Annotated in this window: 53 protein-coding genes (1 of these 53 only partly in view); 22 read left to right on the top strand and 31 right to left on the bottom strand. The window is 68.0% G+C overall.

Going from position 1 to position 57,021, the window contains the following annotated elements; genetic code table 11:
* The first annotated feature begins 27 nt into the window (after positions 1–27).
* Together B4L26_RS15845 and B4L26_RS15840 are read left to right on the top strand one after the other, a co-directional pair.
* Entirely contained in the window at positions 28–510 is a 483-nt protein-coding gene (locus B4L26_RS15845; RefSeq protein ID WP_290720282.1) for a DUF1942 domain-containing protein, read from the top strand.
* Between the two features lie 138 nt (positions 511–648).
* Entirely contained in the window at positions 649–1,512 is an 864-nt protein-coding gene (locus B4L26_RS15840; protein ID WP_290720280.1) for a MarR family winged helix-turn-helix transcriptional regulator, read from the top strand.
* Positions 1,513–1,555: 43 nt separating this feature from the next.
* Here B4L26_RS15840 and rsgA read toward each other — a convergent pair whose 3' ends face one another.
* The 5 genes from rsgA to B4L26_RS15815 all read right to left on the bottom strand — a co-directional run bounded on the left by rsgA (position 1,556) and on the right by B4L26_RS15815 (position 8,030).
* Positions 1,556–2,632, bottom strand: a complete 1,077-nt coding sequence (gene rsgA, locus B4L26_RS15835; protein ID WP_290720278.1) for a ribosome small subunit-dependent GTPase A — start codon at positions 2,630–2,632, stop codon at positions 1,556–1,558.
* A 237-nt stretch (positions 2,633–2,869) separates the two neighbouring features.
* Positions 2,870–4,396: a long-chain-fatty-acid--CoA ligase gene (locus tag B4L26_RS15830; RefSeq protein WP_290720276.1), complete on the bottom strand. Its 1,527-nt coding sequence runs from the start codon at positions 4,394–4,396 to the stop codon at positions 2,870–2,872.
* 10 nt (positions 4,397–4,406) lie between these two features.
* Entirely contained in the window at positions 4,407–6,080 is a 1,674-nt protein-coding gene (locus B4L26_RS15825) for a flavin-containing monooxygenase (protein WP_290720274.1), read from the bottom strand.
* A gap of 55 nt (positions 6,081–6,135) precedes the next feature.
* A complete protein-coding gene (locus B4L26_RS15820) occupies positions 6,136–7,062 on the bottom strand; it encodes an MBL fold metallo-hydrolase (protein WP_290720272.1) in 927 nt (308 codons plus the stop codon).
* Positions 7,059–8,030 (bottom strand): fumarylacetoacetate hydrolase family protein, encoded by a 972-nt coding sequence (locus tag B4L26_RS15815; protein ID WP_290720270.1) that lies wholly within the window; start codon positions 8,028–8,030, stop codon positions 7,059–7,061. Before B4L26_RS15815 ends, B4L26_RS15820 begins: the two co-directional genes overlap by 4 nt.
* A 150-nt stretch (positions 8,031–8,180) precedes the next feature.
* Here B4L26_RS15815 and B4L26_RS15810 point away from each other — a divergent pair, with 150 nt between their 5' ends.
* Entirely contained in the window at positions 8,181–9,116 is a 936-nt protein-coding gene (locus tag B4L26_RS15810) for a LysR substrate-binding domain-containing protein (protein WP_290720268.1), read from the top strand.
* A 73-nt stretch (positions 9,117–9,189) separates the two neighbouring features.
* Here B4L26_RS15810 and B4L26_RS15805 read toward each other — a convergent pair whose 3' ends face one another.
* Positions 9,190–9,768, bottom strand: a complete 579-nt coding sequence (locus B4L26_RS15805; RefSeq protein ID WP_290720267.1) for a beta-class carbonic anhydrase — start codon at positions 9,766–9,768, stop codon at positions 9,190–9,192.
* A 107-nt stretch (positions 9,769–9,875) separates the two neighbouring features.
* On the opposite strand from B4L26_RS15805, the gene B4L26_RS15800 reads away from it, so the two are divergent.
* The 4 genes from B4L26_RS15800 (at position 9,876) to B4L26_RS15785 (ending at position 13,441) form a co-directional block, all read left to right on the top strand.
* Positions 9,876–10,733, top strand: a complete 858-nt coding sequence (locus B4L26_RS15800) for a TIGR03619 family F420-dependent LLM class oxidoreductase (protein ID WP_290720265.1) — start codon at positions 9,876–9,878, stop codon at positions 10,731–10,733.
* 71 nt (positions 10,734–10,804) lie between these two features.
* Positions 10,805–11,668, top strand: a complete 864-nt coding sequence (locus B4L26_RS15795) for an SDR family NAD(P)-dependent oxidoreductase (RefSeq protein ID WP_290720263.1) — start codon at positions 10,805–10,807, stop codon at positions 11,666–11,668.
* A gap of 43 nt (positions 11,669–11,711) precedes the next feature.
* Positions 11,712–12,785 (top strand): dihydrodipicolinate reductase, encoded by a 1,074-nt coding sequence (locus tag B4L26_RS15790; RefSeq protein WP_290720262.1) that lies wholly within the window; start codon positions 11,712–11,714, stop codon positions 12,783–12,785.
* The gene (locus tag B4L26_RS15785) at positions 12,782–13,441 is read left to right on the top strand and encodes a TetR/AcrR family transcriptional regulator (RefSeq protein ID WP_290720260.1); all 660 of its coding nucleotides are present in this window, start codon (positions 12,782–12,784) and stop codon (positions 13,439–13,441) included. Before B4L26_RS15790 ends, B4L26_RS15785 begins: the two co-directional genes overlap by 4 nt.
* Position 13,442: 1 nt before the next feature.
* On the opposite strand, the gene B4L26_RS15780 is transcribed toward B4L26_RS15785, so the two are convergent.
* The 4 genes from B4L26_RS15780 to B4L26_RS15765 form a co-directional block, all read right to left on the bottom strand.
* A complete protein-coding gene (locus tag B4L26_RS15780) occupies positions 13,443–13,889 on the bottom strand; it encodes a nuclear transport factor 2 family protein (protein ID WP_290720258.1) in 447 nt (148 codons plus the stop codon).
* 7 nt (positions 13,890–13,896) lie between these two features.
* The gene (locus tag B4L26_RS15775; protein ID WP_290720256.1) at positions 13,897–14,457 is read right to left on the bottom strand and encodes a Uma2 family endonuclease; all 561 of its coding nucleotides are present in this window, start codon (positions 14,455–14,457) and stop codon (positions 13,897–13,899) included.
* A 128-nt stretch (positions 14,458–14,585) separates the two neighbouring features.
* Complete coding sequence (locus B4L26_RS15770; protein WP_290720254.1) at positions 14,586–15,242, bottom strand: hypothetical protein; 657 nt, start codon at positions 15,240–15,242, stop codon at positions 14,586–14,588.
* A gap of 95 nt (positions 15,243–15,337) precedes the next feature.
* Complete coding sequence (locus tag B4L26_RS15765) at positions 15,338–15,943, bottom strand: winged helix-turn-helix transcriptional regulator (RefSeq protein ID WP_290720253.1); 606 nt, start codon at positions 15,941–15,943, stop codon at positions 15,338–15,340.
* Positions 15,944–16,012: 69 nt separating this feature from the next.
* Between B4L26_RS15765 and B4L26_RS15760 the strand changes: the two genes are divergently transcribed.
* Positions 16,013–16,885, top strand: coding sequence for an alpha/beta fold hydrolase (locus B4L26_RS15760; RefSeq protein ID WP_290720252.1), 873 nt, complete (start codon positions 16,013–16,015; stop codon positions 16,883–16,885).
* Here the strand turns inward: B4L26_RS15760 and B4L26_RS15755 are convergent, their stop codons facing one another.
* The gene (locus tag B4L26_RS15755) at positions 16,886–20,266 is read right to left on the bottom strand and encodes a DEAD/DEAH box helicase (RefSeq protein WP_290720250.1); all 3,381 of its coding nucleotides are present in this window, start codon (positions 20,264–20,266) and stop codon (positions 16,886–16,888) included.
* A gap of 182 nt (positions 20,267–20,448) precedes the next feature.
* Between B4L26_RS15755 and B4L26_RS15750 the strand changes: the two genes are divergently transcribed.
* Positions 20,449–21,012: a DUF664 domain-containing protein gene (locus B4L26_RS15750; RefSeq protein ID WP_290720248.1), complete on the top strand. Its 564-nt coding sequence runs from the start codon at positions 20,449–20,451 to the stop codon at positions 21,010–21,012.
* A 78-nt stretch (positions 21,013–21,090) separates the two neighbouring features.
* Here B4L26_RS15750 and B4L26_RS15745 read toward each other — a convergent pair whose 3' ends face one another.
* The 3 genes from B4L26_RS15745 to B4L26_RS15735 form a co-directional block, all read right to left on the bottom strand.
* Complete coding sequence (locus B4L26_RS15745; protein ID WP_290720247.1) at positions 21,091–22,722, bottom strand: acyl-CoA synthetase; 1,632 nt, start codon at positions 22,720–22,722, stop codon at positions 21,091–21,093.
* A 68-nt stretch (positions 22,723–22,790) separates the two neighbouring features.
* A complete protein-coding gene (locus tag B4L26_RS15740; protein ID WP_290720324.1) occupies positions 22,791–23,546 on the bottom strand; it encodes a class I SAM-dependent methyltransferase in 756 nt (251 codons plus the stop codon).
* Positions 23,547–23,550: 4 nt separating this feature from the next.
* Positions 23,551–24,303: a TetR/AcrR family transcriptional regulator gene (locus B4L26_RS15735; protein WP_290720246.1), complete on the bottom strand. Its 753-nt coding sequence runs from the start codon at positions 24,301–24,303 to the stop codon at positions 23,551–23,553.
* Positions 24,304–24,349: 46 nt separating this feature from the next.
* On the opposite strand from B4L26_RS15735, the gene B4L26_RS15730 reads away from it, so the two are divergent.
* Positions 24,350–25,543: a glycosyltransferase family 4 protein gene (locus tag B4L26_RS15730; RefSeq protein ID WP_290720245.1), complete on the top strand. Its 1,194-nt coding sequence runs from the start codon at positions 24,350–24,352 to the stop codon at positions 25,541–25,543.
* On the opposite strand, the gene B4L26_RS15725 is transcribed toward B4L26_RS15730, so the two are convergent.
* Positions 25,521–27,254, bottom strand: coding sequence for a hypothetical protein (locus B4L26_RS15725; RefSeq protein ID WP_290720243.1), 1,734 nt, complete (start codon positions 27,252–27,254; stop codon positions 25,521–25,523). The two genes, B4L26_RS15730 and B4L26_RS15725, sit on opposite strands and share 23 nt — an antisense overlap.
* Before the next feature lie 9 nt (positions 27,255–27,263).
* Entirely contained in the window at positions 27,264–28,184 is a 921-nt protein-coding gene (locus tag B4L26_RS15720) for an HpcH/HpaI aldolase/citrate lyase family protein (RefSeq protein ID WP_290720241.1), read from the bottom strand.
* A 69-nt stretch (positions 28,185–28,253) separates the two neighbouring features.
* Between B4L26_RS15720 and B4L26_RS15715 the strand changes: the two genes are divergently transcribed.
* Positions 28,254–29,453, top strand: coding sequence for a polysaccharide biosynthesis protein (locus B4L26_RS15715; protein WP_290720239.1), 1,200 nt, complete (start codon positions 28,254–28,256; stop codon positions 29,451–29,453).
* A gap of 71 nt (positions 29,454–29,524) precedes the next feature.
* Here the strand turns inward: B4L26_RS15715 and B4L26_RS15710 are convergent, their stop codons facing one another.
* The 3 genes from B4L26_RS15710 to B4L26_RS15700 all read right to left on the bottom strand — a co-directional run bounded on the left by B4L26_RS15710 (position 29,525) and on the right by B4L26_RS15700 (position 33,948).
* The gene (locus tag B4L26_RS15710; RefSeq protein ID WP_290720237.1) at positions 29,525–30,319 is read right to left on the bottom strand and encodes a polysaccharide deacetylase family protein; all 795 of its coding nucleotides are present in this window, start codon (positions 30,317–30,319) and stop codon (positions 29,525–29,527) included.
* 177 nt (positions 30,320–30,496) lie between these two features.
* On the bottom strand, positions 30,497–32,701 hold the full coding sequence (locus B4L26_RS15705; RefSeq protein ID WP_290720235.1) for a 3-hydroxyacyl-CoA dehydrogenase NAD-binding domain-containing protein: 2,205 nt from the start codon (positions 32,699–32,701) through the stop codon (positions 30,497–30,499).
* Positions 32,702–32,736: 35 nt separating this feature from the next.
* Entirely contained in the window at positions 32,737–33,948 is a 1,212-nt protein-coding gene (locus tag B4L26_RS15700; RefSeq protein ID WP_290720233.1) for an acetyl-CoA C-acetyltransferase, read from the bottom strand.
* Between the two features lie 127 nt (positions 33,949–34,075).
* Here B4L26_RS15700 and B4L26_RS15695 point away from each other — a divergent pair, with 127 nt between their 5' ends.
* The 4 genes from B4L26_RS15695 (at position 34,076) to B4L26_RS15680 (ending at position 38,218) form a co-directional block, all read left to right on the top strand.
* Positions 34,076–35,347, top strand: a complete 1,272-nt coding sequence (locus B4L26_RS15695) for a TetR/AcrR family transcriptional regulator (RefSeq protein WP_290720231.1) — start codon at positions 34,076–34,078, stop codon at positions 35,345–35,347.
* Positions 35,344–36,294 (top strand): adenylate/guanylate cyclase domain-containing protein, encoded by a 951-nt coding sequence (locus B4L26_RS15690; protein ID WP_290720230.1) that lies wholly within the window; start codon positions 35,344–35,346, stop codon positions 36,292–36,294. The genes B4L26_RS15695 and B4L26_RS15690 overlap by 4 nt, the downstream gene beginning before the upstream one ends.
* A 104-nt stretch (positions 36,295–36,398) precedes the next feature.
* Positions 36,399–37,373, top strand: a complete 975-nt coding sequence (locus B4L26_RS15685; protein WP_290720229.1) for an ATP-binding cassette domain-containing protein — start codon at positions 36,399–36,401, stop codon at positions 37,371–37,373.
* On the top strand, positions 37,370–38,218 hold the full coding sequence (locus B4L26_RS15680) for an ABC transporter permease (protein WP_290720228.1): 849 nt from the start codon (positions 37,370–37,372) through the stop codon (positions 38,216–38,218). Before B4L26_RS15685 ends, B4L26_RS15680 begins: the two co-directional genes overlap by 4 nt.
* Here the strand turns inward: B4L26_RS15680 and B4L26_RS15675 are convergent.
* Positions 38,187–38,891, bottom strand: coding sequence for a phosphotransferase (locus B4L26_RS15675; protein ID WP_290720227.1), 705 nt, complete (start codon positions 38,889–38,891; stop codon positions 38,187–38,189). The two genes, B4L26_RS15680 and B4L26_RS15675, sit on opposite strands and share 32 nt — an antisense overlap.
* Before the next feature lie 109 nt (positions 38,892–39,000).
* On the bottom strand, positions 39,001–40,287 hold the full coding sequence (locus tag B4L26_RS15670) for an ROK family protein (RefSeq protein WP_290720225.1): 1,287 nt from the start codon (positions 40,285–40,287) through the stop codon (positions 39,001–39,003).
* A 293-nt stretch (positions 40,288–40,580) separates the two neighbouring features.
* Here B4L26_RS15670 and B4L26_RS15665 point away from each other — a divergent pair, with 293 nt between their 5' ends.
* Positions 40,581–41,270: a histidine phosphatase family protein gene (locus B4L26_RS15665; RefSeq protein ID WP_290720224.1), complete on the top strand. Its 690-nt coding sequence runs from the start codon at positions 40,581–40,583 to the stop codon at positions 41,268–41,270.
* An 83-nt stretch (positions 41,271–41,353) separates the two neighbouring features.
* Here B4L26_RS15665 and B4L26_RS15660 read toward each other — a convergent pair whose 3' ends face one another.
* The 4 genes from B4L26_RS15660 to B4L26_RS15645 form a co-directional block, all read right to left on the bottom strand.
* Positions 41,354–42,370, bottom strand: a complete 1,017-nt coding sequence (locus tag B4L26_RS15660; protein WP_290720223.1) for a phosphotransferase family protein — start codon at positions 42,368–42,370, stop codon at positions 41,354–41,356.
* Positions 42,363–43,583: an acyl-CoA dehydrogenase family protein gene (locus tag B4L26_RS15655; RefSeq protein WP_290720221.1), complete on the bottom strand. Its 1,221-nt coding sequence runs from the start codon at positions 43,581–43,583 to the stop codon at positions 42,363–42,365. The genes B4L26_RS15660 and B4L26_RS15655 overlap by 8 nt, the downstream gene beginning before the upstream one ends.
* 141 nt (positions 43,584–43,724) lie before the next feature.
* Positions 43,725–44,093, bottom strand: a complete 369-nt coding sequence (locus tag B4L26_RS15650; protein ID WP_290720220.1) for a hypothetical protein — start codon at positions 44,091–44,093, stop codon at positions 43,725–43,727.
* Positions 44,094–44,229: 136 nt separating this feature from the next.
* Positions 44,230–45,492: a CoA transferase gene (locus tag B4L26_RS15645; protein ID WP_290720219.1), complete on the bottom strand. Its 1,263-nt coding sequence runs from the start codon at positions 45,490–45,492 to the stop codon at positions 44,230–44,232.
* Positions 45,493–45,562: 70 nt separating this feature from the next.
* On the opposite strand from B4L26_RS15645, the gene B4L26_RS15640 reads away from it, so the two are divergent.
* From B4L26_RS15640 to B4L26_RS15620, 5 genes are read left to right on the top strand one after another with little or no spacing between them, the layout of a single operon-like run.
* The gene (locus B4L26_RS15640; protein WP_290720218.1) at positions 45,563–46,753 is read left to right on the top strand and encodes an acyl-CoA dehydrogenase family protein; all 1,191 of its coding nucleotides are present in this window, start codon (positions 45,563–45,565) and stop codon (positions 46,751–46,753) included.
* 42 nt (positions 46,754–46,795) lie between these two features.
* Positions 46,796–48,013, top strand: coding sequence for an acyl-CoA dehydrogenase family protein (locus B4L26_RS15635; protein WP_290720217.1), 1,218 nt, complete (start codon positions 46,796–46,798; stop codon positions 48,011–48,013).
* Complete coding sequence (gene fabG / locus B4L26_RS15630) at positions 48,010–48,750, top strand: 3-oxoacyl-ACP reductase FabG (RefSeq protein ID WP_290720216.1); 741 nt, start codon at positions 48,010–48,012, stop codon at positions 48,748–48,750. The genes B4L26_RS15635 and fabG overlap by 4 nt, the downstream gene beginning before the upstream one ends.
* Positions 48,750–49,619, top strand: a complete 870-nt coding sequence (locus B4L26_RS15625; protein ID WP_290720215.1) for an FAS1-like dehydratase domain-containing protein — start codon at positions 48,750–48,752, stop codon at positions 49,617–49,619. The genes fabG and B4L26_RS15625 overlap by 1 nt, the downstream gene beginning before the upstream one ends.
* A 12-nt stretch (positions 49,620–49,631) precedes the next feature.
* On the top strand, positions 49,632–50,087 hold the full coding sequence (locus B4L26_RS15620) for a MaoC family dehydratase (RefSeq protein WP_290720214.1): 456 nt from the start codon (positions 49,632–49,634) through the stop codon (positions 50,085–50,087).
* Between the two features lie 70 nt (positions 50,088–50,157).
* On the opposite strand, the gene B4L26_RS15615 is transcribed toward B4L26_RS15620, so the two are convergent.
* From B4L26_RS15615 to B4L26_RS15600, 4 genes are all read right to left on the bottom strand, one after another.
* Entirely contained in the window at positions 50,158–51,453 is a 1,296-nt protein-coding gene (locus tag B4L26_RS15615; RefSeq protein ID WP_290720213.1) for a TrpB-like pyridoxal phosphate-dependent enzyme, read from the bottom strand.
* A 55-nt stretch (positions 51,454–51,508) separates the two neighbouring features.
* Complete coding sequence (gene dinB / locus B4L26_RS15610) at positions 51,509–52,753, bottom strand: DNA polymerase IV (protein WP_290720211.1); 1,245 nt, start codon at positions 52,751–52,753, stop codon at positions 51,509–51,511.
* A gap of 99 nt (positions 52,754–52,852) precedes the next feature.
* Positions 52,853–53,458, bottom strand: coding sequence for a TetR/AcrR family transcriptional regulator (locus B4L26_RS15605; protein WP_290720209.1), 606 nt, complete (start codon positions 53,456–53,458; stop codon positions 52,853–52,855).
* A complete protein-coding gene (locus B4L26_RS15600) occupies positions 53,451–54,059 on the bottom strand; it encodes a TetR/AcrR family transcriptional regulator (protein ID WP_290720208.1) in 609 nt (202 codons plus the stop codon). The genes B4L26_RS15605 and B4L26_RS15600 overlap by 8 nt, the downstream gene beginning before the upstream one ends.
* Before the next feature lie 140 nt (positions 54,060–54,199).
* Here B4L26_RS15600 and B4L26_RS15595 point away from each other — a divergent pair, with 140 nt between their 5' ends.
* Positions 54,200–55,069 (top strand): oxygenase MpaB family protein, encoded by an 870-nt coding sequence (locus B4L26_RS15595; protein WP_290720206.1) that lies wholly within the window; start codon positions 54,200–54,202, stop codon positions 55,067–55,069.
* A 15-nt stretch (positions 55,070–55,084) separates the two neighbouring features.
* Here the strand turns inward: B4L26_RS15595 and B4L26_RS15590 are convergent, their stop codons facing one another.
* Both B4L26_RS15590 and B4L26_RS15585 read right to left on the bottom strand, forming a co-directional pair.
* Positions 55,085–56,374: an alpha-hydroxy-acid oxidizing protein gene (locus tag B4L26_RS15590; RefSeq protein WP_290720204.1), complete on the bottom strand. Its 1,290-nt coding sequence runs from the start codon at positions 56,372–56,374 to the stop codon at positions 55,085–55,087.
* 35 nt (positions 56,375–56,409) lie between these two features.
* Positions 56,410–57,021, bottom strand: partial view of an HAD family hydrolase gene (locus B4L26_RS15585; RefSeq protein ID WP_290720203.1) — the 3' portion only. 291 nt of this gene lie beyond the right edge of the window; only the last 612 of its 903 coding nucleotides appear in the window; its start codon lies off the right edge, out of view — the gene reads right to left on this strand; the stop codon is at positions 56,410–56,412.

Genomic DNA, 57,021 nt, shown 5'->3' with positions numbered 1-57,021 from the left:
GTCCGTAATCATTACTTGGAGGAAACCATGAACGCTTTCGTTCGCTTTGCCAGTCTGCTCACCGCGCTGGGCCTGGCAGTCATTGCCTTTCTGGCGCCAGCGGCTCCGGCGCACGCGATTCAGGGGAGGTACTTCACGCAGGAATACAACGGCTCCGGCTATGTCGACATCGACGACATCAACATGAGCAACGGCGTGCTCAGCTTCACCGTCATCATCGAGGCGACGCGCGGCGAAGTGGCAGTCAACCCCCTCTACTGGTCGGCCAAGGCCGATGACGGGACGAAGTACGACTGGCCCGACTATTCGGTGACCACACTGGGCTCGGGTGATCTTCCGGCCGGCGAGCGAGCACGCGGGACCGTCGGCTTCGAGATCGACGGACCGCGCCCGACAAGGATCGTCTTCGAAGACGTCCTCGGCGATCGGTTGGCCAGTTGGACGATCCGCTGGCACAAGACCAAGCAGACCCCGACCCCCGCGTCGCCCTTCGGCTCTTTCGGCTCGTAGGACGGCAAGGCACGGCGCCGAAAGCTTCCCGCCCCTCCGTCTCGATCCCGCCGCCCCGATCGAGGCCGCGGGATCGAGGCGAGAGCGCGGGAACGCACCGTACGGTGGACCTAAGACGCAACATCGAGGAGGCGACCGGTGAGCAGCACAGCCCGCAAGGCGTACGAGACCCTGGAACCGTTCCACATCCTGGCCTATTTCAATCCCGGCTTGGGTGCGATGCAGACCGATACCGGACTCGATCCGTACGCCGTCTACGTCGGCGGCCGCGGTGCGCCGCTGGGCCCGTGCGACAGTTCCGTCGTCACCGCGACGTTCTACAACTTCGCACCCCAGCTCATCGACAACGCGTGGACCAACGCGTGTGCGGCCGGGCTCGACGTCGTCAACGCCCGACGCAACCAGATGCTCAGCGAGCAGTTCGGCGCGATCCTCGGCGAGGATGCGACCGGGCCGCAGATCGCCGACCTCGCCGCGCGCTACGGCGAGCTCGCGGCGTCGCTCCCGCTCAGCGGGCGCGCGTTGGCCGCCGCATGGGCCGCCGCCGATGTGCCCGACGAGCCGATCCTGGCGCTGTGGCAGCACATCACCGTCCTACGAGAGTGGCGCGGCGACAACCACATTGCGGCCCTGGTGGTCCACGGCATCGACGGGCTCGACGCCTGCGTCTTCCACGAGGCCGATCTACTGGACCCGACCATCCGCCGACGTGCGATGGGCAAGACGATGACGATGCTCACGCGCGGGTGGTCCGAGGACGACTGGAATGCATCGGTCGAACGCCTCGTCGAGCGCGGCCTCATCGAGCGCACCGACAGCCCCGTCGGACACCGCCTGACGCCCGATGGCGCCGAGCTCTACGACGACATGGAGGCCATGACCGACGCGGTGAGCGAGTCCGCATGGACGGGTCCGGGCGCCGATGAGCTCCTCGACGCAATGCGTCCACTGGCCAAGAAGGTCCTGGATGCCGGCGTACTTCCGGGCACCAAGAAGAAGTGATCTCGATACACCGGCTCGCCCATGGGGGCTCGCCGGCACTCGATCACCGTTTCCTGTTGCGCTCGCGGAGTTGATACTTCGCCCGCTGCTGGCGGGTGACCGTCTTCCACTGCTCCTGGCGCTCGCGTTCGGCACGCGCATTTCCGCGACTGGCTGCCCATTGACTCTCGCGCAGCATCCGCTCGTAGCGGTCTAGACGATCGGCATCCAGCTCGTCGTCGTCAATCGCCGCTCGTACCACGCAGCCCGGCTCCGACCGGTGCTGACAATCCGCGAAACGACACTGCGCGGCCAGCGCCTCGATGTCGGCGTACACGCGCTCGATGCCTTCGTCGGCGTCCTGCAACCCGATCCCCCGCAGCCCGGGGGTGTCGATGAGGACACCACCGGGAAAGGGGATGAGTTCGCGGGTGACCGTCGTGTGACGGCCTTTGTCATCGGCGGAGCGCACGGCACCGGTGTCCATGCGGTCGGCCCCGACGATCGCGTTGACCAGCGTCGACTTCCCGACGCCGGACGCGCCGAGTACCACCGTGGTGCCGCGCAGTTGCTCGCGCAGAGCGTCGAGGCCGTCACCGGTGATCGAGCTGACCTGCAGCACTTCGACGCCGGGGACCTGTGCTGCGAAGTCGGCCGCGGCGACGGCGGGATCACCGTCGAAAAGGTCGGCCTTGGTGAGCAGCACGACAGGCGTCGCACCCTCATCCCAGGCCAGCGCCATGAGGCGCTCGACCTTCGACGGGCGCAGCTTGGCGGTCAACGCGGTCGCGACGACCACGGTGTCGACGTTGGCGACCAGCGCCTGCCGACGCGAAGTGCGGTCCGAGGAGGCACGGTAGATGGCACCGCGCCGAGGGAGCACGGCCACCAGTTGCGGGGTGCCGTCGAGGCGCAGCGCCGCCCAGTCGCCGGTGACGACGCCGCCCTCTTCGGATACGACCGCCGGGGTAGCGGCACGAAACAGACCGAGCGAGGTGTGGACGTCACAACGCCCTCGGTCGACGCGCGAAACCCGAGCGGGGATCAGCCCGGCGGCAGCGTAGTCGGCGAACCCGGCGTCGCGAAAGGCGTCCCAGCCGAGTGTGGAGAGATCGAAAGATTCAGAGGTTGGAGAGGACATGTGAATTCCTAGGGGTGGGATGAGTCGGAGTACTGCGGACAGCACGAACTGCGACGGTCATCGACCCACCTCCCTAGTCATTCACTCGAAGTCCTGACGACCCCACGCTAGCCACGCCCGGATCGGCGTCGCAATCGATTTATCAATACACCGACTGAAAAAACTCCCGTGGTGCACCACCGAGGGAACATTGCCCTCGATAACCCACCACGGGAGAAATCTCAGCAGGTACGCCTACTACGGCCGGAGCTCCCGACGCAGGATCTTGCCGGTCGGGCCTTTCGGCAGACTCTCGCGGATCCACACGACCCGCGGGTACTTGTAGCCGGCAATCTGTTCGCGCACGTACTCCCGGATGTCATCGGCGCTGGCCACCGCCCCCGGACGCAAAGCCACAGCCGCGGCGACTTCCTGCCCCAGGTGCTCATCGGGCACGCCGACGACGGCGGCCTCGACGACGTCGGGGTGCTCGTAGAGGACCTCCTCCACTTCACGCGGATAGACGTTGTATCCGCCGCGGATGATCATGTCCTTCTTGCGGTCGACGATTGCGAAGTAGCCGTCGCCGTCGCGCGTACCCAGGTCGCCGGAGCGGAACCAGCCGTCGGGAATCGCCTCGGCGGTGGCATCGGGCCGGCCCCAATACCCGCGCATCAGGTTCTCGCCCCGGATGACGATCTCGCCGACCTCCCCGTCGGGAACGTCGACACCCTTCGCGTCGACGACCCTCATCTCGACGCCCGGAAGCGCACGGCCCACCGAGCCGACTTTGCGCGGGGACTCGGGCACGTTGAACGATGCCGCCGGCGACGTTTCCGAGAGTCCGTAGCCCTCGAGGATGATGCAGTCGAATTCGGCCTCGAACGCGCGCAGCACCTCACCCGGCAGCGATGCACCGCCGGAGATGCACGAGCGCAACGACGGCACGGCCTTGTCGCCCGCCGCGTTGAGCAGCGCCGAATACATCGTCGGCACTCCGGCGAAGACCGTCACCGCGTCGCGCTTCATAACCGCCAGCGCACGGTCTGGGTCGAAGCGCGGGATCAGCGTGAGGCGGGCTCCCACGCTGAACGCCGCGTTCATCGCGCACGTCAGCCCGAAGCAGTGGAACAGCGGCAGACAGCCCATGATCACGTCGATCTCGTCGATCTGCGTGATGTGCGCGGCGGTGGTGCGGGCGTTGCTCACCAGGTTGCGGTGGGTCAGCTCCGCGCCCTTGGAGACTCCCGTCGTGCCCGAGGTGTACAGGATCACCGCGGTGTCCTGCGCCGACCGCGTCGGTTGCGGCGAAGCATCGGCACCTATCAGCCCCAACGGACCCCGCTCATCACATCGCCAGACGGCGACCCCGGAATCAACAGCGCCAGCATCCTCGGCACCCGCGTCGCCATCTCGATCAGCTGCCCTGCCGACTCCGGCCTCCACGGTGTCGGCGACCTCCCCGTCGTAGGCAAAGACCACGCGCGCCCCCGAGTCCTCGAGGAAGTACGCGATCTCGCGCTCCTTGCACATTGGGTTGATCGGCACGACGACGAGATCGGCCAGCTGCGCTCCGTAGAACGCGACCGCGAAGGCGGGGACGTTCGGCAGCACGAGTGCCACCCGGTCCCCGGCCCGCAATCCTCGTCGACGAAGATCTGCCGCCACGGCGACCGCTGCCTCGCGCAGCTGCGCGAACGTCAGCTCGACGTCGTCGAGGCTCAGGGCGACCCGCTCCCCGTGACGCCCAGCGGCGTCGACGAGGAGCTGCGACAGGTGCTCCACCGCTGCCCGCCTACGAGGTCGCGCCGGCGGGGACTGCACCGTCGCTGACGACGTAGTCCTGCAGGCCTTCGGCCAGCTCCTGCTCGCACAGGTCGCGGTACATCGCGAATCCGCCGAGGAAGTACAGGAACTGCTTGGGCTTGCCGGGGATGTTCTCGCCGCTCCACCAACTGCTGGCCTTGGGCGCCAGGGTCATGTTGTAGATCGCGTCGACCTGGGCCATCCAACCGTCGATCGATTCACCCTTCGGCTCGATAGACCGCGCGCCCTGCTCACCGACCATGTCCATGATCCGGCCGGCAACCTGCACCTGGTAATCGGACTGCAGCGGCGGGGAGAAGAAGCCGCCCGGGCTCAGCGGACCGGAGAGGAAGAACATGTTGGGGAACGCGTCGGACATGAGGCCCAGGTGCGTGCGGGCACCGGCGGCCCAGTGTTCAGCAAGCGTCCGCCCACCCGTGCCGGTGATGTTCAGCCGGGTCAGTGAGCCGGTGGCGGCGTCGAAGCCGGTGGCGAGCACGAGCACATCGGCGTCGACGGTCACCCCGCTTGCCAGGCGCACCCCGGTGGGCGTCACGGTGGCGATCGGGTCGGCCTTGGTGTTGACGAGGTGCACGTTGTCGCGGTTGAAGGCGTCGTAGTAGCCGGTCTCGCAGCACAGCCGCTTGGTCAGCGGCGGGTGGTCCTTGGGGATCAACTGGTCGGCGGTCGCCGGATCCTTGATCATGCCGCGGACCTTGCGCTCCAGGAAGTCGCGCAACGTGTCGTTGGCCTCTTGGTTGAAGATCAAGTCGGCGAAGCTGGTGTACAGCGAGAGCCCGCCGGCCTCCCACCGGAACTCGTACTCGGCCTCGCGCTCCTCCGGGGTGACCTCGAGCGCCGACCGCGTCTCCGAAGGACGCATCTCCCAGTCGACGAGGAAGTTGCCGGCGAACGACTCGTCGAGCTCGCGGCGGCGCAACTCCGGGTACACCGACTTGATCCGCGTCTGGTACTCCAGCGGCATCGGCGTGTTCTGCAGCGGCACCACCCACATCGGGCTGCGCTGCAGCACCGTCAACGACTCGGCCTGCTCGGCGATTTTCGGGATCAGCTGCACGCCGCTGGACCCGGTGCCGATGATCGCGACGCGCTTGCCCGTCAGGTCGATGCCCTCGCGCGGCCACTGCGCGGAGTGGATCACCGGGCCGTCGAAGTCGGCGAGTCCCTCGATCTCCGGGATGTAGGGCGTCGAGAGGAACCCGACGGCGGGGATGAAGAAGCGCGAGCGCCACTGCGCACCGGTGTCGGTGGTGATCAGCCAGGTGCCGTCACCTTCGTCGAAGACGCAGGAGGTGACCCGCTCGCCGAAGGTGATGTCGCGGCGCAGATCGAAGCGGTCGGCGACGTGGCGCAGGTAGCGCAGCACGTCGGACTGCGCGGCGTACCGCTCGGGCCACACCCATTCCTGCTGCAGGTCGTCGTCGAAGGCGTAGGAGTATTCGAGGCTCTCGATGTCGACGCGCGCCCCCGGGTAGGTGTTCCAGTACCACGTACCGCCGACGTCGTCGCCGGCCTCGATGACGTGGACCGTGTAGCCCTTCTCCCTCAGGTGCTGCAGGGCGCGCAGGCCGGAAAACCCGGCGCCGACGACGAGGACGTCGACCTCGGTCGGTGTGGAATCGGTGGTGGTGTGCTGGTTCATGGGACTCTCCGTCGTGAGTTGATGATGGTTGATCGGCGGGTGGTTGGGAAGGCGACTACGCGAGGCAGTGCAGGGGCTTGCCGTCGTTGAAGGCGACCATGTCGGCGACGATGGGGGCGAGGTCGAGGACCCGGCCCGGTTCCTCACCGCGCAGCTCGGAATAGGCGCGGTGCAGGTTGGCGGGCAGCCGCTCGGCGTCGAGCCACGACGCGTAGGCACCCAGGTCGGTGCGCCGCGCTGTTTCCAGGGGCGTCAGACCGTCGGCCATGCCCTCGCGCGCGGCCTCCCAGACGAGTTCGAGGTAGTCGATCTGCGGCTGGATCAGGCTGGCATCGCCGATGGCGCCGTGCCCGGGGACGAGCGTTTCGACGTCTAGTTCGGCCAATTCGCGCAGCGTGGTGATCAGCCCGGTCACCGAGCCCATCAGGACGAACGGCGTGCCGCGGTTGAAGACGAGGTCACCGGTGTAGAGCAATCGGCGCTCGGGGATCCACACGTAGGCGTCCTCGTTCGTGTGCGCGGCGCGGCCGGGGTGGCGGACCGTCGCGGCACTGTCGTCGAGGTGCAGGGTGATCTCGTCGGTGAAGGTGACCGTCGGTTCGGAGATCTCCAGGTCGCCCCAGTCGACGCCTTCGAACAGGTGGCAGGTGTCCAGTCCGGTGGCGAGCATGCGGTCGCGGCAGGCGTGCTGCGCGATGATCGTCGCCTCGGGGAACAGGTAGTTGCCGTAGGTGTGGTCGCCGTGGTGGTGGGTGTTCACGATGACCCCGACCGGCTGGTTGGCGACCGCCGCCACCGCGTCGCGCAGCCGCTTGCCGCGGCTCTCGGTGAAGCAGGTGTCGATGAGCACGGTGCTGCGCTCGCCGGCGAACAGGCCCGCGTTGTTGAGGCCCCACCCACCGTCGGGCTGGATGAAGGCGTGGAAGCCCCCGCCCAGCGGCTGCAGCGTGCCGACGGTGGCCGCCCGCTCGATGGTCGTCATGGTGTCTCCGTCCGGGTTGGTTGGGTGCTTACTGTTGCGTGAGGTTTGGCGGTGAGGTCGAGACCGCCCTCGGGTCGTGGACGCTTCGCACCGACGACGTTGCGCAGGACGCCGATCCCGTCGACGTCGAGTTCGACGACGTCGCCGGGCTGGATCCAGCGCTTCAATTCGAAACCGCATCCGCGCCCGACAGTGCCGCCGCCGAACACGTCGCCGGGTTGCAGGGGCTGCTCGGCGGACAGCGCGGAGATCGCCTCGGCGAAGCTGAAGCGCATCTCGCCGAGTGAACCCGACGACCACGTCTCGCCGTTGACCCGCGCGCTCATGCTTGCGTCGGCAGTGTCGAATTCGTCGGCGGTGACCAGGACCGGGCCCATGGACGTCGCGAAGTCTTTGCCGAACGCGGGTCCGAGGCCGACGGACATCTCGCGCAGCTGGATGTCGCGGGCGCTCCAGTCGTTGAAGATCGTGTACCCGACGATGCTCGCCTGCGCCTCGTCGACACTCGCGCGGTAGACCGGCCGGCCCAGCACGGCGGCGACCTCGAGCTCGTAGTCGAGCTTGTCGGTGTAGTAGGGCCAGGGGATCTCGTCGTCGGGGCCGAAGACGGTGTCGGGGTTGCCCTTCCAGTGGATCGGCAGCGCGTACCACTCGTCGGGGACCGAGCCCATCGAGTTGCGGACGTGCTCCTCGACGAGCATGAAGTCGCGCATCGAGTTGGGCCGCGGGATCGGGGCGAGCAGTTGTGCGTTGTTCTGGGCGATGCGGCCCTGGCCGGTGGCCCGGGAACGGTCGACGGTTTCACGCACGGCGTCGAGGGCTGCCGGGCCGGCGCGCAGGAGGTCCAGCACCGACGCCGGCGCGGGACCGCCCGTCGTCGGCTGGGTCAGGTCGACGATGTCGTCGCCGTCGAGGACCCCCGGGCGGGCCGGGCCGTCGCCGTTCGGACAGAACGTCACGATCTTCATCGGGACCCTCCTTCTCGCCGTTGCGTTCCGGCGATTCTCGGAGCGCTTGCTTTGAACGCTAGGTCCGCGCAGGTAGGCGACGGAAACACCTGTTTCCGATCAAGTCACAGGCTCAGACTGTTAATCTGGCCGCGACTGCAGGAGGCTGCCATGCGCGACGACGACATCGAGCTGCGCCACCTGCGCTCGTTCGTCGCCGTCGCGACCAAACTGAATTTCTCCCGCGCCGCGGAGGAACTGCATCTCACCCAGCAGTCGTTGAGCGCCCAGATCCAGCAGCTCGAAAAGCGTTTGGGCGTAGTGCTTTTGGAGCGCACGACCCGACGCGTTGAACTGACCGAGGCCGGATCCGCGCTGCTCGACGAAGCGTCGAGTGCGCTTGCCGGGATAGCCGCGGGGCTCGACCGCGTGCGGCGCGTGGCACACGGGGAAGTCGGGCAGTTGCGGGTCTCGTTCACGCCGACCATCGCCTACGAGACGCTGCCCGCACTGCTGGAGGAAGCCTCGCTGCGCGCGCCCGCTCTGACCCTGCAGGTCAGCGAGATGTGGCAGGCCGAGAGTGTCGAGGCGATCCGCGCCGGACGGCTCGACGTCGGGCTCGCGCGCCACCCGGAGTTGCCCGACGAACTCGACTCGGTCCGCATTCGCGACGAGCCGATGGGAGCGGTCTTCGGCGTCGCTCATCCGCTGGCGCACGAGGACACGTTCGCGGCCGCCGATCTGGGCGACTCCGCCCTGGTGATCTGGCCGCGACGGTTCTCACCCGCCTTCTTCGACCAGGTCGTCGACAATTACCGGGCGGGCGGCTTCCACGGCGACATCGTCGAGATGCACATGCTCACGCGCGGATCCTTCCTCCAGGACCCCGCCGGGCGTCGCATGATTGAGAGCGGGCAGGCGTTCTCCGTCGCTTTCGAGCACGAGCACGACCCCATGCCCGAGGGCTTCGTGTGGCGTCCCGTGCAGGCAGGCCCGACGATCGCGGTGCACATGTACTGGCGTCGCCCGGCGTCGGCGACGGTCCGGAGGCTGGTCGGCATCGCCGAGCAGCTCGCCGAGAAGCGCGGCTGGCAGGCCGCCGACTGAAAAAACTCCCGTGGTGCACCACCGAGGGAACATTGCCCTCGACGGCCCACCACGGGAGAAATCTCAGCAGGGTTCAGGCCGCTCGACCGGCCTCGTGAGCCGTGGGCACCTCGATGAGGCGACCGGACTTCACGTCGTAGATGTAGCCGTAGACGGGGATGCCCGCGGGAACCAGTGGGTGCTCCTTGATGCGGCGGACGTCGGCGGTCACCGATTGTGCCTGGTCGGCGATGGTGAGCCAGTCGATGTAGTCGCCCTCGCTCGCGCCCGGGCCGGTCCCGACGTCGTAGAAGCCGTCGGGGCCCAGCGCAGCGGTCTCGAGGCTGTTGGCGAGCAGGCCGCGGATCACCTCGTCGGTGAAGAACTCCATGCCGCAGTTGGTGTGGTGGATGACGAACCACTCCTTGGTGCCCAGCAGCTTGTAGGAGATCACGAGTGAACGGATCGCATCGTCGCTGGCCCGACCGCCCGCGTTGCGGATGACGTGCGCATCGCCCTCGGACAGCCCGGCGTACTTGGCGGGGTCGAGGCGGGCATCCATACAGGTCAGGATCGCGAAGCCACGGGCCGGCGGCAGGGCCAGCTCGGACTTCTCGCCGAAGGATTCGGCGTAGGCCTTGTTGGCGGCGAGGACTTCGGGCAGGACAGACATGACTGACTCCAAGGGATCGATGATGATGCTGCGAGCCTAGGAACGTTGTGCCGTCGGGTGAACCCTTGCGCTCACCGTGAGGCTAAGGACCTTGGTACCGTCCACCGGTGAAGGTGAACCTCAACGCCGGATTCCTGGACACCCGCGAGATCGTCGAGCTCGCGAAGGCCGCCGACGAACTCGGCTACGACGGCATCGGGATTCCCGATCACGTGGTCAACCTCGCCGACCTCGACACGCCCTACCCGTACACCAAGGACGGCCAACGACGCTGGTCGCCGTTCACCGATTGGCCCGATCCGTGGGTGTTGGTCGGCGCGCTTGGGGCGTGCACGACGCAGATCCGGTTCATCACCACCGTCTACGTCGCGGCGCTGCGCAGCCCGTATTCGGCGGCCAAGGCGATCGGTACCGCATCGGTCCTGTCGCAGGGGCGACTCGACCTGGGTCTCGGCGTCGGGTGGTGCCGTGAGGAGTTCGACCTCCTCGACCAGCCTTTCGCCCAGCGCGGCAAACGTTCCGAGGAGATGGTCGAGCTGATGCGCGAGCTGTGGAGCCCGGGCTGGACCGAGTTCGACGGCGAGTTCTACTCGACCCCGAAGCTGGAGATGAGCCCGACGCCGCCGCCCATCCCGATCATGTTCGGCGGCCTCACCGACATCGCCCTCGACCGCGCCGCGCACTACGACGGCTGGATCGGCGACATCTGCAGCACCAACGAGGCCATCGACGTCGCTGGACGGTTGCACGAAAAGCGACGTGCCGCTGGGCTTCCCGTCGACGATTACACCGTCATGGTCGCGCTGAACGACGCCATCACCCCCGACGACATCGCGCGGGCCGAGGCGGGCGGCGTCACGCACATCATGACCCAGCCGTGGTGGTTCTACGACGGTCCCGACGCCACCCTCGACCAGAAGATCGACGCGATGTCGCGCTACCGCGAGGACTTCCTGCCGGGTTGACCTCCGAGGGCTGACCGTCGGATATTCCGATTCCCCCGCGCAAAACAATTGCAGGTGTAATTGTTTTATCCATGGGAAAGCTCGACGGAAGAATCGCGATCGTCACCGGCACCAGCCGCGGAGTCGGTGTGGGGATCGCCCACGCACTACTGGCGGAGGGGGCGACCGTCGTCGGATGCTCGCGCGGCGAACTGGCCGCACTCCCCGGGACCGACGACAACCCCGATTGGGCGGGCCGCAGTGCACAGTGGGTGTGCGACCAGGGCGATGTCGAGGCCATCGACGCCTTCGTGCAGCGCGTCGTCGACACCTACGGCCGCATCGACATCCTGGTGAACAACGCCGGCGGAACGGTCCCCACCCCGCACGTCGAGGACGTCCCCGAGTTGGTCCAGAAGATCCAGGGCGCTCCGCGCGCGGCCGACGACTTCGAGCGCACCGCCCTGTTCCACGCCTTCGCCGTCCAGATGAATCTGATCAGCCCGATGTGGTTCGCGATCCGCGTCGCACGGCAGATGAAGACCCAGGAGGGCACGGGCAGCATCGTCAACATCTCCAGCGGCGCCGGCCACCCCGCCGGGGCACCGACCCTCGTCTCCTACGGCGCGGCCAAATCGGGCCTCAACCACATGACGCGCTCGCTCGCACAGGAGTGGGGACCGCAGATCCGCGTCAACTGCGTCGCGCTGGGTCCGACGATCACCGACAACTTCCGCTCCTTCGTGCTGCCCGCCGACGACCCCACCGGACGCGAGTACTTCGACCTCGTCCCGATGAAGCGCGGCGGCGAGCCCGCCGAGGTCGGGGCCACCGTCGTGTTCCTGTGTGGCGGCGACGCGGACTTCATCAACGGCACGACCATCGAGTGCGACGGCGGCATGCTCCCCGGGGTCCTCTACGACGCCGGCCTCAAGACGATCACCGATCTCCTCTGACCCCCGTCCACCAGACACCAGACACCACCGGGAAGGCACCCCCATGACGCGCAGAGTCATCCAGTTCTCCACCGGCAACGTCGGCGAGCACGCCCTGCGAATGCTCATCGAACGACCCGACGTAGAGCTCGTCGGACTCCACGCCAGCAGTCCCGCGAAGATCGGTCGCGACGCCGGCGAGCTCGCCGGGCTCGACGTGACGACGGGGGTGCTGGCCACCGACGACCTCGATGCACTCGTGGCGCTGAACGCCGATTGCGTCGTCTACACGTCGCAGGCCGAAACCCGCGCCCAGGAGGCGATGGCCGAGATCGCCGCCTTCCTGCGCGCCGGCACCAACGTCGTCGGCACGTCGTTCGTCTGGCTCGTCGCGCCCGACCAAGCCGACGAGTGGCTGCGCGAACCCCTCGCCCAGGCCTGCGCCGACGGCGGGTCGACGCTCTACATCAACGGGGTGGACCCGGGCTTCTCCGGCGACACGCTGGTCTATGCAGCGCTGAGCGTGTCCGGGCGCGCCACTGCGATCACCGTGCAGGAGGTCTTTGACTACGGCTCCTACGACGACGCGGAGTTCACCGGCGTCAGCTTCGGCTTCGGCGAGGACCCCGGGCACACGCCGATCCTCTTCCTCCCCGGCGTGCTCTCGTCCATGTGGGGAGCGCAGGTACGCGACCTGGCCGACCTGCTCGGCGTCGAACTCGACGAGGTCCGCGAGCGGCATGAGACGTGGGTCGCAGACGAGCCGATCGACTGCACCATGATGCGCGTAGAACCGGGCAAGGTCGCGGCCATCCGATTCGCCGTCGAAGGGATCCGCGACGGTGCGCCGGTCATCACGATGGAGCACGTCAACCGCCTCACCGAGGCGGCCGCACCGGACTGGCCGTTCCCGCCGGAGGGGCGCCCGGGCGTGCACAGGGTCAAGGTCGACGGGGATCCGGGCGTCGAGATCAACGCTCACGTCGGGACCGACGTCGCCGACCACAACCAGGGCGGCGTGATCGCCACGGCGGCCCGCGCGGTGAACATGATCAATGCGGCGTGCGAGGCGCCCAGCGGTATCGTTGCCGCGCGCGACGTCGCGCCGAGCGACCACGTCCCCGGCCTCATGTGGTGACCAACGGGGTCGGCACGCGCGGAGTGGTTGCTGGCGGGGTGAGCGCGCGGCGGCCCGCGACCGGCAAGCAGGCGCGCGCGGACCGGAGCCGTCAGGCACTGATCGACGAGACCATCCGCTATGTCCTCGACGAGGGGTTCGCGCCGCCGAGTGTCCGGCAGATCGCGGCGCGCGCCGGGGTCACTTGGGGGGCTGTGCAGTACCACTTCGGGGACCTCGACGGGGTTCTGATGGCGGTCGTCGACTCAGGCTTCGACGACTTGCTGCGAATGCTCGACGAGGTGGCGGGCCACATCCCCGACGGTCCCGCGCCTGAGCGCGCCGCCTTCGTCGTCGACGCTGTGTGGCAGACGTTCTCCACCCCGGCTTCGAAGGCGGCCACGGCGATCCTGCTGTCGACGCGGTCGAACCGCACCGCCGAGGCCAACGCGCGCCTGGCCGACATGGCACGCAATCTTGGCGAGATCGGTGTGCGCCTGGCACCCGGGTTGGACCGCGGCGCGGCGGTCGCCCTGGGCAACCTGATCTGGAACACCATCCGCGGCCTGGTCACCGTCGAACTGTTGTGGCCCAAGCCCCTCGATACGGCGGCCGATCTCGCGATGTTGACCGAGGTAGTCGCTAGCTACCTCGAGTCTGCCGGCGGCGCAGCCTAATTCACCCGTTGGCGAACGGGTTGTTCTCGAACCACAGGTTGTCTTCGACGAGACGCTCGCTGCGCCACCCGTCAGGGGTGCGCACCAGTCTGTGGTTGTAGTAGCCGCCGCAGAACGACGTGCCCTCGACACCGGGGATCTGCAGCGGGTTGTAGAACATCGCGCGGACCGTCGCGGTGTCGCCGTCGATCTTGGAGTCGATGTTGAGGACGTAGTGCATCGTCATCGGCAGCAGGACGAGGTTCTTCGACAGCCAGTCGACCGTCTCGTCGAGCGTGCCGGCCTCGCCATGCGGCGCCGACGTGTAGTCGATCCACGCGCCGGGGGTGAACACCGTGCGGTAGAGCTCCCAGTCGCGCGAGTCGACGGCGGTCGCGTAGCGGGTGAGGAGGCGTCGGATCTCCGCCTCGTCGAGTAGGAGTTGCAGGGCAGAATCGTCGACGGTCATGCGGGCATCATGCCAGCAGTGCCGACGGGACCAGGGTGATGTCGAAGGGTTCGGTGAGGGTCACTTCCTCGTCCCCTGCCGCGTGGCCGGCTTGCACGTAGTCCTCATCACGCAACACCCACGCGGTGATCGAAGGCTCGTCGGGGTCGACCACCCAGTAGTTCGCGCATCCCGCCCGACGAAGACGGTCCTTCTTCAGCAGTAGATCGATGCTTCTCGTCGACGGGGAGAGGACCTCCACGGCGAGCGAGGGCGCACCCGGCAGGTCCCGGTCGGTGTACGCGTCCCGGGGAGCGACGAGGAGGTCCGGCTGGATCACCGTGTCCTGCGCGAGCACGACGTCGTACGGAGCGAAGAAGAGTTCCAAGTCGGCCGGACACGCCTCGAGCACGCGTACGACGAGACTCCTGAGCATCCTCTGGTGAATGGTTCGCGGCGCCGGGCTCACGATCAACACCCCATCGAGGAGTTCGTACCGGTGCCCGTCATCGGGCATCGCATCGAGGTCGTCGCGGGTCAGTGCCCGACCCCGCGGCAGGCCCAGCACCTCTGTCGTCATAGCAGTCATCGTAAGCTCCTCCATCCCCCATGGCCACGCAATCTATCGGCCCGCGGCGACGCCCCAGCCCCGCTCAACCGCCCGACGACACCAATCTGTGGAAAACGGAGAACTGTGGAAATCTCCGGCGCAGGTACCTACCCGCCCGCCTGTGATCCTGCGAAGTAGGCGACTTTCACCTGCACCTTCGTCGGCGGGCCGAAGTGGGGGTTGCCCGGACCGAGTTGGCCCATCTCGACGGTCCAATAGGCCTTCGACCGATCGACCGCCGACGTCGCATTCTCGCCCTGTAGCACCACGTCGCTGCCCTGACCCGTGCACGAATACGCCCCGACCATCCCGTCAGAGCGCCCGCCCCATGCGCCACCGACGCGCGCCCGGCAGCGCCTGCCGTCGGCCAGTTCCATCCCCCACGGCTCAGGTTGGGCCAGCGGCTCGGCCTGCAACGGCAGCTTGCCCGACGTGATCCGCCACTCGAGGAGCTCGCGCGACCACGGACCAGTACCGCACAAGAGTTTTACGCCCTCCCCCGGCCAGCACACATCGGGATTCTGCGCCGACGCCCCGCACCCGCCGAACACGCCCATCGTCGTCGCAGCGCGGCTGATCGTCGCATAGTCGCAGTCGATGGTGTTGTCGTCGATCGGCGGCGCGGCATGAAAGCCCTTGGCCGGCTTACCGTCGACGACCGCAACGATCGTCTCGACCTTCGTGCCCTTGTCCGGCCCGGGTCCGGGCGACGTATTGCACGCGGCGAGGAACAGCACACCCATCACGACGAGTAGTAGACGCATGTACCCACTCTCCCACTCCAGTCACGCAGCGCGGATGTGATCAGGCACCGCCGATCGGCGGTGCCTGACGCGAATCCCGTTGCACGAGCGTTAACTCAGGCGAACACCGCCCGCACTGCGTCGGCATCGCCTTCGACGACGAATGGACCATCGTCGACGGTGAGCAGGCCGGCAGCCAGTCCGAGGAGCGGGTGGGCCTCGCCGACGACGACGCCGTCGACGTCCCGGCCGTCGGGCTTGAGGACCTCGAATCCTTTGCGCGTGGCACTGACGAGGACCGTCTCGTCGTCGATGCGCAATCCCACCGTTGCCGACCGCGTCGGTGTGCGACGACCGGCCAGCAGCGCCGGGAGCGCGACGACCAGCCAATCGACCTGGAACTCGTCGTCACCCGGTCCGGGGATCATCAACGGCGTCGACCAACGCACAAGCGCCTCGATGGGTTCGCGAAGGCCGGCACCCCATTCGGTCAGTGCGTATTCGACACCGCCGGACCCCACGCGCTTCTCGAGGACCCCGGACGCCTCTAGGTCGCGCAGACGGTTGGCCAGCAGGTTGGTCGCGATGCCGGGCAGCCCCGCCTGCAACTGCCCATACCGTGCCGGGCCGACGAGGAGTTGACGCACGATCAGCAGGCTCCACCGATCACCCACGACGTCCAATGAGCGCGCAAGGCCGCAGAACTGACCGTATTCCTTCATCTGAACTCCCACTTGACTTTCTAAAGCATTCACTTGATTATATCAAGCACCCTGTTTGAGAGGCACATCATGACCAACACCCTGCGACCCGACTGGGTCGACGACGACCTCTACCCGTTCACGAGCCGCTTCGCAGACGTCGACGGTCATACGCTCCACCACATCGACGAGGGCACCGGCCCGACGCTGCTCTTCGTCCACGGCAACCCCACCTGGTCGTTCCTCTACCGCGACACCATCGCCAACCTGCGGGACGACTTCCGCTGCATCGCCGTCGATCTTCCCGGCTTCGGGCTGTCCACCGCGGCGGCCGGGTTCGGCTATCTGCCCGCCGACCACGCCGACGCGCTCACCGCATTCGTCGACCAGCTCGGCATTAGCGATGCGACTCTGGTCTGCCACGACTGGGGCGGGCCGATCAGTCTCACCGTCGCCACCCGTCGACCCAATGCCTTCTCCCGGTTCGTCATCGCCAACACGGCCGGGTGGCCGGCCGACGATCTCAGCATCAAGCTCGTCTCTCACGCACTGGGCAGCCCGATCGGGCGGCTGTTGATCCAGCGGTTCAATCTGTCAGTCAACGGACTGCTACCCGCGGGGCACCGACTGCGAAAGCTCACCGACGGCGAGATGGCGCACTACCGCAAGGCTCTAGACACCAGTGAGCGACGTATTGGGTCGGCCGTCTTTCCGCGCGAGATCACCGGTAGCCGCGATTTTCTCGCCACCCTCCAGGCGTCACTTCCCGACCTCGCCGACCGTCCCGCACTCATCATCTGGGGCGACGCCGATATCGCATTCGGCGACGACGCGCGGCGGCGCTGGGAAGAAGTCTTCCCCGACCACGAGACGACGATCGTCAAAGGGGGCGGGCACTACGTGCAGTCCGACGCACCTGAGCAGTTCATCGGGGCCATCCGAGACTGGTGCAACCGGGTCTAGTCACCCGCCCAGCAACTCGCGGATGTCGCCCTCGGTGATGCCGGCGCCGAAGAGGTCGCCGTCGTCGACGACGGCGTTGAACAGCTCGCGCTTGCGGTCTTGCAACGCCACGACCTTCTCCTCGATCGTCCCCGCGGACACCAACCGGTACACGGTCACCGGACGCGTCTGCCCGATCCGGTGGGCGCGGTCGACGGCTTGCGCCTCGGCGGCCGGGTTCCACCAGGGGTCGCAGACGAAGCAGTAGTCGGCCTCGGTGAGGTTCAGCCCGAAGCCGCCGGCCTTGAGACTGATCAGGAACACATGGACGCCACCCTCGGTGAACTCGGCGATCGCCGCCGACCGCGCCTTGGCCGTCATCGAACCGTCGAGATAGGCGTAGGCGATCCCCATCTCGTCGAGCCGCTGCCGCACCAACGCCAAGAAGCTCGTGAACTGGCTGAAGACGAGCGCCGAATGCCCCTCGGCGATCAGTTCGGGCAGCTGCTCGGCGAGGTGGTCGATCTTCGCCGACGCAACGTCGGCATCCTTCTCGTCGACGAGTCCGGCGTGCAGGCTCAGCTGCCTCAGCATCGTCAACGACCGGAAGATCTCGAAGCGATTCTTCTCCCAATCCCCCAGCAGCCCAAGGACTTTCTGGCGTTCGCGGTTGAGGCGCGTCTGATAGATCTTCTCGTGCCGCGGGTGCAGGTCCAGCGCGAGCACCTGCTCCTGCTTGGGCGGCAGGTCTTTGACGACCTGCGCCTTGGTGCGCCGCAGCATCACCGGTTTGATGCGCTTGCGCAGCAATGCCAACCGGTCGGGTTCAGTGCCCGACTCGATCGGCTTGCGGAAAAAGTCGGTGAAGGCCCTCGGCGACGGGAAGAGCCCCGGGGCACCCACCGAGAGCAACGCCCACAGTTCCATGAGGCTGTTCTCCATCGGCGTGCCGGTCATCGCGACCTTCATGCCCGCGTTGATCCGCCGCGCACACTGGTGGGTCTTGCCGTTGTGGTTCTTGATGAACTGCGCCTCGTCGAAAAGCACTGCCGCCCAGTCATATTCATCGAAGGCCGCGAACTGCAGGCGGAACAGCGTGTACGACGTCACGACGATCCGCGCGTCGTCGATCTGCTCGTCGATCGGCCCGTCGGTGCGCGGCGACGACACAGCGGCAGCGCTCGCCGACGGCAAGAACTTCTCCGCCTCGCGCACCCAGTTCCCGACGACGCTGGTCGGCGCGATCACCAGGAACCGCAACTCCGGATCACTCTCCAACGCGTACGCCATCAACGACAGCGCCTGCACCGTCTTGCCCAGGCCCATATCGTCGGCGAGGATCCCGCCGATCTGGTTGTCCCACAGGAACGTCAGCCAGTTGTAGCCATCGACCTGGTAGTCGCGCAGTTGCGCCTGCAGGGCTGTGGGCGGTTCGTGGTGCTGGGGCGGCGAAGCCGACGCCAAGCGCGCCATGCGCTGCTGCCACTGCGCCAGATCACCGTCGACCACTCCGAGCGACAGCAGCTCTTCCCACAGCGTCGCGTTGTACGAGTCGCGGCGCACCCGCGAGCCTTCGATCTCGCCGAGCGCCTTCGCCTCGTCAAGCAGCTCGGTCAGCCGCTGCAGCGCAGGGTGGTCGAGCGGGAAGTACGTCCCGTCGTCGAGCAACATGTGCGTGGCCGAACTGTTCAGTTCGACGATGAGCCGGTCCATCGGCACGACAACCCCGTCGACCTCCACCCGCAGGTGCAGGTTGAACCAGTCGTTGCCGCCCACCCCGTCGGCGGTCAGGGTGATGTCGGGTTCGCCCTGCGCCGCACGGAAGCGGTCGCCGTCACCGTCGACCTCGACGCGGATACCGTTCTCGCGCAGCAGCGGCAGGACCTCGTGGCACAGCACGGCAGCATCGATCGGCGAGTAAGTGTAGGTGCGACGCAGCAGGTCGACGTCGGCTCGGCGCGCGGCGTCGGGGACCGTCGGCGCATTCGACAGCACGGTGATCGCATCGACCAGCGACTTACTGCCCGTGCGCCGCAAGTCCTGCTGCATATAGTGGATCGCCTGATTGCGCCACCGGGTGCACACCGCGGCGACGGTCTGCATCGCGTCGCGCACCCCGGCCAGCGCCGCTGTCTCGGCGGCGCGGTCGCGATAGGCGAGGGAGGCCGTTGCACCGTCGACCGGTTTGAGCCGGCCGTTGATGTCATAGGCGGCGCTCCACTGCACACGCGCGCCCTGATCGGAGAGGTCGACGCGCAGCAGCGGGAACGGGCCCAGGATCTCCGGCTTCACCATGGCGTCGTCGTCGATGAGCACAGGCAGTGCCGCAGGCAGGCTGGGGACGACCTCGGTGGCGAACTCGGCGACCTCCTCGTCGGGGATGTGCATCGCCGGCGCGGCCAGCAGCCGTTCCAGCCCGCGATCGTCGCCCGGGGATTCGAAGCGCCCGATGAGCATCACGTCGTCGGCGATCGAGTACATCCCGTGCGGGCGCGGCACACCGATGAGGCCGACCGATCCGCCGTGATAGGCCTCGTGGTTGACGTGGACGAAGGTCGTGACGGTGATCCCGCCGCCGCGTTCGGCGCGCTTGACCTCCAGCCCGACGCCGGAGGTCTTGACCAGCTCGATCTCTGAGACACCCAGCGACGGCGACGGGATGAGCGCGATCCCGGCGTCGCGGGCGTCGGCGAGCAGGTCCCAGATGTCGGGCGGGGAGGCACCCAGCGCGATCGCCCCGGCGTTCTGCGCCTGATAGTTCGTCGAGAAGGCGCGGGCGATGGCCCTGGCCGCACGGAGCTGACGGTCGTCGAACATTTCCGGATCGAACCGGGTCATGATTCCTGGTGTGAAGCCCGACCCGCTGATCGTCGCGTTCCAGGAGATCCCGGTCTTCACCCAGCTCCCGGACTTGCCCGTGGTGAGCAGCGTGATCGTAGGTGCGGGGTGCTGGGCGTAGCGCGTGCTCTTCGGCAGGTGGAACTGGATCGCCAGCGGCGCGACCCCGGCGGGCAGGGCCAATTCGGCCGCCGGCGCGTCGACGCTCAGCCCGCCCAACACCGAGCGCCACGGCGCCTGGACCGGATAACCGGGCGTTGCGGTCGACGGGTCACGGGACTCGGTGATCAGCAGTGCGACGGTGTGCTTGCAGTAATACCCGACCGGACATGAACACCGGGCGTCGACGAGGTCGCGGTGGTGTCCGCGCGGGGCGAAAGCGACCTCGACGTCGTAGATCTCGCCGGACCCGATGCACTTGGCCACGAGGAGCAACTCGTCGGCCGACCACCGGGCGTTCATGATCCGACGATCAGCCGCGTAGCGCGTGCCTCGGGTGATGGTGCCGGCGTCGAATTCGCGCGCCAATTCCCCGGGGCTGTACGAGAGCGGGAGGAATGGCATGGGACCCACCCTAGGCGCTGCCGACGACACCGGGGCGACTCGAGACGGCCGCCTGTGGATAACTGAACGCCTGTGGATAACCACCCCTAGTGGTAAGTCCGCGACTTGGCGAACAAGGAGTGTCAGAGGTCGGGCGTAGCGTCGGAGACGCCCCGATCGAAGACCTCACGAAAGGACCAGTCATGGCCTTCTACACACCGGTCGAACTCACCGTCGACGTCACCGGCGAGAAGCTCGAACTACTCAACTTGCTGCGCGATCAGCGGAACCTGTTCCTGGTCACGGTGCGCAACCTCACCGACGAGCAGGCGCGTCAGCGGACCACTGTCAGCACGCTCACGCTGGGCGGTCTCGCCAAACACCTGGCGACGGGCGAGCAACGAACCGTCTTGGGGATCACCGAGCCCGACGAGAACGCCGTGTTCGACCCGGCTACGCTCGCCGACAACTACACGCTGCTGCCCGACGAGACGCTCGAGCAGTACGTCACCCTGTTCACCGAGAGCGCCGACGCCTACGACCGCGTGATCGCCGAGGCGGACCTCGACACCCTCATCCCGATGCCGACGACACCGTGGGCACCCGAACGCGAGTGGCTCTCAATACGCACGCTGGTGGTCAACAAGCTCCGCGAGACTGCGCACCACTGCGGCCATGCCGACATCATCCGCGAAGCACTCGACGGCCAGACAACCATGGCCGCCATCTCCGAAGGCCAGCCGTGGGCCGACGAGGATTGGATCTGAGGACACCGGCGTTGATGCCGCCTGCCCTCAGCCCGCGCACCGAGCCGTGAGTCGCGCCGGTTGAGCGCCGGCCGGCCCTTAGCTCAGCGGCCCAGTCGGTAGTTCGCGGCGGACCAGCTTGCCGGTGGGGTTGCGCGGCAGCGAGTCGACGAAGATCACGTCGCGCGGCACCTTGTAGCGCGCGAGGTTGGCCTTCACATGCGCCTTGATCCCGTCCTCGGTCGGGGCCTCTTCGCCTTCGGCCGGGACGATGAAGGCGCGCAGCCGCTTGCCGAACTCCTCGTCGTCGACGCCGATCACTGCCACGTCGGCAACACCGTCGTGGGCGGCGAGAAGGTTCTCGACCTCCTGCGGGTACAGGTTCTCGCCGCCGGAGACGATCATGTCGTCGTCGCGACCGGCGATGTGCCACAGGCCGTTGTCGTCGACGAACGCCATGTCGCCCGAGGACATGTGGCCGTCGATGACCTGCTTGGTCCGGCCGTCGGTGTAGCCCTCGAAGGGTGCACCGTTGCGGACGAACAGGCGGCCCGGGGTGTTGGTGGCAGTGATGCGCTTGTCGTTGTCGTCGTAGAGGCGCAGGTAGCTCGACACCGGCGCCTTACCGATCGTGCCCGGCGACTGTCGCAGGTCCTGCGGCGTTGCGACCGAGACGACGGCCACCTCCGTCGACCCGTACAGGTTGTACAGCGTGTCACCGAAGGTGTCCTGCCACCGCTCGCACAGGGCCGGCGGCAGCGCCGAGCCGGCGACGACCACCGTCTTCAGCGAGGACGTGTCGTAGCTCTTGATGACGTCGTCGCCCAGGGCGAGGATGCGGTAGAGCATGGTCGGTACGGCGACGAGGACCTCGGCCTTGTTGTCCGCGATCGCGGCGAGGGTCTTCTCCGGGTTGAACCGGCGCATGAGGACGGCGGTGTTGCCCAGCGCGGTCAGGATGCCCCAAAGCGCCCAGCCGGTGGAGTGGAAGATCGGCGAGACGATGACGGCCGCCTTGCGCTGCGGCAGCGGGATGCGGTCGAGGACCAGGGCACCGGCGAACGGTGAGATCTTGGAGCGACGCGCGCCCTTTGGCAGTCCGGTCGTGCCGCTGGTGAGGATGACGAAGCCGGCGAATTCCTCGGGCCGCGGCGGAACGGAGGTGTTGCCGTGGGTGGCAAGGTCCTCGACCACGCGGACGCCTGCCGGTGCCGCGGTGTCGACCCAGGTGAGGTAGCGCTTCTCGGCGGGGAAGTCTTCGACCAGCCCGCTGAACTCCTCGTCGTAGAACACGGCCTTGAGGCCCTCACGTGCGGCCACCTCGTTGAACTGCGGCTTGCCGAAGCCGGTGTTCATCATGGCCAGGCGCACTCCGGCGCGGCCGGTGGCGGCGATCAGCGTGAGCAGACCGCGGTGGTCGCGCGCGATGATCCCGACGATGTCGCCCTTACCGAGACCGTCGGCGTGCAGCTGGTTGGCGATGGCGTTGGCCCGGGCATCGAACTCGGCGTAGGTCAGGGGGCCCGCCTCATCGACGATCGCGAGCTGGTTCGGGCACTCCAACGCATACTTCTCGACCACCGACGCGATCGGGCCGATCTGTTCACCGAGCTTGGCCAATTCGACGGTCTTCTTGGGCTTGCGCAGGTCCAGGACACCAGCGCCCTGCAAGACCTTGACGGCCCCGATGAGATCGGAGACCTGCTCGAACATGTTCCGCAACGAGGGCATGACACCTCTTCTTTCTGACTACGCGCGTTGTCTGAATCTGATTTTAGCGGTATGTGATGGGCACCACGCTACCCGGGGCCGCCTCCCTTTCCAGCCCCGGGGCAGACCTCGAGCACCATCACCAGGTTGGTCGCCGCGACCTCCCGCAACCCCGGGACCCGCAGCACCCACCACAGCGCCCGCGGCACGTACCTGGGGAACGCGCCGACAAGTCGGGCCCCGCGCGCCGACCGCCCCCAGGCCAGCCCCTGGGCCGCGGTCACCGCGAATAGGGATTCGCCGTAGAGGTTCTTGGGCGGATGCCCGTGGCGGCGGGTGTAGCGCGCCGCCGCGCGGTGCCCACCCAGGTAGTGCGACAGCCCCATCTCGTGGCCGCCGAACGGTCCCCACCACAGGGTGTAACTGAGGATCACCGTGCCACCCGGGCGTGTCACACGGATCATCTCGTCGGCCATCTCCCACGGTCGGGGGGTGTGCTCGACGACGTTGGACGAGAGGCACACGTCCACCGATCCGTCGGCGAACGGCAGCGCCTCCCCCGACGCGCGGACGGTCGTGCGGTGGGCCAGACCCGCAGCCCGCAGCTCCCCGGCGTCGGGGTCGACCGCCAGGTAGTGCGCCCCACGCTCGGCAAACGCGTCGGCGAAGTAGCCGGGCCCGCCCCCGACGTCGAGCACGACCGCACCGTCGATCCCGACCACCGCGTCGACCATCGTCGCCGTGTCGCGCGCCAAGGCTCCATAGAAGCGAGCGGGATCGGACTGTTCGTAGCGGAAGTCGCGCAACAGTCCCACGGCCCGCCGCCACGTCGCGAGCCGGCGCATCCGGTCAAGCACGCGGGTCGCCGTTTCCAACGCGGGCGACCACGCCGTCGATGAACAACTCCAGCGCGTAGGCGAACTCGGCGTCGAGCGAGCGCGGATACTCCGTGACCCCGCTCAGCGCGGGAAAACGCTCCGGATCGAGCGATGCGTAATACTCGCGGACCTCCTCGACGATGGCGACCTCGTCGTCGGCGCCCTGCACCGCCGACCCGACGACCAGCCGTCCCAGCGCCGCATACGTGTCGGCCGCGTCCGCGGGGGCCAAGCCGTCACGGATCATCTGTTGGATCCCAGCCTCCTGCCGGAACAGTGCCACCGGGCCGACAGGTCGCTGCAATAGGAACAATCGAGCAGCCGCGGGGTGGCGACGCAGGACACGGAAGCTGGTCCCCGCGCCGATCCGGATCCGCTCGGCTAGGTGCTCGACGCCGGGCCGCGACGACGATCCCTGCAGCTCCTGCGCCAATTCCGTCATCGTCTCGCCCATCAGGCGGTCGACGATCAGCGCCTCCAACTCCTCCTTGCCACCAGGCAGTTGGCGGTACAGGGTCGCCGTCGACGAGTCGAGAGCGGCGGCCAGCGAGCGCATCGACAGGGCGTCGGCACCACCCTCGTCGAGCAGCGTCACCGCCGTCTCAAGGATCTGCTCGAGCGACCGCGACGGCCGACCACGACGACGCCCCCTGCGCCTCGAATCCGCCTCTCGGCGCTCCCACCAGCGCGGCGAACCGGGCACGGCAGTCGCGTCGTCGGTCACGACAGAAACCTTAGTCGCCGCCCAGCCTGCGTATCCTGGTCCCGTTATGTCGCACCCCGCCCGCACCCCCGCCGTCGCGCTGTTGTGCTGGCGCGACCTCGACCACCCGCAGGGCGGCGGGAGCGAGCTGTACATCCAGCGCGTCGGTGCCGAACTGGCCCGGCGGGGCATGCGGGTCACGCTGCTCACCGCGGGCTTCCCCGGTTGCGACGATGAGACCGTCGTCGACGGGGTTCGCATCGTGCGGCGCGGTGGGCGGTTGTCGGTCTATCCGCGGGCCGTCGGGATGTTGCTGGGCGCGCGGATCGGCGTCGGCCCGTTGCGCGGCTTTGCCCCCGACGTCATCGTTGACACCCAGAACGGTGTCCCCTTCTTCGCATCCCTGGTGTCGCGGCGGACCGTCGTTTTGGTCCACCACTGCCACCGCGAGCAGTGGCCGGTCGCGGGGCCGGCGCTGTCGCGACTCGGGTGGTGGATCGAGTCACGCCTGTCGCCGTGGGTGCACCGGCGTCGGCGGTATGTGACGGTGTCACGGCCGTCGCGAGCCGAGTTAGTCGGACTCGGCGTCGACGGGGAGCGGATCTCGGTCGTCCGCGCCGGGATCGATCCGGTGCCGGTCGTCGATTCGGCGCGCACAGATGGCTTGGTTGCGACCGTTGGGGCCGCGCCTGCTCCGGGTCCAGAATCGGCCGGACCGCGCATCGTCGTGCTGTCACGGTTGGTGCCACACAAGCAGATCGAGCATGCGCTCGACGTGTTGGCCGCGCTGCGCGACGAGGTCGAGGACTTGTCGATGGACATCGTCGGCGGCGGTTGGTGGGACGAGCAGTTGAAGGCCTACGCGCGGGAGTTGGGTGCGGCGGACCGCGTCGTGTTCCACGGGCATGTTTCGCAGCAGCGCAAGCATGAATTGCTCGCGGGGGCGCGAGTCCACCTCATGCCGTCGCGCAAGGAGGGGTGGGGCATCGCGGTGGTGGAGGCCGCCCAGCACGGCGTCCCGACCGTTGGATATCGCGCCTCGGCCGGACTCACCGACTCGATCGACGACGGTGTGACGGGACTCCTCGTCGACGGTCGTGAGGAACTGATCGCCGCGACGCGAAAGCTGTTGGAGAATCCGGGATTCGCCGGGCAGCTAGGCGATGCCGCCCGCGACGCCGCGACGGGCTACTCCTGGTCGGCCACGGCCGACGGATTCACCGAGGTCTTCGCCGAGGTCAATCCCGACGTCGCCTGGTAGTCGGGACGTATCGAGACCCCGCAAGCAGACATGCCAAGACGAGCACAGCCAGCCAAACCAGGTGCAAGACGATCATCGTCGCGCGATGAACCGGCGAAGCACCGGGAACGATCACCGGGTTCTCCACCCGATAGAGCGTGAGGTAGTCGCCCCGGAAAACCGGTGTGGCCGAGTCGAATCCCGACGGCCGACCGTTGCGCTCCGGTTCCTCCACGAGGACCCATCCGACGCCGTGTGAGGCCAGCTCCTTCGGCCCGGCCCCCTCCTCCAGCGCCAGTCGCACTTGCGCCCCCCGCGTCGAGGGATCCGCGTCGACGGGCTTCCCGTCGACCTCCAACTCCCCGTCCTCCAGGACCGGCGCGCGCAGTAGTCGGCGCGCGGGGTCGAGGCTCTGCGTCGGCGCGAAGGAATAGTCGCGGGTCATTCCCGTCGGCCACAGCGCGACTGCCCCTTGGTCGTCGGGGATCATCTGGGCCACGGCCTGCCAGTCGGACGGGAGGTCGACGGGGTGCAGACGCAGCGCCGCGTCGGGCAAGGGTCCGACGGTCAGCAGCGCGACAGCCGCGAAGGCGAACCCGACGGGCACGAGGCGCGTCAGCGCCCCGACCGCCCCGGCGACGCCGATCGCGACGGCGGGTAGCAGTAGCGCGAGGAACTTCTGGGTGTCGCGCAGCAGCCCGGCACCGGGTACGTGTTCGAGGAGCGCCGACATCACGGCGAGGCCGGGTGTGGTGGAGGCGAAGACCGCCAGGGCTGTCGTGAGCAGGGCGAGTACTGCCGCGACGACGAGGAGCACGCGGGCCGACGAGGTTGGCAAGTCACCTCGCGCGGTCTCGATACGCCCCACTCGTTCCTCGCGGAGCACTCGACCACCGACGGACCACCACCCCGCGCCAACGACGGCGAGCAACAGGACCGTCGCGACGGCGCCCCACCAAGTCGTCCGACTGCCCGGCACCGCGTCGGCGTTCCAGATCCCGCCCATGCCCAACGCGGTGAGGACACGCCCCAAGCCGGGCTCGGCGCGCAGCGCGAACGCTTCGGCGCCACCGGGATCGCCGGTCGTCGGGGACTGGTTCAGCACCGTCGCCACCAGCCACGGCAGTGCGCCGACGACGACGGGGATGATCGCCGCGGCTGACCGTCGCAGATCTTTCCGCCATGCCAACGGCACGATCACGGCGGCGACGACCACAATCGCCGCGAGCAGCGACCCCGTCGGAGTCAGACCGGCACCGACGACCGCAGCCCACAGCAGCGGCCACCCACCCCTCTCATCGGACCAAATGCGTTGCGCGGCAACAAGAACCCACGGGATCGCGGCATAGCCTGCGATGAGACTCCACTGCCCCTGCATCAACCGCTCCGCCACCCACGGGTTCCACACCGCGACCAGCCCCGCGGCACACGGAGGCGCCCAACCTGGAACGAGCCGCGACACCAAGACCCCGGCACCGAGTCCGCCGAGCGCCAACGAGATCCACGTCATCGCGATGAGGACGAGGGTCCCCGGCACTGCCGCACTGGCCATCGCAAGCAAGCCATCTTGCGGGACCGCGCGGGCTGGGGCGTCGCCGAGGCCCAGCGCGGCGTCGGTGAGATACGAGCGCGGCGTCGACACCGCGTCGCGCATCAGCAGCGGACCGCCGCGCAACGCCGCGCCCAGGACGAGCGCACTGCTCACCGCACTGACTGCGAGCAGTGGGCGCACCCGGATCCCCTAGTAGTGGTAGGTGTCCGACGGTGCGGCGCGGTGGCCGGCCTCGTCGGTGGCGTAGCTACTCGACGTGATGCCGTAGGAGCGGGCGAGGTCGAGGATCTTCGTGGCGCGGGCGATGCGCGGGAGGTCGGAGCCGTTGCGGATCTCGCCACCGTCGCGGTCGAATTCGGCGAAGAACTCGCGCGCCCAGTTGATGTCGTCCTGCGACGGCGAGAGCCCCTCGTTGACCGGGGCGCACTGCTCGGGGGTCAGGCAGATCTTGCCGGTCATGCCGAACTCGACGCTGACCGACGTGGCCTCCGAGAGCTTCAGTGCGCTGGAACCAACCGTCGGGCCGTCGATGGCACTGGGCAGATGCGCCGCCTTCGCCGCGATGGTGAATCGCGACCGCGCGTACGCCAGGGTCAGCGGGTTCTCACCGAAGCCGGTGTCGCGACGGAAGTCGCCGATACCGAACGCCAGGCGGAAGGTGCCCTTGGCCGATGCGATCTCACCGATCCGCTCGAGGCCGCGCGCCGTCTCGACGAGGGCGACGATCGGCACGTTCGGCAACCGGGCGGCCGTCTCGGTGACATGGTCCATCGACTCGACCATCGCGAGCATGACCCCACCGATGGGGGTCTTCGCCAGTGCCGCGAGATCGTCGGCCCACCACGGCGTACCGAACCCGTTGATACGCACCCAGTCCGGGTTGCCCTCGCTGATCCAGCGAACCGCGTTGTCACGCGCGCTGACCTTGTCCTTCGGGGCCACCGCGTCCTCGATGTCGATCACGACGATGTCGGCGCGCGACCGCGCGGCCGGCTCGAAGCGCTCGTACTGGGCGCCGTTGACGAGGAGCCAGCTGCGGGCGAGCACGGGATCGATGCGCGACCCGACGTCGTCGGTGTCGGGGCTGGTCACGAATTCTTGGTCATACACACCGTCTATCGTCGCCCATCGGTCCTGGCGATGCCAAAGCGGCCACGGTGACCAGGCACACTGAACGGCGTGAGTGCAGGTGGCGCGGTGCGGTCGGTGGGGGCGGTGACCGTCGGTGCGATGGTCGCCAACATCGCCGCGTACCTGGTCGCCATTCCGGCCAGCCGCGTGCTGGGAGCCACCGACTACGGGGTGTTCGGGGTGGTCATGGCCGCAATGGTGGTCGTGGCGGCGCCGTCGTTGGCGGTGCAGGCGGTGATTGCGCGCGAGGTCGTGCGCGGACGGTCGGGGCTGGTGCGGCTCGGTGTGCAAACGGCAGTACTGGTCGCGGTGTTCTCGCTGGTCGCGGGTGCGGTGCTGGTTCCGTTGACGCGGGTGCCGGTGGCGGCCGCCGCGGCCGGGATGGTGATGGCGCCGCTGATCACGCTGACCGCCGCGGCACAGGGGTTCCTGCAGGGCCGAGCGGAGTTCCGGCGGCTCGGTTGGCTCTTGGGGCTGGTGGGAGTCTTGCGGTCGGGACCGATGATCGCCGCGCTGCTGTTGGGGGCGTCAGCCACTGTGGCGCTGTGGGTGGGGGCGGTCGGCACGCTGATTTCGACGGCTTTCGCGTGGGGGCTGCTGAAAAAGTCCCCCTCGGCCCCCGCCGAGGGCAATATTCCCTCCGCTGCTCACCAGGGGAGCTTCTTCAGCAGTAGATCCGACGTCTGGAGCGTCCTGGGCGCATCACAGGTGCAGTTGGCCCTGCTGGTGGCGGTGTCGATCGACCTTCTGCTTGCCCGCGTCGTGCTCTCCGATGCCGACGCGGGCGTCTATGCGCTCGGCGCGATCGCGACGAAGGCCGCATTCTGGCTGCCGCAGGCGATCGGGACCGTGGTCTATCCGCGTCTGGCCACACCGGAACGGCGGGCGCAGTCGTTGCGCATTGCCGTCGGGGTGGTGTCGGGGATCGGCGGGATGACGGTCGTGGGCACGTGGCTGGTCTCGCCCCTGGTCCCGCGCATCGTGGGCGACGAGTACCGGCCACTGACAGGCATCTTCTGGTTGTTCGCCCTGACCGGGGCCATCCTGGCCGTCTTGGGCTTGCTCCTCTTGGCGGTCATCGCCGCGCAGCGCACCGTCGTCGGGATCGTCGTGTGGGTGTCGGTCGCTGTTGAGGCCGCGGTGATCCTGCTGTGGGCCGATTCGGTGACGTCGCTGGTCGTGATCGCGGTGTCGGCGGCCGCGGTGATGACCGGGATCTGCCTGGCGCTCGCCCGATCCGCAAGCTAGATCCAACTCGGCGAGGGTTTGCCCACTCCGACGGCTGTTGGCGAGCTACGCGCGCTGTTGGATCTACTCGGTCACGGCAGAAAGTAGTCATTGAGGGTCACCATCTGCAGCTTGCGCCGACGGATGATGCGCGTGAAGTCGCCGAACACTTGGGTGACCGGGTCGTGGTTGGCGTGGCCGATGACGATGCGCTGAGCACGGAAATACTTGCGTGCCATGCCGATGAGGAACTTCTCGGTCACCAGGCCGGAGTCGGCGATCGACCCGTCCCACAGGGTGGGCATCGTGTAGCCGAGGTCGGCGGCGACCTTGTCGACTTGGGCATTGCGGTAGCCAAACGGCGGGCGGTAGTAGGGGGTGCCGTCAACGCCATATGTGTTGCGCAGGAATCGTTTGGTGCGTCCCAGCTCGTCGGCGATGCCACGGGCGCTCAGCGAGGTCAGGTCCGCATGACTCCAGCTGTGGTTGCCCAACTGGACCTGCCCGGATTCGACGAGGGGCGCTAAGGCGGCTTTGTTCTCGCGCCAGCTGTCGTATTGGCCGGTGACGAAGAAGGTGAAGCGCGCTCCGGTGGTTTTCGCGAATTCGCAGTACGCGCCGACAACCTCCGAGCTCGCACCATCGTCGACGGTCAGCGCGAGTGCTCGCCCCTTGCCGGGCAGCGCAGTGATCGGGGTGTCCGGCAGCGGTATCCGCGTCGACGGCAAGGGGCCGTCGAGGGGCAGTCGCGACGGGGGCGGACTCAGCGTCGGGGATATCGGATAGGCGACTTCGCTGGGACTAGCCCCGTCGTCTTTCGGCGCGCAAGCCGTGAGCGCCCCCGCTGTTCCGGCGGCCAAGGTCGCGAGGAACATCCTTCTGTCCACACCCGAACACTATCCGACAAAACGGACATCGCTAAGCAGGGAGACGCCGCACGGCGACGTCGAGCAACCATTGCCACGAAGGCGCGCCGCCTTCACCAGAACAGCACTGCGACAAACGAATCAGGCCCCGCACTCCTCGGGGGAATGCGGGGCCTGATCGGCTTGAGTGGGCGAACCCTAGGCGTTGGCCTTGGTCAGGGTCTCGTTGGTGAGCTTCTCACCGCGAGCGGCCTTCTCGACGAGCGAGGCCGGCGGGGTGAAGTTCGCACCGTACTTCGACGCCAGATCGTTGGCGCGGTCGACGAAGCCCTGCAGGCCACCCTCGTACTGGTTGATGTACTGGATGACACCACCGGTCCAGGCGGGGAAGCCGATACCGAAGATCGAGCCGATGTTGGCATCCTCGACGGAGGTGAGCACACCCTCGTCGAAGCACTTCACGGTCTCGAGGGCCTCGGCGAAGAGCATGCGCTCCTTCATGTCCTCCAGCGGGATCTCCTTGCTGCCCGACTTGAAGTGCTCGCGGACCTCGGGCCAGATGAGGTCGCGCTTGCCGTCGGTGTAGTCGTAGAAGCCCTTGCCGTCCTTCTTGCCGGTGCGGCCCTGCTCCACCATCCAGTCGACGACGGCGTTGCTGCCGTGCTGCGGGACTTCCTTGCCCTCTGCCTTGAGCGCCGCCTCGGTCTCCTTGCGGATCTTCTGCGGCAGGGTCAGGGTCAGCTCATCCATCAGCTGCAGCGGCGGAGCCGGGTACCCGGCCTGCGAACCGGCCTGCTCGATCAATGCCGGCTCGACGCCCTCGCCAACGGCCGCGATGGCCTCGTTGATGAAGGTACCGATGACGCGGCTGGTGAAGAACCCGCGGCTGTCGTTGACGACGATCGGGGTCTTGCGGATCGCCAGGGTGTAGTCGATGACCTTGGCCAGCACGGCGTCGGAGGTCTTCGCACCCTTGATGATCTCCACCAGCGGCATCTTGTCGACGGGGCTGAAGAAGTGGATGCCGATGAAGTCCTCAGAGCGCTTCACGCCCTCGGCGAGGATGGTGATCGGCAGCGTCGAGGTGTTGGACCCGAGCACGGCGTCGGCGTCGACGACGTCCTCGATTTCCTGGAACACCTTGTTCTTGACCTCGACCGACTCGAACGCGGCCTCGATCACGAAGTCGACGCCGGCGAAGTCGGCAGCGTCCACGGTCGGGTGGATGCGGTCGAGCAGCGCCTTGGACTTCTCCTCGGTGGTCTTGCCGCGCGAGAGAGCCTTCGCCTCAAGCTGGACCGAGTAGTCCTTGCCCTTGTTCGCGGCGTCGATGTTGATGTCCTTGAGGACGACGTCGATGCCGGCCTTGGCCGTCACATACGCGATCGCCGCGCCCATCATGCCCGCGCCGATGACGCCGACCTTCTTGGGCGTGTACTTGTCGAAGCCCTTCGGCCGCGAGCCACCGCCGTTGATGTGCTGCAGGTCGAAGAAGAACGCCTTGATCATGTTCTGCGCGACCTGACCGGTGACCAGCGAGACGAAGTAGCGCGTCTCGATCTCGTCGGCGGTGTCGACGTCGACGTAGGCACCCTCGATGGCCGCGGCGAGGATCGCGCGCGGAGCCGGCATGTTGGCGCCCTTGATCTGCTTGCGCAGCAGCGCCGGGAGGGCCGGCAGGTTGGCTGCGAGGGCCGGGCTGGTCGGTGCGCCACCGGGGATCTTGTAGCCCTTGACGTCGAACGGCTGGGCCGCTTCGGGGTTAGCGGCGATCCACTTCTTGGCGGCCGGGATGAGCTCCTCGACGGTGCCGACGACCTCGTTGACCAGACCGGTCTCCTTGGCCTTCTCCGGGCTGAACGACGTGCCCTGCAGCAGGACGCCCATCAGCGCGTTCTGGATGCCGAGCAGGCGCACGGTACGAACCACGCCGCCGCCGCCGGGGAGCAGGCCGAGGGTGACCTCGGGCAGGCCGATCTTGTTGCCCTTGACGTCGGCCGCGATGCGGTAGTGGGTGTGCAGCGCGATCTCCAGGCCACCGCCCAGCGCCGCGCCGTTGATGGCCGCGACGACGGGCTTGCCCAGCGTCTCCAGCCGGCGCAGCACCTTCTTCATCTCGTTGGCGCTGTTGGTGATCGCGGTGGCGATGTCGGCCTTGGTGGCGTCCTTGGGACGGTCAGCCGTCATGTCCTTGAGGTCGCCGCCGGCGAAGAAGGTCTTCTTCGCCGAGGTGATGATGACACCGGTGATGTCATCCTTCTCCGCCTCAAGCCGCTCGACGGTGGTCTTGATGGACGTCTGGAACAGCTCGTTCATCGTGTTGGCGCCCTGGTTGGGGTCGTCCATGGTCAGGATGACGACGCCGTCGGCGTCCTTCTCCCAGTTGATCATGTTGTCGCTCATTGTTTTTCTTCCAAAGTCTTTCTGTGCGTGGAGGCTTAGAGGCGCTCGATGACGGTCGCGACGCCCATGCCGCCGCCGATGCAGAGGGTGGCCAGGCCGTAGCGGCCGCCGGTGCGCTCGAGCTCGTCGAGGCAGGTGCCCAGGATCATCGCGCCGGTCGCGCCGAGCGGGTGGCCCATCGCGATGGCGCCGCCGTTGACGTTGACCTTCTCGTGCGGGATCTTCAGGTCCTTCATCCACTTCATGACGACCGACGCGAAGGCTTCGTTGAGCTCGTAGACGTCGATGTCCTCGGTGGTGAGTCCGGCCTTCTTCAGTGCCAGCTCGGTGGACGGGGTCGGGCCGGTGAGCATGATCGAGGGCTCCGAGCCGATCTCGGCAAAGGTGACGATGCGACCGCGCGGGGTCAGCCCGTTGCGCTTGCCGGCCTCTTCCGAACCGATCAGGACCAGGCCCGAACCGTCAACGATGCCGGAGCTGTTGCCACCGGTGTGGACGTGGTTGTTGCGCTCCACGCTCGGGTAGCGCTGCAGGATGACGTCGTCGAAGCCACCCATCGCAGCCAGGCCGGCGAATGCGGGCTTGAGCTTGCCGAGCGACTCGACGGTGCTGCCGGGACGCATGTGCTCGTCGTGGTCGAGCAGGGTGACGCCGTTGATGTCGGTCACCGGGATCACCGACTTGGCGAAGTAGCCCGACTCCCACGCCTTGGCGGCGCGGGCCTGCGACTCGGCGGCGTAAGCGTCGACGTCCTCGCGCGAGAAGCCCTCGATGGTCGCGATCAGGTCGGCACCGATGCCCTGCGGGTTGATGTAGTTGTCGTAGGCCGTGGTCGGGTCGGCGAAGAGCGCACCGCCGTCGCTGCCCATCGGGACGCGCGACATCGACTCGACGCCACCGGCGAGGACCAGGTCATCGAAGCCGGAGGCGACCTTGGCCGCAGCCAGGTTCACGGCCTCGAGGCCCGACGCGCAGAAGCGGTTGATCTGAGTACCCGGAACGGTCTCGCCCAGGCCGGACACGAGCGCAGCGGTACGTGCGATGACCGCGCCCTGCTCGCCGACCGGGGACACGACGCCGAGGATGACGTCGTTGATGTCGGTGGGGTCGAGGCTGCCGTGGCGGGCGAGGAGGGAGTTGATCAGACCCGAGACCAGGTCGATCGGCTTGACGCTGTGCAGCGCGCCGCCGCGCTGCTTGCCACGAGGCGTGCGGACGGCCTCGTAGATGAATGCTTGCTCGGGCACAGATGTTCCTTTCACACGAACCATCGGTTGGTTACGCATTGCAGACTAACGCGCAATAACTTTCTTGGCTATACCTGGTGGTCAATTGGTTCAACTTCTCGTTTTCGTGGGCTATGGTCTGTTCACCATGACCATGCAATCCGCTCGGGCTAGCCGCCCGGCCGACCGTCGCAGCCAGCTCATCGAGCGGGCCGCCGACCTGTTTGTGCAGCGCGGATACCCACATGTCTCGATGGCCGACATCGCGCGCGCCGCGGGGGTCACCGCACCGTCGCTGTACCGGCATTTCGACGACAAGCGCGACCTCCTCGGCGCCGCCGTTCTCTCCGGCGTCGACGATCTGGAGACGTGCACCGATCGCGCTCTCGCACAGCCATCCTCCTCCACCCGCGACACGTTGCGGGCGCTTTTCGAGGCGCTGGCCAAGCGGCCGCTCTCGGCATCGTTGTGGCGCTGGACCGGTGCGTATCTCAGCGACGAGCAGAACCGCGAGGTCGCGCTGCGCACCCGTGCTGTGCTGCGACGATGGGCCGATGCGCTCCTCGGGCCGGCCAGCGGGAGTGGGCCGGATGCATCCGGTATCGGGAGCGAAGCGAGCGGGCCGGCCGAGTCCGGTCGGCCTGGCTCTCCTCTCGCCGGTTCGGAGCGTTCCCAGCTGACCTGGGCGCTACTGTCGGTCGCCGGATCCGCGGCAGTGCACAAGACGCGGCTCTCACCGTCGAAAGAAGTCGACGAACTCGTCGACCGCGGCTTGCGACTGCTGGCGCTGCGACCGTCGCAGGCACCACCGCGCAGTCCGGCCATGCCGGCCTCACCGTCGACGACGAGGCGCGACGAGATCCTCGACGCGGCGTCGACGCTCTTCTCCGAACGCGGGTACGCCGACGTCGGCGTCGACGAGATCGGTGCGGCGGTCGGCATCAGCGGGCCGAGCGTGTACAACCACTTCCCGTCGAAGGAGGCGATCCTCGTGGGCATCGGGCAGCGCAGCGCGGCGCGCCTGGAGGCCGGGGTGATCGCGGCCTACGCATCGGCCCCCGACCTCTCGAGCCCCGGCGCGGCCGCCGCGGTCCTCCGAGCGCTGGTCGACTCATACGTCGCGGTGATCACCGCGACGCCGGATCTGTCGGTCTCGTTCAACAACTCGGCGGCCCTGAGCGCCAGTCCGGCGGCAGCGCTGCTCGACAGCCAGCGCCGCTATGTCGCGCGGTGGATCGAGTTGCTCCCGCAGGCCGATCCCACCGTCGTGGGTCCGGCCGAGGCGGGTGTCGGGGTGCATGCGGCGCTGTCGATCGTCAATGACGCCGTGCGCCTGCGCCGCGGGACATTGCGCCCGGAGTTCGGTGCCGAGATGGCCTATCTGATGACGGGCGTGCTGTTGACTACGGTTGACCGATGACCGATTCCACCGACCCACGGGGGCCGCGGTACAGCCGCGACGAGCTGGCCGCCGAACTCGGCGCCTCGCCCGAACTTGTCGAACGGCTGTGGAACGCCTTCGGTTTCGCACGGCGCACCACCGACGAGAAGATCTTCTCCCAGCGAGATGTCGAGGCGCTGCGGTTCTTCGCCGCGTCGTCGCGGGTCATCCCCGAGGACGAGCAGGTCGCGACCGCGCGCGCCGTGGGGCAGACGATGGCGCGGCTGACCGACTGGCAGGCCGACATGCTGCTGGAGCTCTCGCACAACGACGCCATCACGTGGTCAGTCGAGGACATGACGAAGGCACTCGGCACGATCCAGCAGTTGGTGTGGCGACGGCACCTCGAGATGGCCCTGGCGCGCGACCTGGCCACGCGCGACTCAGTCGACGCCGAGACGCAACGGCTGGCGGGGGTGCGCACGACCGAGGTCGTCGGGTTCGCCGACATCGTCGGGTTCACAAGCCTGTCGCGGCGTATCGACATGGCCGGACTGGAAAGCCTGCTAGAGGCGTTCGAGGACCGCGTGCACGAGATCATCTCCCGGCACGGCGGCCAGGTCATCAAGACGCTCGGCGACGCGGTCCTTTTCACCAACGTCGACGCCGGTGCCGCCGCGCTGACGGCACTGGAGATTCAGGAAGAGGTCGCCGAGGTCGAACCGGTGCCGCAACTGCGCGTCGGCATGGCCTACGGCGACATCCTCAACCGCCATGGCGACGTGTTCGGTGAGCCGGTGAACATCGCGTCGCGGCTGTGCGGGTCGGCACGACCGGGGACGATCCTGGTCAACGCCGAACTGTCGGATCTGTTGGAGGCCGACGAGCGCTTTCGGGTGCGATCGATCCCGACGCTGTCGGTGCGCGGATACCGCCGCCTCAAGGCGTCGGCGGTGGCGCGGCCCAAGTCCGTCCGGGAGCACTGACAACCCCGTTGCGGGACCATCGTCCCTGGTAGGGCCAGTTCTGCTTCGGATGCGGCGAAAATCTGGTGGCACGATGTCCGACCCCTCGCCTACTGTCGGGGACTATGACCGAATCGGACATCGCCATTGAGGCCCTCGACCTGGTCAAACGGTTCGGTGATTTCACCGCCGTCGACGGGGTCAGTTTCGTCGTACCCCGCGGAACCGTCCTGGGCCTGCTCGGCCCCAACGGCGCGGGCAAGACGACCACGGTCCGCATGATGACGACGCTGACGACGCCGACGAGCGGCACTGCCCGTGTGGCCGGCTACGACGTGACGACCCATCCCGACGAGGTCCGCCGCAACATGGGCCTCACCGGTCAGGCGGCCACAGTCGACGAGATCCTCACCGGGCGCGAGAACCTCGCGATGATCGGCGGGCTGTACGGGATCGGACGCAAGGCCCTGGCAGCGCGCAGCGATGAGCTGTTGGAGCAGTTCTCGCTGTCGGACGCGGCGGACAAGCCGGTGAAGGACTACTCCGGCGGCATGCGCCGACGTCTGGACCTGGCGACGAGTCTGCTGGCCGCACCCCCTGTGCTGTTCCTCGACGAGCCGACCACCGGCCTCGACCCGCGCAGCCGCACCGAGCTGTGGGACGTCCTACGGGACCTGGTCAACGACGGAACGACGCTGCTGCTGACCACCCAGTACCTGGAGGAAGCCGATCAGTTGGCCGACGACATCGTCGTCGTCGACCACGGCCGCATCATCGAGCACGGCACCGCGCTGGAGCTCAAGGAGCGGGCGGGGGCGGCGAGCCTCGTGCTGACCGTGTCCAACGCCGAGGACCTCGAGGCGGCCGCACAAGTGTTGCGCCGCTCCGGGCACGAGGTGTTCGTGGAGCCCAACGCGCGACGGGTGACCATGACCGCCAACGGGCTCGGCGACCTGACGAGTGCCGCCGGATGGCTCGACGAGACCGGGATCGCCATCGACGACCTGGGATTGGCCCGGCCGAGCCTCGACGACGTGTTCCTGTCGTTGACGGGCCGACGAACCGAACCCGATGAGACCGAGCAGGAGGCGTCGCTATGACCACGACGACCAACACTGTGCCCGCGCGCAGCACTAGCTTGCCGATCACGCCGACGAGCCTGTGGCGACAGTCGTGGATCATGGTGAAGCGCAACCTGATCCACACCAAGCGCATGCCCGAGATGCTGGCCGACGTGACGTTCCAGCCGATCATGTTCGTGCTGTTGTTCGCGTTCGTGTTCGGCTCGGCGATCGCCGTACCCGGCAGCGGCAACTACCGCGAGTTCCTGCTGCCCGGGATCATGGGACAGACCATCGCGTTCACCGCATTCATCGTGGCGACCGGTGTGACCGCCGACCTGGAGAAGGGCATCATCGACCGCTTCCGGTCGTTGCCGATCCACCAATCGTCGGTGATCGTGGGCCGGGCGATCGCCGCGGTGCTGCACTCGTCGATCGGCATCGTCGTCATGGCAGTCACCGGGCTGGCGATCGGGTGGCGCATCCGGACGTCAGTCCCCGAGGCCGTCCTCGGGTTCGCGCTCGTGTTGCTGTTCGGGTTCGCGATGATCTGGTTCGGGCTGCTCGTCGGGTCGCGGTTCAAGACCGTCGAGGCGGTGAACGGGTTCATGTTCACCACACTCTTCCCGATCACCTTCCTCTCCAACGCCTTCGTGCCCACCGCGGGCATGCCGAGTTGGCTGAAGACGATCGCCGAGTGGAACCCGATCTCATCGCTAGTCCAGGCCATGCGCGTGCTGTGGGGCAACGGTCCCGCCGCTTCCGAAGGTGCGCCCTGGCCCCTGCAGCACCCCGAACTCGCGACCATCGCCTGGTCGGTCCTGCTGACCGCGGTCATCGCCCCCATTGCGATCAGCGCGTACTACCGCCGCACCACCGACTGAAGCGAGACCCAACGCGGTTTCGGCAACCCAGCATCGATCGACGTGGGATTGCCGAAGCGGTGCAGGCTCTGGGGTCAGGTCGCGTTAGGTCGACGTGGGCGACCCACCGCCCGCCGTCGCCCATCAGGGTGTTGGGGCAACACGCATCGCCGTGGCAGACCACCAACCGATCGGGTGGCGGTGCTTCGCGCAGGTGATCCGGCACGGTGATCGCACGCTCCGCGGCACCGGCGATCCGGTTGGTGACCGACCACTCCCACGGGCACTCCCGGACCGGCAGCGAGTCGTGCATCGCGCGCAGTCCCTCCCCGACCGCGCGCACCGCGGTCGCGGGATCGGCGAGCCACCGCGGGGCCACTGCACTTTGCGCGACCGCATCGCCTACTTGGACCGCAGCGGTGACGAGCCACTCGTGGTCGTCGTCCTCGCCCTGGTCGATCACCGTCGGGACCCGGATCCACTCCTGCGCCCAGCGGAGGCGCTCGGCCTCGGCGCGCATGGAAGTCTCCTGGTTGCGTGGACCCCACTTGATCACGAAGTCCTCGCCGTCGGCCGCTGTCGCGAGGAAGGTCAGGCCACCGAGCTCGTTCGCCCAGAGGCACGACAACGCGGCACCGCGAGCCAAGAGACGCACCCGCTCGGGGATTGCGACCGGCTCGGTGGGGATCGTCATTGCCCCCCCATCGCCAGACGGTCCATCAACTGCTGAGATCTGTACGTATTACTTGGACAGACGTGATTATCACGCCCATCTCCGTAATACGTACAGATCGCAGCAGGGGTTACCCGGTGATCGCGAGAGCACCGAGCGGATCGGCGTAGATCGCGTCGAGGGAGACCGCGCCGGCTGCTTGCTGCTGCACGGTGACCCCCGCACGCGAGACCCGCACGTCACGCTTGGCGGTGACGCTCGTGTCGCGGATGACTCGAGCCACGACGGGTAGGGTCTGCGGCGCATCGGTGAAGGCCTGGCCGCCCAACACGACGTGGTCGGGGTTGAAGATGTCGGCGATCAGCGCGACCGCGCGGCCGAGGACCTCGGCGCGCTCGGTCAGGATGTCGCGGGCGGTCTCGTTCCCGTCGCGTGCAGCCTCGTGAACCTCGGCGATCTCGGAGATCTCCAAGCCCGCCGCACGTGCGGCGGCGACGATCCCGGTGTCGCTGGTCGCGGCCTCGAGCTGGCCGGTGCGATGCGGGTCGAGCAGCGTCGTCGCACCGATCGGGAAGTGCCCGATGACCGGCGGGCCAGCACTCGGGGTGTGGACCGAACCGTCGACACTGAACGCGACGCCGACCATTTCACGGGCGTAGAAGTACAAGAAGCTGGACCGCTGTGCCGGGTTGGCGACCAGTTCGGCGGCAGCCATGGCCTCGACGTGCGACGCCACCGACACCGGGTAACCCAGCGTCTGAGCGAAGATGCGCCCGACCTCGGCCTGCGACCAACCCAGGCGCGGGTGGTCGACGACGCCGCCGTCGTGCACGCGGCCGCCAAGCGCGACGCCGACCCACCGGATCTCGCGGTTGCGCCAACGCGAGAGGAATCCGGCGACGCTGTGCGCAAGCGCGGTGAGCGCGTTCTCCGCTCCGGCATCGGCAGGCGTCGGCACCGAGATGGCGCCAACGACGCGGTGCAGCAGGTCGTGGGCGGTGATCGAAGTGACCTTGTAGCCGATGTGCACGCCGATGGTCAGGTGCTCGGCGACGGAGACCTCGACCGGCAGACGCGGACGGCCGACTGCGCCGGCCGGCGCGAGGTCGCTGCGCTCACGGATGAGGCCGGCCTTGAGGAGGGCGCCGACCTGCCGGTTGACCGTCGAGATGGAGAGTCCGGTGGACTCGGCGATCTCGTCGCGGAAGACCGGGGCCGACAGTCGGACGGCGCGCAGCACCTGCGCGGCGGGCCGATCGGAGAGGGCGAGGTCGGGGGTGGTGACGTGGACGTCGCTGAGCCGCGGCCGCGCGGGCAACGGGGCGCCGACCGGGCGCGGCGAACGCGAATGCGGGACGCGCGGCACGGTTGCGAGACGCGCGGTGTCGGTGGTGGGGCGATCAAGAATGCTGGTCATGGTGTTGTCCTGGGGTGCGTGCCAACGTGAGCAGCGCTCATCGGCGTCGGCGGGATTGAATGCAGGTAAGCCCGGCAAGGGCACTGGGTCGGAACGATCAGTGCATTCGGCAACAACACAGCATTCGCGCAAGCGGCAGACGGCAGCCCAAAGCAGTGGTCACGTAGGTGACCTCCGGAGCATTCGCTTGCGACGACATGTCGGCCAAGCTAGCAGTGCGCGGAAGTCGGCGCAATACGAGCAGGCCCGCGCCCCGGCGAAAGGTGGTGTACGTCACCGCCTACGCTGGGCCAATGGGTTCTCTTTACCTCGTGCGACACGGTCAAGCTCACGCATCGGCCTACGGCGTCTCCGACGCGGCAGGCGGCGATGAACTCGACGGGGAAGCTGCGGGCGCCCTCACCCCCACCGGTCAGATGCAGGCCGGTGTCACCGGCACCGTGCTGAGCGGGCTCGTCCCCAGTTTCACCAATGCGATCAGCGGTGGACTCCTGCGGCAGCGCCAGACGCTGGCCGGTGTGATCGGTGCGTTCGATGAGCAGCCCAGCGCCGTTGTCGACGAGGGGTGGGACGAATACGACCTGGCCGGCCTGATGAATGCACCGACCGCCGCGGAGTACGCCGACGGGCGCAATTTCCAGCAGTCCCTCGATGCCATGCTCGACGACTGGATCACCGGTGAGCTCGACGCGGCGGAGCCGTTTGAGGAGTACGCCCGCCGGGTGGCGGCCGCCGGTCAGCGCGCGGTCGATGAAGCGGGGTCGGGGCGCAACGTCCTCGTCGTGTCGTCAGCCGGAACGATCACGCTGTGGCTCGCCCAGCATCTCGGCCTGGACGCACGGCACTGGCCACGCCTGTCCGCGACGATGATGAACGCCTCCATCACCCGCTGCATCGTCGGGAGGAAAGGCGTCACCATCGTCTCGATCAACGAGCACCTGCACCTTTCCGACCTCAACGGCGGGATCGCGACCTTCCGCTAGCCAGCACCGCCGACCGAGCCCAATCCAACGCCGACCGAGCCCATTTCAACGCCGAGCGAGCCCAGAATCGCGACGACCGAGCTTTACGAGACGGCGTTGAGCCCTGCGGCGATGAAGGCGGCAGTGGCCTCGGCGGCTCGTTCGGCGCCCTCGGCACCCGACGACCCTCCGAGTAGTGCGCGGTGGGTAATGCCCTCGGCGATGACGCCGAGCTTCAGGTTCGCCAGGCCGAGGTAGAAGTCCCAATCACCCAGGTCGGCTCCCGTCACCGTCGCATAGGCCTGTGCCATGTCCGCAGCGCTCGGGTAGCGATCGCTGGTCCAGGCCGCCCGGAAGCCGAGGACCGTGGCGAACACCGGTTGGCGGTAGATGCACATGAGGGCGACGTCGGTGAGCGGGTCGCCCAGCGCGGCCATCTCCCAGTCAACTACTGCCTTGACGTTGGAGGAATCCTCACCGTCGATGATCGTGTTGTCGACGCGGAAGTCGCCGTGCACGATCGTGCTGCGCGCATCGGTCGGGATCCGCTCGCTCAGTTTCGCGACCAGCGTGTCGACGTCGGCGAGGTCACGCGTCTTCACCAGCCCCCACTGCCGGGCCCACAGCTTGACCTGTCGGCCGGCGAAGCCCTCGGGCCGACCGAAGTCACCCAGTCCGACCGCTTCGTAGTCGACGGCGTGCAGGTCGGCCAGAGTCTTGACGAGGGCGTCAAAGTTGGCCGTCACCTCGTCGTCGGACCAGATGTTGAGGTCGTCGGTCGAGCGGATCACCAGGCCATCGACGAACTCGACGACGGTGCAGGGTGCGCCGATGATCTCGCCGTCGCGGTCGATCGCGACGGTTGGTGCGACGGGGACGTTGGTGTCGGCGAGAGCCGAGGTCACCGCCCATTCGCGGTTCATGTCGTGGGCCGACGGGGTCAGCCCGCCCATCGGGGGGCGGCGCGCGATCCATCGGCGCTCACCGTCTTCGACCGCGAAGGTCAGATTCGACCGCCCACCGCTGATGAGGTCGATCTTGAGGTCACCGACGACGTCGACGCCGTTGGCGGCCAGCAACTTTCGCAGTGCTTCCGTCGAGAGTCCGGGATGGTCAGGCATGGTCGGCCTTTCGTTGTGCGGCTTTGCGGGCGCGCCCGACGGCGCGCTTGGCGATGGCCCAGCGGTGGACTTCCGACGGTCCGTCGTAGATCCGGAAGGGGCGCAGTTCGTCGGCCAGGCGGGCCAGCGGGAGGTCGGCGGAGACGCCGAGGCCGCCGCACATCTGGATCGAGCGATCGACGATCCGCGAGAAGGCCTCGGCACCATAGGTCTTCGCGATGGACGTCGAATCCGATGCGTGCTCGCCCTGGTCGAGTTCGTAGCAAGCACGCGCCAGCAGAGCGCGGGTGGCCGCGAGGTCGATCTCGTTGTCGGCGATCATCTGTTGGATCATGCCGAGATCGGCGAGCTTGCCGCCGAATCCGTCGCGCTCGCGGACATAGTCGACGGCGATCGCGTGCGCCCGCTCCGCCGATCCGAGCCAGCGCATCACGTGGGTCATCCGCGCCGGGCCAAGGCGGACCTGCGCGTAGCGGTACCCCTCGTCGACCTCGCCGAGCACATCCTCGTCGGGGACGAAGACGTCGGCGAACGTCATCTCGCAGTGCCCGCCGATCATGGCCTTGTCGATGGTGTGGACGTGGCGGTCGACGCTGATGCCGGGGGTGTCGCCGGGGGCGAGGAACATCGTCGCGCCCCCGCGGTCGCCGACGCTGCCCGATGTGCGGGCCATGATGATGTAGAAGCCGGCACCGTCGGCGCCGGTGATGAAGCGCTTGCGGCCGTTGATCTTCCAGCCGCCGTCGGCCTTGACCGCAGTCGTCGAGAGGCAGTTGGGGTCGGAGCCGGCGCCGGTCGGGGCGGGCTCGGTCATGGCGAACCCGCTGCGGACCTCGCCAGTCGCGAGCGGCCCGAGGTACTTGTCGCGCTGGGCGTCGCTGGCGATGTGGGAGAGCATGTGGACGTTGCCCTCGTCGGGGGCGCCGATGTGTAGGGCGACGGGGCCGAAGGTCGAGTGCCCGGCCGCGGTGAAGACCGGTGAGCGGTCGGACATGTTGAGCCCGAGTCCGCCGTATTCCACCGGCGCGTGCGGGGCGAAGATCCCGGCGGCCTTGGCTTTGGCGTTGAGTTCACGACGGAGGTCGTCGCCGCCGGCTGCGGTGATGTCGCCGTGGAACTGCTCTTCGACGGGCGCGACGTGCTCGGCGATGAACGCCTGGGTGCGCGCGACGAGGTCGACAACCTCCGGGGAGTAGGACAAATCGATGGCCATGCTGCTTCTTTCTCCGATACCGAGCGAGCGTTCGGTCTGCCGGTCATGGTGTCATGCCGACTGGCATCGGTCAAGGCGCTCATGGTCACCGTAACCGGTAGTCCGGTGGCCGATGTCAGACTCCGGGATCAACGCCGACGGTCAGCCCCAGATGAGTGCCGCACCCGCAATCACAAGCGCCACGACGGCCACCACGTCGGCGATCACCACACGTCGAATCTTGTCGCCGTACCCGCCTACCAGCCCCGCGATGACCAGAAAGCCTGCCGCGCTCACCAGACCGACGACTACGGCCAGACCTCGCCATTCCGACCGGATCGCCGCTGCAATCAGGATGCCGCCGACGATGCCGAACATCAGCGCGCGGTGGCGCATCATGACGAGCATGTCGGGGTCGTCGATGCGGGATCCGTACAGACGCTCGAGCCAAGCTGCACCGAGGATCCCCGGCACCGGGAGGAGGTGGATGACGGCGGCGATGACTAGACATACGACGATCAACGCGCTCATGACGTTCTCCCTCAGTGCGGTGTGAGATCGACACTAGGCCGTTGGGCGACCCAGTCGGCGGGGTTGAACGGCCCACTCGGCGGAGACGGACGGCCCAGTCGGCGGGGTGGGACGGCCCACTCGGCGGAATTTCGGGTCAGATGACTCCCAAGTCGTGAAGCTTCGCCAGCTCGGCATCGGACAAGCCCAACACCGAGGCGAGAATCTCGTCGGTATCGGCCCCCAGCGCACTGGCCACCATCGGTGCCCCGTTCCCGCCGCCGTCGCTGCCGCCCTGGCCGCCGCTCCTCGCAACGCCGGCATCGACATACTGACCGTCGACGCGGATCGGCGACTTGGCAGAGATGACCTGCCCGACGCCGGGTTGATCGACCTCGACGAGGACGGGGGCTGACGACGGGTCGGCACGAAACGCCTCGGCAAAGGCACGCATCGACTGATACGGCCCCCAGAGGGCACCCGCCGCGTTCAACGCGGCCTCGACCTCCGCGAAGTTGCGCTGCGCGAACCACGGCCGCAGCAGGTCGGCGATCGCGTCCCGGTGCTCGTAGCGACCCTCGTCGGTGAAGAAGTCGACACCGAATGACTCGGCCATCGCCGCCAACGCAGCCGACAACCCGGTCGCCTCGCCCAGGCTCTTCCACTGCCGCGGCGACAGCGTGACAACCATGACCCGACCACCGTCGGCCGTCTCGAAGTCGGTCCCGAAACTCCCATAGAGGTGGTTGCCGTGCCGCGCACGGTTACCGCGCTGCAGCGCCTCGGTGTACCAGCCGAGATTGGCGACGCCGGCCGCAGCGACGTCGGCCAGCGCGATCTCGACCCGACTACCCTCCCCGGTCCGTTCGCGCCGGTGCAACGCCGCGAGCACCGCGGTCGAGATTGCCTGCCCGGTGATGAAGTCCCACGCCGGCAGGACGTGGTTGACCGGCCCCCCGTCGACGGGGCCGGTCTGCATGGGGATCCCGACCGCCGAGTTCACCGTGTAGTCGACCGCGGCACCACCGTCGGCACGGCCCTCGATATGCACGGCGATCATGTCCGTCCGCCGCGCGGTCATCGCCTCATACGACAGCCACGACCGTCCGACGGTGTTATCGACGCAGATCCCCGCATCCCGCCCCGGCGCGGTGGCCAGGGCCAGCACCAACTCCTGCCCCTCCGGGGTGCGCATGTTCACCGCTACCGACCGTTTGCCACGGTTCAGCGACGTCCAGAACAGGCTGTCGGGCGAGTCGAGCGCCAGCGGCCAGCGGCGGTAATCGGTGTTCCCGCCGAGCGGATCGACCTTGATCACATCAGCGCCGAGCTGTGCCAGTGTCATCCCGGCCGACGGCGCGGCGACGAAGCTCGCGAACTCGACCACACGCAGGCCGCGCAGCGGCTGGTTCATCCCCATCGGTTGTCCATCCCCGTCGCCACCGACTGACTCTGCACCGTGCTCGCACCCATGGGTTAGTTTCTATCCCATGGCGAAGCTCTGCGACACCGCCGATCTCACCGACGTCCAACGGGAGATGCTGGCGACGATCCGCACCTTTGTCGACGAGCAGATCCTTCCCGTCGCCAATGAGCTCGAGCATCGCGACGAATATCCCACCGACATCGTCGCGGCCCTCAAGGAGATGGGGGTTTTCGGCCTGACCATCGCCGAGGAATACGGCGGGCTCGGCGAATCGCTGCTGACCTACGCGCTCGTCGTCGAAGAACTCTCCCGCGGCTGGATGAGCGTCTCGGGCATCGTCAACACCCATTTCATCGTCGCGTACCTGCTGGCCCAGCACGGCACCGACGAGCAGAAAGCCGAATACCTCCCCCGCCTGGCCGTCGGCGAGCTCACCGGCGCGTTCTCGCTGTCCGAACCCGCATTGGGCTCCGACGTCGCCGCCATCACGACGACCGCCCGCCCCGACGGCGACGACTACGTGATCAACGGCCAGAAGATGTGGCTGACCAACGGCGGGACATCGAGCCTCGTCGCCGTCCTGGTCCGCACGCCCCTCGGCCACGACAAGCCCCATCAGAACCTCACGACCTTCCTCCTCGAGAAGACGCCCGGCTTCGGCGAGGTGGCGCCCGGCCTGACCATCCCCGGGAAGATCGAGAAGATGGGCTACAAGGGGGTCGACACCACCGAGTTGCTCTTCGACGGTTTCCGGATCGGCGCCGAGCAGATCCTTGGCGGTGAGCCCGGGCGCGGTTTCTATCAGATGATGGACGGCGTCGAGGTGGGTCGCGTGAACGTCGCGGCGCGCGGCGTCGGCGTCGCCCTGCGCGCCTTCGAACTCGGCGTCGCCTACGCCCAGCAGCGCGAGACGTTCGGCAAACCCATCGCGCAACACCAAGCAGTGCTGTTCCGCATCGCCGAGATGGGCACGAAGGTGGAGGCTGCCCACCAGATGGTCGTGCGCGCGGCGCGGATCAAGGACGCTGGCCAGCGCAATGACCTTGAGGCCGGAATGGCCAAGTACCTCGCGTCGGAGTACTGCCGCGACGTCGTCGAGGATTCCTTCCGCATCCACGGCGGCTACGGCTTCGCGAAAGACTTCGAGATCGAGCGGCTCTACCGCGAGACGCCCATGCTGCTGATCGGCGAGGGCACCGCCGACATCCAGCGCATGATCATCGGGCGCCGCCTGCTGGAGGACTACGCCCAGTGACCCACCGCCCTGTGACCCAGACCCACCACCGAGGAGACACCCATGGCTGACGAGCGCTACGACGTCGGAGGCGCCGAGGTCGACGCCGAGGACTTCGCCCAGATCCGCGACTCGGTGCGCGAGTGGGTGCGCACCCGCGTCATCCCGCGCGAGAGCGAGATCGCCGACGCCGACGCCATCCCCGACGACCTGCGACAGCAGGCCAAGGACATGGGCCTGTTCGGATTCGCCATCCCGCAGGAGTTCGGCGGCCTGGGTCTCGACCTCGCCCAGGATGTCGAGCTGGCCATGGAGCTGGGTTACACCTCCCTGGCGGTCCGGTCGATGTTCGGCACCAACAACGGCATCGCCGGGCAGGTTCTGGTGAACTTCGGCACCGACGAGCAGAAGGCCCAGTGGCTGGAGAAGATCGCCACCGGCGAGGTCGTCGCCTCGTTCGCACTCACCGAACCCGGCGCCGGGTCCAACCCGGCCGGACTGCGCACCAAAGCCGTCCGCGTCAATCCCGACGACGAGAACTCCGACTGGATCCTCGACGGCGAGAAGTGCTTCATCACCAACGCCGCGTCGGCGAACCTCATCGTTACTTTCGCCCGCACCCGTCCGGCCGACGAGAAGGGCCCCGGGATCGCGGTGTTCCTCGTGCCCGCTGATGCGCCCGGGCTCTCCGTCGCACCGCACGACGAGAAGATGGGCCAGCAGGGCGCCTGGACGTCGAACGTCTCGTACACCGGGGTGCGGGTACCGGCGTCGGCACTGGTCGGCGGCGACGAGGACACCGGCTACCGGGCCGCCATGACGTCGCTGGCACGTGGGCGGGTACACATCTCCGGAATGTCGGTGGGCGCCGCGCAGCGCGCCCTCGACGAGTCGCTGCGCCACGCCGCCGTCACCACGCAGGGCGGTACGCCGATCGGCGACTTCCAGCTCGTGCAGGCCCACCTCGCCGACATGCAGACGGGCATCATGGCCGGACGCGCCCTGGCCCGCGACGCCGCACGCAAGTGGGTGGCCAACGAGGATCGTCGAATCGCACCCTCGGTGGCGAAGCTGTTCTGCACCGAGATGGTCGGGCAGGTCGCCGACAAGGCCGTCCAAATCCACGGCGGGTCGGGTTACATGCGCGAGATGCCCGTCGAGCGGATCTACCGCGACGTACGACTGCTGCGCCTCTACGAAGGGACCAGCGAAATCCAGCGCCTCATCATCGGAGGCGGCCTCGTGCGCGAGGCGAAGAAGGCCCAAGGAGGCACACAATGACAGGACTGCTCGCAGGTAAGACCGCAGTGATCACCGGCGGCGCGCAGGGCATCGGCCTGGCCATCGCCCAGCGCTTCATCGCCGAGGGCGCGACCGTCGCACTCGGTGACATGAACGCCGAGCAGGTCGAGGCGGCCGCCAAGGAACTCGGTGAGGACGTGGCACTCGGGGTGCGGTGCAATGTCACCGTCGCCGACGATGTCGCCGCGCTGCTCGCCGCCGCGATCGACCGCTTCGGCACGCTCGACATCATGGTGAACAACGCCGGCATCACCCGCGACGCCAGCATGCGCAAGATGACCGAGGAGCAGTTCGACCAGGTCATCTCCGTGCACCTCAAGGGCACCTGGCTCGGCACGAAACTGGCCGCCGACATCATGCGCGAGCACGGCGGCGGCGCGATCGTGAACATGTCCTCGATCTCGGGCAAGGTCGGCAACTTCGGCCAGACGAACTACTCGGCCGCCAAGGCCGGAATCGCCGCGATGAGCAAGGCTGCTGCGAAGGAGTTCGCCACCAAGGGGATCCGCGTCAATTCGATCCAGCCCGGTCTCATCCGCACCGCGATGACCGAAGCCATGCCGCAGGCCGCATGGGATTCGAAGATGACCGAAATCCCGATGGGCCGCGCGGGCGAGCCCGATGAGATCGCGAAGGTCGCCGTGTTCCTCGCCAGCGACCTCTCGTCGTACATGACCGGCACCATCCTGGAGGTCACCGGCGGCCGGTACATGTGATGGCCGACTGGCAACCGCACACGGTCGTCACCGACGAACTCCTCGACCCAGGACCCGTCGCGGCCTTGGCCGCGCTGCTCGACGACGGTCTGCCGGCCCCCGCGCCGGGCGACCCCCTGCCGCCGCTGTGGCACTGGGTGGCGCTGCCGCGGTGGTCACCGTCGTCGCAGATCAGCGTCGACGGTCACCCGTTCCGCGGCTCGTTCCTGCCACCGGTAGAACTGCCGCGGCGCATGTTCGCCGGCGGTTCGGCGGAGTTCACCGGAACGCTGCGCGTCGGCGACACCGTCCGCCGCGAGGCCACCGTCGAGTCGGTCACCGAAAAGAATGGTCGCAGCGGCAAGCTCGTGATCGTCGTGACATCGACGATCCTGTTCGCACCCGACGGCACGCCCGCCGTCGTCGAGAAGCAGAACCTCGTCTACCGCGAGGCCGCCGAAGCCAGCGGCACACCACCGCCGCCGGAGCCTGCCGCCTCGATGGTCCCCGCGGGCCCACCGATCATCGCCGACGGTGAGCGCCGCTGGCAGTTGCGCACCGACCCGACCCTGTTGATGCGCTTCTCCGCGGCTACCGCCAACGCCCATCGCATCCACTACGACTGGCCTTATGCCACCGGCGTCGAAGGCTATCCCGGGCTCGTCGTGCACGGACCGCTGATGACGCTGGCCCTGCTCGAGACTCACCGCCTCGACGGTGATGCACGCCCAGTGCGCGCGCTGTCCCACCGCGTCTCGGCGCCACTGTTCTGCGGGCAATCCGCCCAACTGGTGGCCACACCCACCCCGACGGGAACTACCGTCGAAGTCATCGGCCCCGGCGGCGAGGAAGCCGGGCCGCGCACCACCGTCGAACTCACCCTCACCTGAAAAAGGAGCCCCATGCCCCGCACATTCACCTCCCTCGATGAAGTCCGCGCCGCCCTCGGCGAGGAGATCGGCCCGAGCGCACCCATCGTCATCGAGCAGGAGCGCGTCAACGCCTTCGCCGACGCGACCGGTGACCACCAATGGATCCACGTCGACGTCGAGCGCGCCAACGCCGGACCCTTCGGCGGACCGATCGCCCACGGGTTCCTGACACTCTCGCTGATCCCGCTGTTCGGCGCCGAGCTGTTCAACATCGACTTCGGCGGTGCGCGCATCAACTACGGCGCCAACAAACTCCGCTTCCCGTCGCCGGTGCCGGTCGGCAGCGAGCTGACCGCGACCGCTACGTTCACCGAGCTCACCGAGAGCCCGGCCGGGGCGGTCCTCACCGTGAAGTACGTGATCTCGGCGACCGGCGCGCCCAAGCCCGCCTGTGTCGCGGAGACTCTCGTCGTCATCTCGCCCTAACCGCAACAACGCCGACGCTAGCGACCACTATGTGGTCACCAGCGTCGGCGTTGTGCTGTCTGCGTAGTCCTCAGAACTTGCCGTCGAGGAATTCGGCGTAGGCGGGGAGGTCGAGTTGGCCATGACCCGACAGCCCGATGACGACGACCTGCTCGACGTCGCTGTCGGCGACCGCGGCGGCACACGCGGCGATCGCGTGAGTAGATTCCGGCGCGGGCACGATGCCCTGGGCGCGCGCGAACTGGACACCGGCGGCGAACGCGTCGTGCTGGGTGATCGCGACGCCGGACACCAGGCCCTGCTCGACGGTGTGGCTCAGCGCGGGCGCCATGCCGTGGTAGCGCAGGCCACCGGCGTGGATCGGGTCGGGCACGAAGTCCATGCCCAGCGTGTGCATCTTGAGCAGCGGGGTCAGTCCGGCCACATCGCCGTGGTCGTACCGGTACTCGCCCTCCGTGATCGACGGGCAGGCGGCTGGCTCGGCCGCGACGACGCGCGGGTTGGAGCGGCCGTGGATCTTCTCGCGGATGAACGGGAACGACAGCCCGCCCAGGTTCGACCCGCCGCCGGCGCAGCCGAAGACGATGTCGGCGCCGCCGGGCTCGACGCTATAGAGCTGCTCGACGGCTTCCAGGCCGATCACGCTCTGGTGCAGCACGACGTGGTTGAGCACACTGCCCAGCGCGTAGCGCGCAGCCGGGTCGTTTGCCGCCACCTCGACGGCCTCGCTGACGGCCATGCCGAGGCTGCCCGTGGTGTTCGGGTCCTTCTCGAGCATCGCGCGGCCCGACTCGGTGAGCGTCGACGGGCTCGGGTGCACCGTCGCGCCGTAGGTCCGCATCAGGTACCCGCGGTAGGGCTTGGAATCGTAGGAGGCGCGGACCTGCCACACCTCGACGTCGATTCCGAACTGCGCGCCCGCGAATGCCAGCGCACTGCCCCACTGCCCCGCCCCGGTCTCGGTGGTCAGCTTGGTGACGCCGTCGACGTGGTTGTAATAGGCCTGCGCGACCGCAGAGTTCGTCTTGTGACTACCGACCGGGCTGACACCCTCGTACTTGACGTAGATCCGCGCCTTGGTGTTCAGCGACTCCTCGAACTTGCGGGCGCGCAGCAGCGGCGAGGGCCGCCACATCTTGTAGATCTCGCGGACCGGTTCGGGGATCTCGATGTAGGCCTCGTTGGCCACCTCCTGCGCGATCAACCCCATCGGGAACAGCGCGACGAGGTCGTCGGGCCCGACCGGCTCCTTGGTCCCCGGGTGCAGATGGGGCGGGATCGGCTCGTCGAGCTCGGCGGCGAGGTTGTACCAGTGCGTCGGGACGTCGACGGTGATGATGTCGGGGGATTCAGCAGTGGAGGTCATGGGGCCACTGTATCGACGCGACCACCCGCCCAAGAGGGATTCCGCGGGCCCGGACTCAGTCCGGCAGCATCGGCGCGTCATCCCCGTTATGGCGGTGTAGCAGGCGCCCACGGGTCACCGCGTCACGGCCGAAGCGAGTCCGTAGATCGTCGACGGCGACGTCGAGTTCGGCGGCGTGCAGTCCTGGACCCGGCCCGCCCGCCGACCCCGGCGCCGAGATCTCGAACGGCAGCACCAGCTGGACCGCGTCGTGCCCGCACAGATTGGTGAGCGACAGCCCGATCAGCGTGGCGCCACGCTCCCGGATCAGCGGCCGCGCCTCGTCGAACAACCCTCGTGCGACGGCGAGGATAACCGCCGTCGACTCGGTCGGCTCGCGGAGCGAACGGGACCGCGTCACGCGCTCGAAGTCGTCGAACCGCAGTCGCAGCACCACGGTCCGGCACAGACGGTGTGCGCCGCGCAACCGCTTGCCCAAGCCGTCGACGATGGCGATCAGCGTCTCCTCGACGTCGGACTCCGGTTTGATCCGGCGACCCAGCGCACGCTGCGCTCCGATCGACTTGCGGCGCCGGCCGGTCTCCACGCGGCGCGGGTCGCGCGCCATGGACAGGGCGTACAGGTGGCGTCCGGCACCCCGGCCCAGCAGTCGCGCGAGGTTCTCCTCACCGAGGGCCGCCAGGTCGCCGACCGTCTCGATCCCGGCGTCGGCCAACCGTGCCTCTGTCTTCACCCCGACGCCCCACAGGCGGCGCACCGGTAGCGGGTGCAGGAACTCCAGTTCACCGCCGGGCGGCACGACGAGCAGCCCGTCGGGCTTGCCCACCGCACTGGCCACCTTTGCCAGGAACTTGCTGCGCGCCGCGCCGACGGTGATCGGCAAGCCCACCTCGTCGCGGATCCGTCGGCGGAGCCGCTCCGCGATCTGTTCCGGAGTCCCGCTGATGCGGCGCAGCCCGCCGACGTCGAGGAACGCCTCGTCGACCGAGATGCCCTCGACCAGGGGCGTCGTGTCGTGAAAGACGTCGAACACGGCACGACTCGCCTCGGTGTAGGCGGAGAACCGCGGCGACACGACGACGGCGGACCCGCGGCACAGGGCGCGCGCGTCGCGGCCGGGCATCGGGGTGTGTACGCCCATCGCCTTGGCCTCGTAGCTCGCCGCCAGCACGACACCCCCGCCGACGAGCACGGGCCGTCCGCGCAGTGCAGGGTCGTCACGCTGCTCCACCGAGGCGTAGAAGGAGTCCAGGTCGGCGTGCAGGATCGACGCTTCCGCACGCCCACCCGAGCTGACCATGGGCCCGATGGTGCCACCGGCCTCGGACACTGCTGAGAAAGCTCCCCTGGTGACCCACCGAGGGTAATCGTCCCCCGAGAGGTCCTCAGGGGAGGTTCTTCAGCTGCCGACTATCGCCCGCGCGTAGTGGAGGTTCTGGGCGATGAGCTCGTCGGCACTCAGCTCACCGTCGTCGCGGTACCAGGTGGAGACGCCGACGCACATCGTTGCGATCGCCCGACCCGCTCCCTTCGGGGAATCTGTCGTGAAGTCGCCGCGGTCAACACCGGCGACGATGATGTCGTCGAGCATGCGCTGCACCTCGTCGCGGTAGCCGACGTAGGTGGCTCGGTACTCGTCGTCGATGCTGCGGATCTCCGAGGATCCGATGAACGCCTGTTCCTGGCGGAACATGTGGAAGCGCAGCAGCGATTCCACAATCGCGTCGAACTGATCGACGGGGTCGGGGCCCGCCTCCGCGACGGCTTGTCGGCACCGCTGCTGCAGGTCGAGCATGGTCAGTTCCAGCAAGCCCTGGAGCAATGACTGCTTGGACGGATAGTGGTGGTAGAGCCCGGGGACCGACAGCTGCGCGCGGGCGGCGATGTCGCGCACGGACGTGCCGTGGTAGCCGTGCTCGGCGAAGGCACCCAGCGCCGCCGCGAGCGGGACGGGAAGCGACGGCGGTCCGTACTCCCGCCAGCGGCCGCGCACCAGGTCACTCACCGAGCAGCAGGCCGGTGCAGGCGTCGATCAGTTCGTCGCGCGGAAGCTGCACACGGTCGTCGAGCCAAGCGGACAGCAGGTTGCCCAGCCCCCCGACGCGGTAGTAGGCCGCGGCGACATCGGCTTCGGTCGGCTCGTGGTGCGTCCCGGCCGTCGTCTGCACAGTAAGCGCGGCCAGACTCCGCGTCGCGGCCATCCGACGCGTCGCCAGCGTCGTCGAGAGCAGCTTCGGCGAGAACATCAACCGTCCCTTGCGACGGTCGTCGTCGATGACCCGCACGATGGCCTCGACCGCCCCGCGGGCTCGGGAGCGGATGTCGGTGCCACGGCCGAAGGCATCACTGGCGGCACCACTGATCTCGTCGACGACACGGTCGTAGGCCGCGGCGACGAGGTCGTCGGCCGAATCGAAGCTCTCGTAGAAGTAGCGCGCGGTCAGCTTCGCCTCTCGGCACACGCCGCGCACGGTGAGCGCGCCGCCGTCGTCGGACCCGAGCACCTCCAGCGCGGCGTCCATCAGCTGCTCACGACGGCGGGCGATGCGTTCGTCGCCCTGCTCACCGGCATACGTGCGCAAGGCGGTCACCGACTGGGAAGCCATATCCCCATTGTGTCATCGACGGCGCTGCAAGAGGCGCGCTGGCCAGCGCCGGGCGCGGCGAAGTAAACTGAGAACAGTCGTTGTCACTAAATTTCCGGTCCAATGATGGGACAATCGAGGACAGCACCGAGGGAGCACGAATGACTGCAACGACGCATGTCCCGGCCGACCAGCGCCCAGCGCGGATGTCCCGCGAGGAGATGGACGCGCTCAAGTCGCCAGACGTCAACCTCTACATCGCCGCCCTGCTCGCCGGGCCCGCCAACGTCATCATGCAGATGGCCAACACCCCGGTCGGGCGCGGTGTCGTGGAGAGCCGGGTGGAATCGGGCAGTCTCCTCAAACACCCCGTCAAGCGGACCAGGACAACGCTGACGTACCTGGCCGTCGCGGCCCTGGGCACCGCGTCGGACCGCAAGATGTACCGCGAGGCGGTCAACTCCGCACACCGCCAGGTCCACTCCAACAACGAGTCCCCGGTGAAGTACAACGCCATGGACCCGAAGCTGCAGATGTGGGTGGCGGCCTGCCTGTACCGCGGCTGGGAGGACATCACTCGCCTATACGGGCGGCCCGGCGAGGTCAACGAACAGGCCTACCGCCAGGGCGCCGTCATGGGGACGACGCTGCAGATGCCCTACGAGATGTGGCCGGCCACGCGGGAGGACTTCCAGCGCTATTGGGATGAGACGGTCGAGTCGATCACCGAGGTCGACCCGGGCATCCGCGAGTACCTGGCCAAGCTGATGCGCCTGCGCTTCCTCGGGCCGTATTCCGGGCGGGCCTTCACGTGGATCAGCGAAGCGCTCACGCTGGGCTACCTCCCCGAGGAGTTCCGCGACAAACTCGAGTGGTACCCGAGCCCCAACCAGGAGCGCTTCTTCGACGCCAACAACGTGGTGCTGCGCATCGCGAGCCGGGTCACCCCGCAGGCCATCCAGGTGCTGCCGTTCAAACTCCTGATCGCCGACGTCCGGTGGCGCAACCGCACCGGCCGACCCCTGATCTAGGCGATACCGGTCGGCCTAGCCAATCTCCTTCAGCGCGCCACGGTCCAGGGCCGCGACATCGGTGTGCCCCGACAGCCCCAGCGTGAGGTCGAGCTCGGCGGCGATGTTGGTGAGCACCTCGCGCACCCCCGTTTCCCCCGCGACGGCCAGCCCGTACATGTGCGCCCGGCCGATGCACGCCGCGTCAGCCCCCAGCGCCAGCGCCTTGAACACGTCGGACCCGGTGTGGACGCCCGAGTCGACGAGGATCTTGGTGCGCCCGCCAACCGCATCGACCACGTCGACGAGGGCGTCGATCGAACCGATAGCGCCGTCGACCTGCCGTCCGCCGTGGTTGGACACGATGATCCCGTCGACGCCGATGTCGACCGCGTGCCGCGCGTCGTCGGGGTGCAAGACACCCTTCAACACGATCGGCAGGGGCGTCCGGGCGCGCAGGTCCTCGATGTCGGCCCACGAGAGGCTGGGCCGCGAATAGATCTCCAGGAACGTCTCGACCGCCGCGCGCGGATGCTTGTCGACGAGGTTGCGCCACCAGTTGCCCGGCGCGTTGCGCGCGATGGACGCCAGCGTCTTGATCGCCCCGACCGACGGCTTCGGCGACGCCGCGTCGGGGTCGGGGTTTGCCACACGCTCATCGACGATCGCCCGGAACCGCGGGTCGCGCGTGTACTGCGCGATGCCCTCACCGCGGGCGAAGGGCAACGACCCGAGGTTGAGGTCCTGCGGGCGCCAACCGAGCATCGTCGTGTCCAGGGTGACTGCGATCGCCGCCGCACCCATCGCCTCGGCTCGGTTCAGGAAACTGTCGACGAGCTGCTCGTCGACCGACCAGTACAGCTGGAACCACCGCGGCGCGCCCGGCGAAACCGCGTCCATCGCCGCGGCGACATCCTCCATCGGCGCACTGCCCTGGTTGGAGAAGATGTAGGGCAGGCCCAGCGATGCCGCGGCCTTGCCGATCGTGACATCGGCGTTGCGCGCGACGAGTCCGCCCGCGCCCACCGGGGACACCAGCAGCGGCGCGGGCAACCGTTGGCCGAAGAGGTCGACGGCGAGACTGCGCTGCGAGACGTCGCGCAGCACCCGCGGCACGATCTTCCAGCGGTCCAGTGCCCGACGGTTCGCGACCATCGTCGAGCCCTCACCCGCGCCGCCGGCGACATAGGCCCACGCCTTCTCCGACATCGCCGCATGCGCGCGGCGCTCGAGTTCGGCGTAGTCGGTCGGGACGGCTGGCCGGCCGTCGGCGATTCCCGCTCGGTAGATGACGTTTTGGCGCTCGCGCCCGACTCCGGATTCCACGGGCACAGACTATCGAGCACACAGCGCCCGAGGAGTCAGTCGGCGAAGACCTTGACCCAGTCGTCCTTGATGCTCACGACCGTCCAGCCGCGGTGCGCCGCCTCGGGCAGTGCCTTCTCCGCGCCCTTGGTGTAGTCGAACTCGCGCTGCGCGTCGTCGTGGTTGACCAGCAACCCGATGCCCGGGTTGGTTCCGGTCGTGGCGTACTCAAGCATCTCGATATCACCGTCGGAGTTGCCCATGGCGAACAGCGGTCGGCGGCCGATGCCGCCCCAGATGCTCTCCGGCTTGCCCCGCCCGACGTCGATGGAGGTCAACCGGTCGCTGACCTCGATCTCCCCGTCGACGTAGTGGACGGCGAAGGTGCTGCCGATGACCCGCTCGGGTGGAATGCCGTAGATCTCCGGCGTGATCGGCCGCATGAAGTCGCGGCCACCGCCGGACACGATGTAGACGGTGAAGCCGTTGGCCTCGAGGTAGCGCAGCAGCTCGATCATCGGCGCATAGCCGCATGCGGAGTAGGGCCGGTTGAGCGTCGGGTGCTGCGCGGTCGCGAAGAAGGCCTTCACCCGCTCGGCGTGGGCCTGCGTCGTGCTGTCCGGGTTGGCCGCGAGTAGGGCGTCGATGGTCGACGTTGAGTCGGTATC

The organism is Gordonia sp. UBA7599 (assembly GCA_002477755.1).
Taxonomy (GTDB): Bacteria; Actinomycetota; Actinomycetes; order Mycobacteriales; family Mycobacteriaceae; genus Gordonia.
The sequence above is the reverse complement of the archived record's forward strand: the minus strand, read 5'-3'. Positions and strand labels throughout refer to the sequence as shown.

Bases quoted from the DNA above. Each gene is read 5' to 3' on its own strand.
- B4L26_RS15845 (WP_290720282.1), top strand. From the start codon at position 28: ATGAACGCTTTCGTTCGCTTTGCCAGTCTGCTCACCGCGCTGGGCCTG.
- rsgA (WP_290720278.1), bottom strand. From the start codon at position 2,632: ATGTCCTCTCCAACCTCTGAATCTTTCGATCTCTCCACACTCGGCTGG.
- B4L26_RS15825 (WP_290720274.1), bottom strand. From the start codon at position 6,080: ATGAACCAGCACACCACCACCGATTCCACACCGACCGAGGTCGACGTC.
- B4L26_RS15820 (WP_290720272.1), bottom strand. From the start codon at position 7,062: ATGACGACCATCGAGCGGGCGGCCACCGTCGGCACGCTGCAGCCGCTG.
- B4L26_RS15815 (WP_290720270.1), bottom strand. From the start codon at position 8,030: ATGAAGATCGTGACGTTCTGTCCGAACGGCGACGGCCCGGCCCGCCCG.
- B4L26_RS15810 (WP_290720268.1), top strand. From the start codon at position 8,181: ATGCGCGACGACGACATCGAGCTGCGCCACCTGCGCTCGTTCGTCGCC.
- B4L26_RS15805 (WP_290720267.1), bottom strand. From the start codon at position 9,768: ATGTCTGTCCTGCCCGAAGTCCTCGCCGCCAACAAGGCCTACGCCGAA.
- B4L26_RS15795 (WP_290720263.1), top strand. From the start codon at position 10,805: ATGGGAAAGCTCGACGGAAGAATCGCGATCGTCACCGGCACCAGCCGC.
- B4L26_RS15790 (WP_290720262.1), top strand. From the start codon at position 11,712: ATGACGCGCAGAGTCATCCAGTTCTCCACCGGCAACGTCGGCGAGCAC.
- B4L26_RS15780 (WP_290720258.1), bottom strand. From the start codon at position 13,889: ATGACCGTCGACGATTCTGCCCTGCAACTCCTACTCGACGAGGCGGAG.
- B4L26_RS15775 (WP_290720256.1), bottom strand. From the start codon at position 14,457: ATGACTGCTATGACGACAGAGGTGCTGGGCCTGCCGCGGGGTCGGGCA.
- B4L26_RS15770 (WP_290720254.1), bottom strand. From the start codon at position 15,242: ATGCGTCTACTACTCGTCGTGATGGGTGTGCTGTTCCTCGCCGCGTGC.
- B4L26_RS15765 (WP_290720253.1), bottom strand. From the start codon at position 15,943: ATGAAGGAATACGGTCAGTTCTGCGGCCTTGCGCGCTCATTGGACGTC.
- B4L26_RS15760 (WP_290720252.1), top strand. From the start codon at position 16,013: ATGACCAACACCCTGCGACCCGACTGGGTCGACGACGACCTCTACCCG.
- B4L26_RS15755 (WP_290720250.1), bottom strand. From the start codon at position 20,266: ATGCCATTCCTCCCGCTCTCGTACAGCCCCGGGGAATTGGCGCGCGAA.
- B4L26_RS15750 (WP_290720248.1), top strand. From the start codon at position 20,449: ATGGCCTTCTACACACCGGTCGAACTCACCGTCGACGTCACCGGCGAG.
- B4L26_RS15745 (WP_290720247.1), bottom strand. From the start codon at position 22,722: ATGCCCTCGTTGCGGAACATGTTCGAGCAGGTCTCCGATCTCATCGGG.
- B4L26_RS15740 (WP_290720324.1), bottom strand. From the start codon at position 23,546: ATGCGCCGGCTCGCGACGTGGCGGCGGGCCGTGGGACTGTTGCGCGAC.
- B4L26_RS15730 (WP_290720245.1), top strand. From the start codon at position 24,350: ATGTCGCACCCCGCCCGCACCCCCGCCGTCGCGCTGTTGTGCTGGCGC.
- B4L26_RS15705 (WP_290720235.1), bottom strand. From the start codon at position 32,701: ATGAGCGACAACATGATCAACTGGGAGAAGGACGCCGACGGCGTCGTC.
- B4L26_RS15695 (WP_290720231.1), top strand. From the start codon at position 34,076: ATGACCATGCAATCCGCTCGGGCTAGCCGCCCGGCCGACCGTCGCAGC.
- B4L26_RS15690 (WP_290720230.1), top strand. From the start codon at position 35,344: ATGACCGATTCCACCGACCCACGGGGGCCGCGGTACAGCCGCGACGAG.
- B4L26_RS15685 (WP_290720229.1), top strand. From the start codon at position 36,399: ATGACCGAATCGGACATCGCCATTGAGGCCCTCGACCTGGTCAAACGG.
- B4L26_RS15680 (WP_290720228.1), top strand. From the start codon at position 37,370: ATGACCACGACGACCAACACTGTGCCCGCGCGCAGCACTAGCTTGCCG.
- B4L26_RS15675 (WP_290720227.1), bottom strand. From the start codon at position 38,891: ATGACGATCCCCACCGAGCCGGTCGCAATCCCCGAGCGGGTGCGTCTC.
- B4L26_RS15670 (WP_290720225.1), bottom strand. From the start codon at position 40,287: ATGACCAGCATTCTTGATCGCCCCACCACCGACACCGCGCGTCTCGCA.
- B4L26_RS15665 (WP_290720224.1), top strand. From the start codon at position 40,581: ATGGGTTCTCTTTACCTCGTGCGACACGGTCAAGCTCACGCATCGGCC.
- B4L26_RS15660 (WP_290720223.1), bottom strand. From the start codon at position 42,370: ATGCCTGACCATCCCGGACTCTCGACGGAAGCACTGCGAAAGTTGCTG.
- B4L26_RS15655 (WP_290720221.1), bottom strand. From the start codon at position 43,583: ATGGCCATCGATTTGTCCTACTCCCCGGAGGTTGTCGACCTCGTCGCG.
- B4L26_RS15650 (WP_290720220.1), bottom strand. From the start codon at position 44,093: ATGAGCGCGTTGATCGTCGTATGTCTAGTCATCGCCGCCGTCATCCAC.
- B4L26_RS15645 (WP_290720219.1), bottom strand. From the start codon at position 45,492: ATGGGGATGAACCAGCCGCTGCGCGGCCTGCGTGTGGTCGAGTTCGCG.
- B4L26_RS15640 (WP_290720218.1), top strand. From the start codon at position 45,563: ATGGCGAAGCTCTGCGACACCGCCGATCTCACCGACGTCCAACGGGAG.
- B4L26_RS15635 (WP_290720217.1), top strand. From the start codon at position 46,796: ATGGCTGACGAGCGCTACGACGTCGGAGGCGCCGAGGTCGACGCCGAG.
- fabG (WP_290720216.1), top strand. From the start codon at position 48,010: ATGACAGGACTGCTCGCAGGTAAGACCGCAGTGATCACCGGCGGCGCG.
- B4L26_RS15625 (WP_290720215.1), top strand. From the start codon at position 48,750: ATGGCCGACTGGCAACCGCACACGGTCGTCACCGACGAACTCCTCGAC.
- B4L26_RS15620 (WP_290720214.1), top strand. From the start codon at position 49,632: ATGCCCCGCACATTCACCTCCCTCGATGAAGTCCGCGCCGCCCTCGGC.
- B4L26_RS15615 (WP_290720213.1), bottom strand. From the start codon at position 51,453: ATGACCTCCACTGCTGAATCCCCCGACATCATCACCGTCGACGTCCCG.
- dinB (WP_290720211.1), bottom strand. From the start codon at position 52,753: ATGGTCAGCTCGGGTGGGCGTGCGGAAGCGTCGATCCTGCACGCCGAC.
- B4L26_RS15600 (WP_290720208.1), bottom strand. From the start codon at position 54,059: ATGGCTTCCCAGTCGGTGACCGCCTTGCGCACGTATGCCGGTGAGCAG.
- B4L26_RS15595 (WP_290720206.1), top strand. From the start codon at position 54,200: ATGACTGCAACGACGCATGTCCCGGCCGACCAGCGCCCAGCGCGGATG.